Annotated in this window: 48 protein-coding genes (2 of these 48 only partly in view); 27 read left to right on the top strand and 21 right to left on the bottom strand. The window is 70.5% G+C overall.

Features of this window, described 5'->3' with window-relative positions; translation table 11 throughout:
* A protein-coding gene (locus F0U44_RS09450) for an adenylate/guanylate cyclase domain-containing protein (RefSeq protein WP_188113407.1) crosses the window boundary here: on the bottom strand, nt 1–659 show its start. It extends 3,121 nt beyond the left edge of the window; the window shows 659 of its 3,780 coding nt (coding positions 1–659); the start codon lies at nt 657–659; its stop codon lies off the left edge, out of view.
* Nucleotides 660–843: 184 nt separating this feature from the next.
* Here F0U44_RS09450 and F0U44_RS09445 point away from each other — a divergent pair, with 184 nt between their 5' ends.
* Complete coding sequence (locus tag F0U44_RS09445; protein ID WP_149728050.1) at nt 844–2,202, top strand: Ig-like domain repeat protein; 1,359 nt, start codon at nt 844–846, stop codon at nt 2,200–2,202.
* A gap of 42 nt (nt 2,203–2,244) precedes the next feature.
* Here F0U44_RS09445 and F0U44_RS09440 read toward each other — a convergent pair whose 3' ends face one another.
* Complete coding sequence (locus F0U44_RS09440) at nt 2,245–2,730, bottom strand: DUF2505 domain-containing protein (RefSeq protein WP_149728049.1); 486 nt, start codon at nt 2,728–2,730, stop codon at nt 2,245–2,247.
* 1 nt (nt 2,731) lies between these two features.
* The gene (locus tag F0U44_RS09435) at nt 2,732–3,214 is read right to left on the bottom strand and encodes a DUF2505 domain-containing protein (RefSeq protein ID WP_188113406.1); all 483 of its coding nucleotides are present in this window, start codon (nt 3,212–3,214) and stop codon (nt 2,732–2,734) included.
* 122 nt (nt 3,215–3,336) lie between these two features.
* On the opposite strand from F0U44_RS09435, the gene F0U44_RS09430 reads away from it, so the two are divergent.
* The 4 genes from F0U44_RS09430 (at nt 3,337) to F0U44_RS09415 (ending at nt 14,141) form a co-directional block, all read left to right on the top strand.
* Nucleotides 3,337–8,271 (top strand): NAD-glutamate dehydrogenase, encoded by a 4,935-nt coding sequence (locus tag F0U44_RS09430; protein WP_149728047.1) that lies wholly within the window; start codon nt 3,337–3,339, stop codon nt 8,269–8,271.
* Between the two features lie 58 nt (nt 8,272–8,329).
* Nucleotides 8,330–10,147: an ABC transporter ATP-binding protein gene (locus tag F0U44_RS09425; RefSeq protein ID WP_149728046.1), complete on the top strand. Its 1,818-nt coding sequence runs from the start codon at nt 8,330–8,332 to the stop codon at nt 10,145–10,147.
* Entirely contained in the window at nt 10,144–11,979 is a 1,836-nt protein-coding gene (locus F0U44_RS09420) for an ABC transporter ATP-binding protein (protein WP_149728045.1), read from the top strand. The genes F0U44_RS09425 and F0U44_RS09420 overlap by 4 nt, the downstream gene beginning before the upstream one ends.
* An 86-nt stretch (nt 11,980–12,065) precedes the next feature.
* Complete coding sequence (locus F0U44_RS09415) at nt 12,066–14,141, top strand: cation:proton antiporter (RefSeq protein ID WP_149728044.1); 2,076 nt, start codon at nt 12,066–12,068, stop codon at nt 14,139–14,141.
* A gap of 28 nt (nt 14,142–14,169) precedes the next feature.
* Here F0U44_RS09415 and F0U44_RS09410 read toward each other — a convergent pair whose 3' ends face one another.
* The 3 genes from F0U44_RS09410 to F0U44_RS09400 are packed head-to-tail and all read right to left on the bottom strand — an operon-like array spanning nt 14,170 to nt 17,669.
* A complete protein-coding gene (locus F0U44_RS09410; protein ID WP_149728043.1) occupies nt 14,170–15,540 on the bottom strand; it encodes an FHA domain-containing protein in 1,371 nt (456 codons plus the stop codon).
* Between the two features lies 1 nt (nt 15,541).
* Nucleotides 15,542–16,018 (bottom strand): hypothetical protein, encoded by a 477-nt coding sequence (locus F0U44_RS09405; protein WP_149728042.1) that lies wholly within the window; start codon nt 16,016–16,018, stop codon nt 15,542–15,544.
* Between the two features lie 31 nt (nt 16,019–16,049).
* Complete coding sequence (locus F0U44_RS09400; RefSeq protein WP_223163634.1) at nt 16,050–17,669, bottom strand: FAD/NAD(P)-binding protein; 1,620 nt, start codon at nt 17,667–17,669, stop codon at nt 16,050–16,052.
* Nucleotides 17,670–17,851: 182 nt separating this feature from the next.
* Here F0U44_RS09400 and F0U44_RS09395 point away from each other — a divergent pair, with 182 nt between their 5' ends.
* Both F0U44_RS09395 and F0U44_RS09390 read left to right on the top strand, forming a co-directional pair.
* The gene (locus F0U44_RS09395; protein ID WP_149728041.1) at nt 17,852–18,664 is read left to right on the top strand and encodes a protein kinase domain-containing protein; all 813 of its coding nucleotides are present in this window, start codon (nt 17,852–17,854) and stop codon (nt 18,662–18,664) included.
* A 92-nt stretch (nt 18,665–18,756) separates the two neighbouring features.
* Complete coding sequence (locus F0U44_RS09390; protein ID WP_149728040.1) at nt 18,757–20,418, top strand: hypothetical protein; 1,662 nt, start codon at nt 18,757–18,759, stop codon at nt 20,416–20,418.
* 187 nt (nt 20,419–20,605) lie between these two features.
* On the opposite strand, the gene F0U44_RS09385 is transcribed toward F0U44_RS09390, so the two are convergent.
* Complete coding sequence (locus tag F0U44_RS09385; protein ID WP_188113405.1) at nt 20,606–21,517, bottom strand: protein phosphatase 2C domain-containing protein; 912 nt, start codon at nt 21,515–21,517, stop codon at nt 20,606–20,608.
* The gene (locus tag F0U44_RS09380; RefSeq protein WP_149728038.1) at nt 21,514–22,212 is read right to left on the bottom strand and encodes a vWA domain-containing protein; all 699 of its coding nucleotides are present in this window, start codon (nt 22,210–22,212) and stop codon (nt 21,514–21,516) included. The genes F0U44_RS09385 and F0U44_RS09380 overlap by 4 nt, the downstream gene beginning before the upstream one ends.
* A gap of 121 nt (nt 22,213–22,333) precedes the next feature.
* Between F0U44_RS09380 and F0U44_RS09375 the strand changes: the two genes are divergently transcribed.
* From F0U44_RS09375 to F0U44_RS09365, 3 genes are all read left to right on the top strand, one after another.
* Nucleotides 22,334–23,656: a protein kinase domain-containing protein gene (locus F0U44_RS09375; protein ID WP_149728037.1), complete on the top strand. Its 1,323-nt coding sequence runs from the start codon at nt 22,334–22,336 to the stop codon at nt 23,654–23,656.
* Between the two features lie 10 nt (nt 23,657–23,666).
* Entirely contained in the window at nt 23,667–25,493 is a 1,827-nt protein-coding gene (locus F0U44_RS09370; RefSeq protein WP_149728036.1) for an FHA domain-containing protein, read from the top strand.
* Between the two features lie 139 nt (nt 25,494–25,632).
* Complete coding sequence (locus F0U44_RS09365) at nt 25,633–26,421, top strand: GNAT family N-acetyltransferase (RefSeq protein WP_149728035.1); 789 nt, start codon at nt 25,633–25,635, stop codon at nt 26,419–26,421.
* A gap of 85 nt (nt 26,422–26,506) precedes the next feature.
* On the opposite strand, the gene F0U44_RS09360 is transcribed toward F0U44_RS09365, so the two are convergent.
* Nucleotides 26,507–27,796, bottom strand: coding sequence for an HNH endonuclease signature motif containing protein (locus tag F0U44_RS09360; RefSeq protein ID WP_149728034.1), 1,290 nt, complete (start codon nt 27,794–27,796; stop codon nt 26,507–26,509).
* Nucleotides 27,797–28,040: 244 nt separating this feature from the next.
* On the opposite strand from F0U44_RS09360, the gene F0U44_RS09355 reads away from it, so the two are divergent.
* From F0U44_RS09355 to F0U44_RS09345, 3 genes are all read left to right on the top strand, one after another.
* Nucleotides 28,041–28,583: a hypothetical protein gene (locus tag F0U44_RS09355; protein ID WP_149728033.1), complete on the top strand. Its 543-nt coding sequence runs from the start codon at nt 28,041–28,043 to the stop codon at nt 28,581–28,583.
* A gap of 72 nt (nt 28,584–28,655) precedes the next feature.
* Entirely contained in the window at nt 28,656–29,372 is a 717-nt protein-coding gene (locus F0U44_RS09350) for a YcnI family copper-binding membrane protein (RefSeq protein WP_149728032.1), read from the top strand.
* Nucleotides 29,373–29,380: 8 nt separating this feature from the next.
* Entirely contained in the window at nt 29,381–31,021 is a 1,641-nt protein-coding gene (locus tag F0U44_RS09345) for a copper resistance CopC/CopD family protein (protein ID WP_149728031.1), read from the top strand.
* Here the strand turns inward: F0U44_RS09345 and F0U44_RS09340 are convergent.
* Nucleotides 31,008–31,925 (bottom strand): DUF8832 domain-containing protein, encoded by a 918-nt coding sequence (locus tag F0U44_RS09340; protein ID WP_149728030.1) that lies wholly within the window; start codon nt 31,923–31,925, stop codon nt 31,008–31,010. The two genes, F0U44_RS09345 and F0U44_RS09340, sit on opposite strands and share 14 nt — an antisense overlap.
* Nucleotides 31,922–33,031 carry a calcium:cation antiporter gene (locus F0U44_RS09335; RefSeq protein WP_149728029.1) on the bottom strand — a complete coding sequence of 370 codons (1,110 nt, stop codon included), beginning with the start codon at nt 33,029–33,031 and terminating at the stop codon, nt 31,922–31,924. Before F0U44_RS09335 ends, F0U44_RS09340 begins: the two co-directional genes overlap by 4 nt.
* Before the next feature lie 59 nt (nt 33,032–33,090).
* On the opposite strand from F0U44_RS09335, the gene F0U44_RS09330 reads away from it, so the two are divergent.
* Genes F0U44_RS09330 through F0U44_RS09320 form a run of 3 tightly spaced genes read left to right on the top strand, consistent with a single transcriptional unit; the run spans nt 33,091 to nt 36,595 of the window.
* Nucleotides 33,091–34,068: a phosphotransferase gene (locus tag F0U44_RS09330; protein ID WP_149728028.1), complete on the top strand. Its 978-nt coding sequence runs from the start codon at nt 33,091–33,093 to the stop codon at nt 34,066–34,068.
* Nucleotides 34,068–34,646 (top strand): TIGR03086 family metal-binding protein, encoded by a 579-nt coding sequence (locus F0U44_RS09325; RefSeq protein WP_149728027.1) that lies wholly within the window; start codon nt 34,068–34,070, stop codon nt 34,644–34,646. The genes F0U44_RS09330 and F0U44_RS09325 overlap by 1 nt, the downstream gene beginning before the upstream one ends.
* Before the next feature lie 11 nt (nt 34,647–34,657).
* Nucleotides 34,658–36,595 carry a TIGR03960 family B12-binding radical SAM protein gene (locus F0U44_RS09320; protein ID WP_149728026.1) on the top strand — a complete coding sequence of 646 codons (1,938 nt, stop codon included), beginning with the start codon at nt 34,658–34,660 and terminating at the stop codon, nt 36,593–36,595.
* Nucleotides 36,596–36,600: 5 nt separating this feature from the next.
* Here the strand turns inward: F0U44_RS09320 and F0U44_RS09315 are convergent, their stop codons facing one another.
* The 6 genes from F0U44_RS09315 to F0U44_RS09290 all read right to left on the bottom strand — a co-directional run bounded on the left by F0U44_RS09315 (nt 36,601) and on the right by F0U44_RS09290 (nt 40,500).
* Nucleotides 36,601–36,786, bottom strand: a complete 186-nt coding sequence (locus F0U44_RS09315; RefSeq protein ID WP_149728025.1) for a hypothetical protein — start codon at nt 36,784–36,786, stop codon at nt 36,601–36,603.
* Between the two features lie 123 nt (nt 36,787–36,909).
* Entirely contained in the window at nt 36,910–37,602 is a 693-nt protein-coding gene (locus F0U44_RS09310) for a hypothetical protein (RefSeq protein WP_149728024.1), read from the bottom strand.
* A gap of 51 nt (nt 37,603–37,653) precedes the next feature.
* Nucleotides 37,654–38,241: a hypothetical protein gene (locus tag F0U44_RS09305; protein WP_149728023.1), complete on the bottom strand. Its 588-nt coding sequence runs from the start codon at nt 38,239–38,241 to the stop codon at nt 37,654–37,656.
* A 104-nt stretch (nt 38,242–38,345) separates the two neighbouring features.
* The gene (locus F0U44_RS09300) at nt 38,346–39,134 is read right to left on the bottom strand and encodes a hypothetical protein (RefSeq protein ID WP_149728022.1); all 789 of its coding nucleotides are present in this window, start codon (nt 39,132–39,134) and stop codon (nt 38,346–38,348) included.
* Between the two features lie 29 nt (nt 39,135–39,163).
* A complete protein-coding gene (locus F0U44_RS09295) occupies nt 39,164–39,835 on the bottom strand; it encodes a hypothetical protein (protein ID WP_149728021.1) in 672 nt (223 codons plus the stop codon).
* A gap of 11 nt (nt 39,836–39,846) precedes the next feature.
* The gene (locus F0U44_RS09290) at nt 39,847–40,500 is read right to left on the bottom strand and encodes a DUF4190 domain-containing protein (protein ID WP_149728020.1); all 654 of its coding nucleotides are present in this window, start codon (nt 40,498–40,500) and stop codon (nt 39,847–39,849) included.
* 104 nt (nt 40,501–40,604) lie between these two features.
* Between F0U44_RS09290 and F0U44_RS09285 the strand changes: the two genes are divergently transcribed.
* A complete protein-coding gene (locus F0U44_RS09285; RefSeq protein ID WP_149728019.1) occupies nt 40,605–41,786 on the top strand; it encodes a winged helix DNA-binding domain-containing protein in 1,182 nt (393 codons plus the stop codon).
* 16 nt (nt 41,787–41,802) lie between these two features.
* Nucleotides 41,803–42,516 carry a TIGR03936 family radical SAM-associated protein gene (locus F0U44_RS09280; RefSeq protein ID WP_149728018.1) on the top strand — a complete coding sequence of 238 codons (714 nt, stop codon included), beginning with the start codon at nt 41,803–41,805 and terminating at the stop codon, nt 42,514–42,516.
* 7 nt (nt 42,517–42,523) lie between these two features.
* On the opposite strand, the gene F0U44_RS09275 is transcribed toward F0U44_RS09280, so the two are convergent.
* Entirely contained in the window at nt 42,524–44,302 is a 1,779-nt protein-coding gene (locus F0U44_RS09275; protein WP_188113404.1) for a calcium-binding protein, read from the bottom strand.
* A 490-nt stretch (nt 44,303–44,792) separates the two neighbouring features.
* Here F0U44_RS09275 and F0U44_RS09270 point away from each other — a divergent pair, with 490 nt between their 5' ends.
* The 5 genes from F0U44_RS09270 to proB all read left to right on the top strand — a co-directional run bounded on the left by F0U44_RS09270 (nt 44,793) and on the right by proB (nt 51,517).
* Nucleotides 44,793–47,990 carry an Rne/Rng family ribonuclease gene (locus F0U44_RS09270; RefSeq protein ID WP_149728016.1) on the top strand — a complete coding sequence of 1,066 codons (3,198 nt, stop codon included), beginning with the start codon at nt 44,793–44,795 and terminating at the stop codon, nt 47,988–47,990.
* Between the two features lie 193 nt (nt 47,991–48,183).
* A complete protein-coding gene (gene rplU, locus F0U44_RS09265) occupies nt 48,184–48,486 on the top strand; it encodes a 50S ribosomal protein L21 (protein ID WP_149728984.1) in 303 nt (100 codons plus the stop codon).
* A 35-nt stretch (nt 48,487–48,521) separates the two neighbouring features.
* Nucleotides 48,522–48,776, top strand: coding sequence for a 50S ribosomal protein L27 (rpmA, locus tag F0U44_RS09260; RefSeq protein WP_149728015.1), 255 nt, complete (start codon nt 48,522–48,524; stop codon nt 48,774–48,776).
* 82 nt (nt 48,777–48,858) lie between these two features.
* Nucleotides 48,859–50,409 carry a GTPase ObgE gene (obgE, locus tag F0U44_RS09255; RefSeq protein WP_149728014.1) on the top strand — a complete coding sequence of 517 codons (1,551 nt, stop codon included), beginning with the start codon at nt 48,859–48,861 and terminating at the stop codon, nt 50,407–50,409.
* Complete coding sequence (proB, locus tag F0U44_RS09250) at nt 50,402–51,517, top strand: glutamate 5-kinase (RefSeq protein WP_149728013.1); 1,116 nt, start codon at nt 50,402–50,404, stop codon at nt 51,515–51,517. Before obgE ends, proB begins: the two co-directional genes overlap by 8 nt.
* Here the strand turns inward: proB and F0U44_RS09245 are convergent.
* Entirely contained in the window at nt 51,514–52,635 is a 1,122-nt protein-coding gene (locus F0U44_RS09245) for an FAD-dependent monooxygenase (protein ID WP_149728012.1), read from the bottom strand. The two genes, proB and F0U44_RS09245, sit on opposite strands and share 4 nt — an antisense overlap.
* On the bottom strand, nt 52,636–53,385 hold the full coding sequence (locus tag F0U44_RS09240) for a calcium-binding protein (protein WP_149728011.1): 750 nt from the start codon (nt 53,383–53,385) through the stop codon (nt 52,636–52,638).
* Nucleotides 53,386–53,433: 48 nt separating this feature from the next.
* On the opposite strand from F0U44_RS09240, the gene F0U44_RS09235 reads away from it, so the two are divergent.
* From F0U44_RS09235 to F0U44_RS09220, 4 genes are all read left to right on the top strand, one after another.
* Nucleotides 53,434–54,009, top strand: a complete 576-nt coding sequence (locus tag F0U44_RS09235) for a DUF6801 domain-containing protein (protein ID WP_149728010.1) — start codon at nt 53,434–53,436, stop codon at nt 54,007–54,009.
* Between the two features lie 67 nt (nt 54,010–54,076).
* Nucleotides 54,077–55,252 carry a cysteine desulfurase family protein gene (locus tag F0U44_RS09230; protein ID WP_149728009.1) on the top strand — a complete coding sequence of 392 codons (1,176 nt, stop codon included), beginning with the start codon at nt 54,077–54,079 and terminating at the stop codon, nt 55,250–55,252.
* 28 nt (nt 55,253–55,280) lie between these two features.
* On the top strand, nt 55,281–56,390 hold the full coding sequence (mnmA, locus tag F0U44_RS09225; RefSeq protein WP_188113486.1) for a tRNA 2-thiouridine(34) synthase MnmA: 1,110 nt from the start codon (nt 55,281–55,283) through the stop codon (nt 56,388–56,390).
* Nucleotides 56,387–57,385 carry a uroporphyrinogen decarboxylase/cobalamine-independent methonine synthase family protein gene (locus tag F0U44_RS09220; protein WP_149728008.1) on the top strand — a complete coding sequence of 333 codons (999 nt, stop codon included), beginning with the start codon at nt 56,387–56,389 and terminating at the stop codon, nt 57,383–57,385. The genes mnmA and F0U44_RS09220 overlap by 4 nt, the downstream gene beginning before the upstream one ends.
* A 13-nt stretch (nt 57,386–57,398) precedes the next feature.
* Here F0U44_RS09220 and F0U44_RS09215 read toward each other — a convergent pair whose 3' ends face one another.
* Nucleotides 57,399–57,671: the final stretch of an MFS transporter gene (locus F0U44_RS09215; protein WP_149728007.1), read on the bottom strand. It continues 1,407 nt past the right edge of the window; only the last 273 of its 1,680 coding nucleotides appear in the window; the start codon falls outside the window, past its right edge; the stop codon is at nt 57,399–57,401.

Here is a 57,671-nt window from a genome sequence, read left to right as displayed (position 1 = left end):
GCGCGAGGGGTCGGGCCCGGGCCTGCGACGGGGACGACGGGCGCAGGCTCGAGGAGCAGCCGGCCCGGGTCGACCGGGGGTCCGAGGACCGCCCCGGCTGCGGCCAGTTGGGCGGCGGTCGAGGTGCTGACGACGACCTGGCCGGCCTCTGCCGCGGCCTCGAGCCGCGCCACCAGGCTTGCGTCCGGGCCGGTGATGATCAGCTCCCTGAAGACCTCGCCGACCAGCAGGCAGTCCAGCGCCCCGCTGTGGAGGCCGATCGACATCCCGAGCCGCACCGTGCCGCTGGAGGTGTGGACCCGACCGACCCGGGCGATCACCTCTTGCATGCGGTGGGCCGCGGCTGCGGCGCGCAGCGGGTGCTGCTGCCCGCGGAAGAGCAGGAGCACGGCGTCGCCGCCCCACTTCACGAGCTCGGCGCCGTAGGTGTAGGCGCTGTCGAGCAGGCTGCCGAAGACCCGGTTGAGGATGTCGCCCATCTCCTCGGCGCCGACCTTGCCCCTCCGTGCGAGCCGCTCGGTGAGGTTCGTGAAGCCGGAGATGTCGGCGAAGACGGCGGTCGCGTCGAGCGACCGTGCCGTCAGGTCGGGCCGGTCCTCCAGCCAGTCGACGACCAACCGGGGCACGTAGGGCAGGAGGGGGCGCGCGGCTCTGTCCATCGCGTCCTCTCCCACGCCCCCGCAGTCCATGATGCGATCGGGTGGCGGTCGTTGGAAGAGGGATATCCCTGATGACATCGCGAGTTAAGCGGCCTAGTTTCGAAGAGTCCCCTTCTCGGGTCCGGGTCTCCCCGGAGGGCCGCTCCACATCCGATATCTCGGGTGCACGAGACCGAGGTTCGTCATGCTCCAGCACCTCGTCCGGCGACGCCGTCAGGTCGCCACCGGCGCCATGATCGCTCTCACCGCAGCGCTCCCTGTCGCTGCCGTCGGGTTCGTCCCGGCACCGGCCAGCGCGATCATCCCCACGACCACCACGCTCGCGGCCAGTCCGACCTCGACGGTCAAGGACGCTCCGGTCACCTTGACCGCGACCGTCAGCATCTCGGGCCTGGGCGGCATCCTGATCGCCCCGAGCCGACAGGTGACCTTCACCGCCACGGCCGGCGGTCCGCCCGTCCAGCTCGGATCGGCCAACCTGCCGAGCGGGTGCCTGTTCACGATCACGATCTGTACTGCCAGCCTCACGACCACCGCACTGCCGGTCGGCAACGTCACCGTCACGGCCACCTATGCCGGCGACAGCATCGCGTCCGCGAGCAGCGGCACGAAGCAGGTCACCGTGGCGCCGCACGCGCCGTCAGCCGCGGTCGGTCTGACTGCGACGAGCATGGTGGGCATCGTCCGGCTCGTGTGGTCCGCGGGTGCGAACGACGGTGGCAGCCCGATCACCGGCTATCGGCTCTACCGGAGCGCCGCGTCGGCCGGTCCCTACACGCAGATCACCGGCACGCTCCCGACCGGCCACTTCGACGACACCACCGGTGCCGTCGGGACGACTTACTACTACAAGGCCACGGTCGTGAACGCGGTGGGCGAGTCGCCGTACTCCAACGTGGCGAGTGGTTCGCCGACCGCCCTGGCCGGCACCGGGAAGTTCGACATCAAGGACTGCCCGGCCAACCAGCCGTGTGTCGGTAGCGAGCTCAGCGCCACGTCGACGGGGTCCGCGACGGTCCTGCAGGCCAGCACCACGTCGTCGACCGGTCAGCACACGTTGACCAGCGCGATCGGCGGTCCGGAGGTCCAGGCCTGCACGACCGACTACCGCGGCCACAGCGGGACGTTCAACGACTCCTCGGCCGATGCCTACAAGGAGGTCCGGGTCGACCTCACCGGTGACGATGCGCTCTACATGCGCGACCAGAGCCCCTACGCCACTGGTGGCAACATCGCCTGCCTCGGGCTCGGCACGCCGTGGAAGACCAGCCCGACGACGACCGCGCAGTGGTCGCCCGCCGATGGTCTCTACGTCGGCACACCGTCCTACTGCTCGCAGATGACGGCCTTCAAGGTCGGCACCGACAACTGGTCGGAGCCCTGCCTCGAGGTCGAGGTCGCCTACGGCCCGTTCGCGGACCACGACCACCGGCACCGTAAGTTCGAGAACGGGCCGCACCACGACGCGGACGTGCTCCACTTCGAGATGACCTTCGAGCTCCCGCCGGGCGACGGGATCATCAGCGGCACCAAGTGCTGCTGACCGGGGGAGCGGCCCAGGAGCGACCGGTCGCCTGGCTCGGCCCTAGCGGGCCAGCCAGGCGACGCCGGTGCGTCCTTCGGCCCGCATGGCGGAGCCGAAGATCTTGCCGATCAGGCCCTCGATCTTGCCCGCGACGAGCGGGATCTTGACGGTGATGTCGAGCGTCACGGTCTCGGTCGTGACGCCGTCCTTCTCGGTGAGAACGGCGGTGCCGTGCATCTCGCCGGGCTTGCCCGGGATCGTCACATGGATGTCGCCGTGGGTCGGGCTCGTCCAGGTCTCGGCCTGACTGATCTCGACCTCGTTGCCGACGAACTTCTTGGCGAAGCCCGGCACCTTGTCGGTGGGCTGGGCGTAGTCGATCAGCACCTTCATCGGGTCGCCCTGCACGCCGTCGATCTTCACCGAGTGGCGGGTCGCGCGCTGGTTGACGCACACCTCGTTGCGGAAGGCCGGGTCGGCGAGCATCGCGACCACGGCGTCGAGAGGGGCGTCGTACTTCAGCTCGTGCACGATGCGGGTCGCCATCTCAGCGCTCGCCCTTCAGCCACGCCGCGCCGACGGTCTCCTCGACCGTGCGTCCGGCATTGATGTTGTCGACCATCAGCTGCTCGAGCTTGCCGCTGATCAGCGGCACCTTGACGGTGCACTCGAGCTCGGTGACCTGCTGGGTTCGGTCGCCGTCGGCCACCAGCCGGGTCGTGCCGACCATCTTGGTCGGCTTGCCCGGGGCGACGATCTCGACCGTGCCGCTCGTGGGGGAGGACCACACCTCGGTGACCACCGCTCGCGTCGTCTCGCCGGCGATCTTCTTGGCGATGGCCGGCAGGCCGGCCGTGTTCTGCAGCTCGTCGATGACGATCCGGCAGCCGTCGCCCTCGGGCGTCACGGTCACCTTCTGCGACGTCACCCCCTGCGCGGCACCGACCGCTGCCCGCCAGGCGGGGTCGCTGAGCATCGCGAAGACTTCGGCTGGGGCGGCGTCGTAAGTCGCCGTGCGCTGGAACCTCATGGCGGACATCTTGTCGCATCGGGCACGGCGTTCGCGACGACCTGGACACGTCCTGGTCACGACCTGATGAACATGTAAATCCTCCCGCTGCGGCAGGTAGGCGCCGACGATACTGTGGCGTTGTGTCAACGACGACGCATACCGACCGTGACCAGATCTTCGAGCAGGCAGCCGAGGTGGCTCGCCATGGCAAGGGCGCCGCATCGCTCCCGAGCGATGCCATCGTGCCCCTCCTGGTGGCCTACTACCGCCATGTAGGCACCGACGAGCTCGCCGACCGCAGCGACGTGGACGTCTACGGCGCCTACGCCTCGCACCATCACCTCGCCGCCGAGCGCCGACCGGGCGTGACCAAGGTGCGGGTCTACACGCCGACCGTGGCCGAGCACGGCTGGTCGGCCGACGGCCATTCCGTCGTGGAGGTCGTGGCCGACGACATGTCCTTCCTCGTCGACTCGCTGACGATGGAGCTGGCCCGCCAGCACCGCGACGCTCGGCTGGTCCTCCACCCGACCCTCGACGTCGAGCGGGACGAGGCCGGCCAGCTGGTCGCCATCCACCCGGTCTCGGCCGGATCGTCGAAGCCCCCTGAGGGCGCCCACCGCGAGTCGTGGATGCACGTCGAGATCGACCGGCTCGCCGAGGACTCCGGCGAGGCCGAGCGCATCGCCGACGACTGCCGACGCGTGCTGGGCGACGTCCGTGCCTCGGTCGAGGACTGGGCGGCCATGCAGGAGCAGGTCCACGCCACGGTGGCCGACCTGGAGAGCAGCCCACCGCCGCTGCCGGCCGACGAGGTCCAGGAGGGGCGCGAGCTGTTGACCTGGCTCGCTGACGAGCACTTCACCTTCCTGGGCTACCGGGAGTACCAGCTCGAGCAGTCCGCCGACGACGGCGGGGAGACCGACACCCTGCGGCCCGTGCCCGGCAGCGGCCTCGGCATCTTGCGCGACGGCTCCGCACAGGACCACAAGTCGGCCTCCTTCGGCCGGTTGTCCGGTGCCGTCAAGGCCAAGGCACGCGAGAAGAACCTGCTGGTCCTGGCCAAGGCCAACTCGCGCGCGACCGTGCACCGGCCCGCCTACCTCGACTACGTGGGCGTCAAGACCTTCAACGCTGAGGGCGAGGTCATCGGCGAGCGCCGCTTCCTCGGTCTGCTGTCCAGCGCGGCCTACACCGAGTCGGTGCTGCGCGTGCCGCTGCTGCGCCGGAAGGTCCACGAGGTGCTCGAGCGCACCGGCCTCGACCCGCGCAGCCATGACGGCAACGCGCTGCTCGACACCCTCGAGACCTACCCGCGCGACGAGCTGTTCCACACGCCCGTCGAGGAGCTCGCCCCGATCGCCGAGGCCGCCATGCAGGCGCGCGAGCGGCGCGCCGTACGTCTTCTCATCCGGCGCGACACCTATGACCGCTACCTGTCGGTCCTGGTCTACCTGCCGCGCGACCGCTACAACACGGGCGTGCGCCAGAAGTTCGTGCGGATCCTGGCGCAGACGATCGGCGACGGGAAGATCGACCCCGACGCGATCGAGTTCAACGTCAGCATCAGCGAGTCGACGACCGCACGGGTCCACTTCGTCGTCCGCATGCCCGCCGGCGAGACCATCCCCGACATCGACACCGCCGACCTCGAGCGTCGGCTCATCGACGCGTCGCGGTCCTGGCACGAGGACTTCCTGCACGCCGTCTCGGCCGAGTACGGCGAGGAGGTCGGCGCCATCCTCGGCCGTCGTTACGTCGACGCCTTCCCCGAGGCCTACAAGGAGGACTTCGCGGCGCGCACTGCGGCGGTGGACCTCGGCCGGCTGGAGGCGATCCAGGGCGAGGCCGGGATCGACCAGGCGCTCTACTCCGAGCTCGACGCACCCGACGGCGAGGCGCGACTCAAGGTCTTCCGCGTCGGACCGCCGCTGTCGCTGTCCGAGGTGCTCCCGATGCTCTCGTCGATGGGCGTCGAGGTCGTCGACGAGCGGCCCTACGGACTCGACGGGCTCGATCGGGTCTCGCACATCTACGACTTCGGCCTGCGTTACCACCGGGCCCTGCCCGACCAGGCGCGCGAGCTGTTCGCCGACGCCCTGCGCGCCATCTGGGACGGCTTCACCGAGATCGACGGGTTCAACGCGCTGGTGCTGCGGGCTTCGCTGACCTGGCGCCAGGCGATGCTGCTGCGGGCTTACGCGAAATACATGCGACAGGGCAACTCACCCTTCGCGATCGACTCGATCGAGGGAGCGTTGGCCGACAACGTCGACCTCGCCCGGATGCTCGTCGCGCTCTTCGAGACCAACTTCGACCCCGACCTCGACGACGCCGTCCGCCAGGAGCGCGCTGCCGACCTCGAGGGCCGGATCAAGGCCGCCCTCGACGACGTGGTGAGCCTCGACCACGACCGGATCCTGCGCTCCTACCTCACCCACATCCGGGCGACCCTGCGCACCAACTACTTCCAGCACGCTGACGACTCCAAGCGACCGAAGTCCTACCTGTCGCTCAAGATGGAGCCGTCCGCCATCCCCGACCTGCCCGAGCCCCGGCCGAAGTTCGAGATCTTCGTCTACTCGCCGAGGGTCGAGGGCGTGCACCTGCGCTTCGGCGCGGTCGCGCGCGGAGGGCTGCGCTGGTCCGACCGCCGCGACGACTTCCGCACCGAGATCCTCGGCCTGGTCAAGGCGCAGATGGTCAAGAACACCGTGATCGTGCCGGTCGGCGCGAAGGGCGGGTTCTACGCCAAGCACCTGCCCGACCCGGCGGGCGAGGGCGGCCGCGACGCGTGGCTGGCCGAGGGGATCGAGTGCTACAAGACGTTCATCCGCGGCCTGCTCGACGTCACCGACAACCTGGTCGGCGGCGAGACCGTGGAGCCGCCGCGCGTCGTACGTCGCGACGGCAACGACTCCTACCTGGTCGTCGCCGCTGACAAGGGCACCGCGACCTTCTCCGACATCGCCAACGGTGTGTCGAAGGACTACGGCTTCTGGCTGGGTGACGCCTTCGCCAGCGGCGGCTCGGTCGGCTACGACCACAAGGCGATGGGCATCACGGCGCGCGGCGCCTGGGTGTCCGTACGACGCCACTTCCGTGAGCTGGGCACCGACTGCCAGACCGAGGACATCACGGTGGCCGGCGTGGGTGACATGTCGGGCGATGTCTTCGGCAACGGCATGCTCTGCTCCGAGCACATCCGGCTGGTCGCCGCGTTCGACCACCGCGACATCTTCATCGACCCCGAGCCCGACGCGGCGTCCTCGTTCGCCGAGCGCAAGCGGCTCTTCGAGCTGCCGCGCTCGAGCTGGCAGGACTACGACAAGTCGCTGATCTCGAAGGGTGGCGGGATCTTCTCGCGGTCCGCCAAGGCGATCCCGGTGTCGCCGGAGATCCGTGCCGCGCTCGGGATCGTCGGCCACGTCGAGACCCTCACGCCCGCGGAGCTGATGAAGGCGATCCTGCTCGCTCCGGTCGACCTGCTGTGGAACGGCGGGATCGGCACCTACGTGAAGGCGTCGACGGAGACCAACGCCGACGCGGGCGACAAGGCCAACGACTCCATCCGGGTCGACGGCACCCAGCTCCGTGCCCGGGTGGTCGGCGAGGGCGGCAACCTGGGCTGCACGCAGCGGGGTCGGATCGAGTACGCCCGTGACGGTGGTCGGATCAACACCGACTTCATCGACAACTCCGCCGGGGTCGACACCTCCGACCGCGAGGTCAACCTCAAGATCCTGCTCGACCGGATCGTCGCCGACGGCGACCTGACCGAGAAGCAGCGCAACGCCCTGCTGGCCTCCATGACCGACGACGTCGCCGACCTCGTGCTGCGGGACAACTACGAGCAGAACCTCGCGTTGGCCAACGCCGCGAAGAACTCTCCGTCGCTGCTCCACGTCCACGAGCAGTGGATGCACCAGCTCGAGACCGAGGGGCGGCTCGACCGGGACCTGGAGGCGCTGCCGCCGACAGCGGAGGTCAAGCGGCGGCTCGAGGCCGGTGGCGCACTCAGCCAGCCCGAGCTGTCGGTGCTGATGGCCTACACGAAGATCGTGCTCGCCGAGGAGCTGCTCACCTCCGACCTGCCCGAGGATCCCTACTGCGTCATCGACCTGCTCTCCTACTTCCCGCACGCGGTCCGCGACGGGTTCGGTGCGCAGATCGAGGAGCACCCCCTGCGCCGCGAGATCATCGTGACCCAGGTGGTCAACGACCTCGTCAACGGCGCGGGCATGACCTACTGGCTGCGGCTAGCGGGGGAGACCGGGGCGCCGGCCGCCGAGCTGACCCGGGCCAACTTCGTGGCGCGGGAGATCTTCGGGTCGCTGCAGCTGCGTGAGGAGCTCGCGACCTACGACAACCGGATCGACGCCGCGGTGCAGACCCGGATGCGGGTCGACATGCGCACGCTCGTCGAGCGCGCGTCGCGCTGGTTGATCACCAACCGGCGGCCGCCGCTCGACAGCCAGGCGACCGTCGACCTCTTCGCCGGGCCGGTCCAGGCGACCATGCTCGCGCTGCCCGAGCTGCTGACCGGCCGTGAGCTCGCCGCCTACGACGCGCGTCGGGCATCGCTGGTCCAGCAGAAGGTGCCGGAGGAGCTCGCGGCTCGGGTGGCGTCGTACGACGTCGCCTACTCGCTCCTCAACGTCGTCGACATCGCGGAGCGCGACCACCTGCCGCCGCCGGACGTCGCCCGGGTGCACTTCGCCCTCGGCGAGCGGCTCGGGTTGTCGATGCTGCAGCAGCGCATCGTCGAGCTGCCGCGTGCCGACCAGTGGCAGACGATGGCACGCGCCGCGTTGCGCGACGACCTGCACTCGGTGCACGCCCAGCTGACGGCCGAGGTGCTCGCCACGACCGAGGCCGACGAGGGCATCGTCGCCCGGGAGGACCCCGAGGAGCTGCGCGGCGACGCGGCACGTCGGGTGGCCGACTGGGAGACGTCGACCGGCGGGGTCGTCGGTCGGGCGGAGGAGACGCTCGGTGCGATCTGTGCCGACGACGACACCGACCTGGCCCGGGTCTCGGTGGCGCTGCGTGTGGTCCGGGGGCTGCTCGCCTGACCGGTTGCGGGAAATGATTCGCGGTCTGTCGGTGTCACGACCTAACCTCGGGATACCGATGACGACCTCCACGCCTCAGCGTCCTGGTCAGTCAGAGCGCGACCCGCTCGGGGCTGATCCGGACCGACTGCCTCCCGCAGGCGTCCACTCCTTGTGGCGCCTGCGGTCCTACCTCCGCCCGCATCGCGGAGCGCTCGCGGTCATGCTCGGCACGGCCCTCGCCGGCATCGTCGTGGCCATCGCGATCCCGCTCGTGATCAAGGCCCTCATCGACGGCCCCATCACTGACGGTGAGATCGACCCGGTGTTGCCGCTGGGTCTCGCGGTCCTCGCACTCGGCGTTCTCGAGGCGTTCTTGACGTGGTGGCGGCGCTGGGTGCAGTCCAACGCGGTCCTCAACGTCGAGACGGTGATGCGGGGCGACCTCTACGCGCACCTGCAGGCGCTGCCGATGAGCTTCCACAGCCGCTGGCAGTCGGGGCAGCTGCTGTCGCGCGCGACCACCGACCTGTCCTCGATCCGACGGTTCTTCGGCTTCGGGATGCTCTTCTTGCTGATCAACATCCTGCAGGTCACCGCCGTGACCGGGGTGCTGCTGACGATGTACTGGCCGCTCGGCCTGGTCGTCGCCTTCACTGCCGCGCCGATCGTGTGGCTGTCGATGCGGTTCGAGAAGGAATACGTCCTCGTCTCTCGCAAGGTGCAGGACGAGCAGGGCGACCTCGCGACCCGGGCCGAGGAGGCCGCGGTTGCGATCCGCGTCATCAAGTCGTTCGGTCGCAGCGGCTACATCAGCGAGCAGTACGAGACCGCCGCGCGCCAGCTCCACGCGACCTCGATGGAGAAGGTGCGGCTGTCCGCGCGGTTCTGGACCTTCTTGGAGGTCATCCCCAACTGCGCCGTCGTCGTGGTGCTGCTGTTCGGCGCCATCGGCGTCGGCCGGGGCGCCCTCACCCCGGGCGAGCTGGTCGCCTTCATCACCTTGATGCTGTCCCTGGTCTGGCCGGTGTCCTCGCTCGGCGTGATCCTCGCGATGGCCCAGGAGGCGATGACGTCGGCGGCGCGCATCCTGGAGATCTTCGACACCGAGTCCGAGATCGTCAGCGGCAGCCGGGTGATCACGGAGCCCCGCGGTCATCTGCGCTTCGAGCACGTCGACTTCGCCTTCCCCGACGCGCCCGACGAGCCGGTGCTGCGTGACCTCAGCCTCGACATCCGTCCCGGCGAGACGGTCGCCGTGGTCGGGGCGACGGGCTCGGGCAAGACGGCCCTCACGGCTCTGGTGCCGCGCCTCTACGACGTCACCGGTGGCTCGGTCACGATCGACGGCGTCGACCTCCGCGACCTCGAGCTGGTCCACCTGCGCCAGCTGGTGGCCACCGCCTTCGAGGACCCGACCCTCTTCTCGATGAGCGCTCGGGAGAACCTCACGCTGGGTCGCGCCGACGCGACGGACGCCGAGATCGAGGAGGCGCTCGACGTCGCCCAGGCCGGCTTCGCCCGCGACCTGCCGTGGGGCCTCGACACCCGGATCGGCGAGCAGGGCATGGCGCTGTCCGGTGGTCAGCGGCAGCGGCTCGCGCTCGCCCGCGCGGTGCTCGCCCGGCCCGCCGTACTCGTGCTCGACGACACCCTGTCCGCACTCGACGTGCACACCGAGGCGCTCGTCGAGGAAGCGCTGCGCCGGGTGCTCGCCGACACCACGGGTCTGATCGTGGCCCACCGCGCCTCGACGGTGCTGCTCGCCGACCGGGTCGCCCTGCTCCAGGGCGGCACGATCACCCACGTCGGGACCCACCGCGAGCTGCTGGTGACCGTGCCCGCCTACCGCGAGCTCCTCGCCGCCGACCCGTCGCTCGAGGAGGCCCTCTCATGACGGCCACCCCGCGAGGTTCAACGCAGTGGCGCGGCATCGCCAAGGTCGACGACGACGAGGCCAACGAGCGCATCGAGCGACGGTTCGTCGGCGGCTCGGGCGCGCTGCTGCGCGAGCTGCTGCAGCCCTACAAGTGGGCGATCTGGACGCTCGTGGCGATCGTGCTCGTCGAAAACGCTGCGCGGCTCTCGATCCCCTACCTGGTCAAGGAGGGCATCGACAACGGCATCCCGCCCATCCGCGCCGACAACAACCTCGAGCCGTTGCTCGTCATCGTCGGCATCGTGCTGGGCGCGACCATCACCCAGGCCATCGCCCGCAACCTCTTCCTGGTGCGTTCGGGCAAGGTCGGTCAAGACGTGCTGTTCGAGGTACGGCGTCGCGTGTTCCGCCACTTCCAGGCGCTGAGCCCGGCCTTCCATGACGAATACACCTCGGGCCGCGTCATCTCGCGCCAGACCTCCGACGTCGACGCGATCTACGAGATGCTCGAGACCGGGTTCGACGGGCTGGTCACCGCCGCCCTGACCCTGGTCGGCACGGCCGGGTTGCTCCTCTTCCTCGACGTGAAGCTCGGCCTCGTCGCGCTGTGCTGCGGCCCGTTCCTGTGGTGGATCACCAACTGGTTCCGGAAGTCCTCGGCCAAGAGCTATCGGGTCACCCGCGAGAAGGTCGCGCTGGTCATCGTCCACTTCGTCGAGTCGATGGGCGGCATCCGCGCGGTCCAGGCGTTCCGCCGCGAGCCCCGCAACCAGGCGATCTTCGACGACGTCAACGACCAGTACCGCGGGGCCAACCTCGTCGCGTTCCGGCTCGTCGCCTGGTTCATGCCCGGCATCCGGCTGATCGGCAACGTCACGATCGCCGTCGTCTTGCTCTACGGCGGCTACCTCGCCTTCCACGGGGAGGTGACGGTCGGTGTGCTGGCCGCGTTCTTGCTCTACCTGCGTCAGTTCTTCGAGCCGATGATGGAGATCTCGCAGTTCTACAACACCTTCCAGTCGGCCTCGGCTGCGCTCGACAAGCTGGCGGGGGTGCTGCGGGAGCAGCCGAGCGTCCCCGAACCGACCGAGCCCGCCTCCTTGGCGGCGGCGCGCGGCGAGGTGCACTTCAGCGACGTCGACTTCGCCTACGTCGAGGACCGGCTGGTGCTGCGCGACCTCGACCTCCGGGTGCCGGCCGGTCAGACCCTCGCGGTCGTCGGCACCACCGGCGCCGGCAAGACGACGGTGGCCAAGCTCGCGACCCGGTTCTACGACCCGACCGAGGGCGAGGTGCGGCTCGACGGGATCGACCTGCGCGACCTCACGTCGGAGGCGTTGCGTCGTGCGGTGGTCATGGTGACCCAGGAGAACTACCTGTTCTCCGGGTCCATCGCCGACAACATCCGGTTCGGCCGTCCGGACGCCACGATGGCCGACGTCGAATCCGCCACCCGCGCCCTCGGCGCCCACGACTTCATCACCGCCCTGCCCGACGGCTACGACACCCAGGTCGCCAACCAGGGTGGACGACTGAGCGCAGGTCAACGCCAGCTCGTGGCGTTCGCTCGGGCCTTCCTCGCCGATCCTGCGGTGCTGATCCTCGACGAGGCCACCTCCTCGCTCGACGTGCCGTCCGAGCGGCTCGTGCAGCAGGCGCTACGCACGGTGCTGGCCGGCCGCACGGCGGTGATCATCGCCCACCGGCTCTCGACCGTGCAGATCGCTGATCGGGTGATCGTCATGGAGCACGGGCGCATCGTCGAGGACGGCGCCCCGCAGGAGCTGATCGCCGGCGGGCAGGGTCGGTTCTCCGACCTCCACCAGGCGTGGGTGGACTCGCTCGCGTAGCCCCTGCGCCGGATTCTTCGTGTTTGGGTGCCCGGCAGGGAGCGGCCCAATAGGCTGACGCCGGCTCGAACTCCTGAGGAGGATCCATGTCTCACGTCATCGCTTGGACGGGCACGGCCGCGGAGCCGATCGTGACGGCCAAGCTGGTCGATATCGCGGTTATCCTCGGACTGCTGGCGCTGATCATCGTCGTCGCTCGCCTCGCGGGCACCCTCGTCGCCAAGGTCGGCATCCCGCCGGTGGTCGGCGAGATCGCCGCAGGTGTCCTGCTCGGCCCGAGCCTGCTCGGCATGCAGCTGAGCACGGACCTGTTCCCCATCGAGCAACGGGGCTTCCTGGAGGTGCTGGCCCGGGTCGGGCTGGTGCTCTTCATGTTCGTCGTCGGCCTCGAGCTCGACGTGGCGCTGGTCAAGGGGCGGGAAAAGGTCGCCGGATCGGTGTCAGTCTGCTCGATCGTGCTGCCGTTCAGCCTCGGCATCGGGCTGGCGAAGATCTTCGTGGAGAACGACTCGACCGCTGGGCTGAAACCCGACGGTGTCGCTTTCTGGCCGTTCGCGCTGTTCATGGGCGCTGCGATGTCGATAACCGCGTTCCCGGTGCTCGCCAGGATCCTCACCGACCGCCGGATGCACCGCACCGAGACCGGTGCCCTCGCCCTGGCCTGTGCCGCGACCGATGACATCATCGCCTGGACGCTGCTGGCCGTGGTGCTCGCCACCTCGGGCATCGAGGGGAGCCACGGGCACCTGCCGAGCTGGGCGATCTATCTGGCGATCCCGTTCGTCCTGTTCGCGATCTTCGTGGTCCGGCCGGCGCTGGGCTGGCTGCCGAAGGCCTACCAGAAGGCCGGTGAGCTGACGCCGACGATCCTCAGCGTCGTCTTGGTCGGCATCCTGCTGTTCGCGGCGGCCACCGAGCTCGTCGGGATCCACTTCATCTTCGGCGCATTCCTCTTCGGCGCGATCATCCCGCACGAGAACGCCGCCGCCCTGCGCCACGAGATCCTGGTGCGTCTCGAGCAGATCTCGGTGTTGCTGCTGCTGCCGGTCTTCTTCCTGCTGTCCGGTCTCAAGGTCGACATCCGGGGCCTGGGCACCGAGCACATCCTCCCGTTGCTCGCCATCCTCACGGTCGCGATCGTCGGCAAATACGTCGGTGCCTACGTCGGCGCCAAGCTGCAGGGTGTGCCGCACTGGCAGGCGAGCTCGCTCGGTCTGCTGATGAACACCCGCGGTCTGACCGAGCTCATCATCCTCAACGTCGGACTGGAGAAGGGCCTACTGAGCACGGAGCTCTTCACGATGATGGTGATCATGGCCCTGGTCACCACGGTCATGACCGGCCCGCTGCTCGGTTTCACCTATCCGCAGCGCCGGGTGGCCCGCGACATCGCCGAGGCCGATCGCGCAGCGCTCGGCGACGAGGCCGTCGACCGGATCCTCGTCCTGAGTCGCCCGGATGCAGCCAACGACGTCGCGGTGGAGGTCGCGGTGGCGATGCTCGCCGGCGCCCGTCCGGCCGAGATCGTGATCGCCGACCTGCAGCCGCAGGGCCGTCTGCTCGAGATGGGCAGCGGCCTGACCGGCGAGCTCGCCGAGATGGCTGCAGCGATGGAGCGTCAACAGGTCCTCGTCCGCGCGGGCGAGACGGCCGGCGTGCCGGTGCGCGTGATCGCGCACCCCAGCGCTGACGTCCAGGGCGACCTGGTCGAGCTGGCTCAGGTGCTGCTCCCGCAGGGCGTCGTGATGTGGTCCGACGATCCGTCCGGCGCCGGCGTGCTCGCCGTGATCGACTGCCCCGCGGCCGTCGTCGCCGCCGGCACGGAGCAGCTGCCGACCGGTGCCCCGGTCGCGGTCACGTTCAGTGCCGACTCCGACGGTGAGTCAGCCGTCGTGCTCGGGGCCCGCCTCGCGATCGCCCGGGACGTGCCGCTCCAAGTCGCCGGAGACAGCCGTCGCGTCGAAGCGGTGCGCGAGGCTCTCGAAGCGCGCGGAGTGCAGGTGACCGACCCGATCGCGCCCGACGCCGCCTCGGGGCTGGTTCCGGTGGTCGTCGACGTCGCGGCCGCCGGTGGCGGTGCGTCCATCGGCGCGAAAGCCGAGCCAGCCGCCGTACCGGTCGACTTCGCGACCGTCGAACTGGGCGCGACCGCCGACGCCTGATCGCGGCGGCGGCCGCCTGAGCCTCGGCTCAGGCCCCGCCGGCGTGGGTGTTGTAGGCGAGGGTGCGGTGCCCGATGCGGATCCGCGTGCCCTGCACCAAGACGTGCTCGGCGCCCGAGGGGAGCCGCTGCCAGTCCGGGGTCTTGGGCACGTGGATGAAGGTGCCGTTGGTCGAGCTGTTGTCGATCAACACGACGTCCCACCCGCGCAGCTCGAGCCGCGCGTGGACGCGGGAGACCTGGTTGGACTGGTCGATGATCGGCAGCCCGCGGAAGTCTCCGGCCTGCACCCGCTCGTCGGCGTTGGGGTCGCGCCCCAGCAGATAGGGCGTGTCGAGCTGGAAGACCGAGCCGTCGTCGAGCACCACGACGCCGAGCGGCGGTCGTACGCCGTTCACCAGCACCGGCGTCTGCTGCACCATGTTGATGCCGCAGATCGCGCAGAAGAGCTGGCGCGGGTCGTTGAAGTGGCGGTTCTTGCAATAGACGCCGCGCACCTCCTCGCGGGGCGTTCCCGGTGTCGCCTCGATGACGCTCGGGTCGTCGACGATCGGCAGCGGCGCGAAGTCGTCGTCGTCGAGGTCGTTGATGAGCACCGACTGGAACTCGACGCGCTCGTCGGCCTGCGGAGGCGGCAGCGGGCGGCCCGCGGGCGCAGCCGGAGCGGCCGGCTGGTGCGGGTGGTCGTGCCCGGCGTGGTCGTGCCCGGCGTGGTCGTCGGCCATGACCGGCTCCGGGGCCGGTGGGGCCGGGGGAGCGGGGGTCTCGGGCCAGACCGGGTCCACGGGAGTTGCCGGCGCGGCTGCCGGAGGCGCGGCGGGCACCGGCTCCATGTCGTCGGCCGTGTCGTCCTTGAGGAGCTCCTCGGCCGGCACGCCCATCGTGTCGATCTGGGGAGCGGCCATCATCATCGCGCCGCTGCCGGTGTCGCCGGCGGGCACGACGAACGACCCGGCCTGGATCACACCGCCGTCGAGACGGAAGGACGAGCCGGGATCAGCCGGGCTCGCGCCCGGGAGGGTCACGGTGACCTCGTCGACCGGCCAGGGGACCAGCTTCTCGACCCAGGCCAGCGAGTCGGCACCGGAGATCCTCTGGTCACCGACCATCACGACCGCGTCACCGTCGACGAAGACCGCGAGTCCGGTGTCGTGCGGGGCCAGCGCCGCCAAACCAGGGGACTGCTCGCCCGTCGACAGCATCAGCGCGTAGCCACGCACGAGCTGGCGGCCCTGGCCGCCGTTGGCCGCGACCATGAGCGCGTGGTCGACGTAGGGGCGCACGACCTCGGCGTCGGTCGAGCCGACGAGCAGGACCACCGGTCCCACCCGCGCGAGCGTGCCCTCGCCCGCGCCGGGGACGACAGTCGCCCTTGCCCAGTCCTCTGCTGACTGCTTCACGTCACACGATCCTTCCGCCGAAGAAGCGCCACTTGATGAGCGGGACCCGCATCGGCCCGTTGGTCCAGATCCAGACGATGAACCAGATCACCGAGAAGTCGATGAAGAAGGCCCAGAAGAAGGTCGAGGTGAGCTCGCCGTCGTAGAAGCCGTCGGGCATGCCCGGCACCAGGCCGAGCTCAAGCAGCAGCCACACCAGGGCGCCCTCGTTGATCGCGGTGATGAGGCCGAACATGGTCGGCCAGTCCTTCTCCCACCGGAACTGCTGGATCAGGTGGTAGAGCAGCTCCCACAAGATGCCGAGCACCAGCACGGTGGCCAAGATGACGTAGGTGACCTGGTAGAGGTCGCCGCTGAACCCGGGCACGCCGGGGAGACCGTCGGGCAGCACGGGCGTGATGAAGAACGTGATGATGCCGCCGAAGACGACGAGCATGAAGATCCGGGTCTGCAGGCGCCCGTTGAGGGTGGGCAGCATCAGATGACTCCTCGAGAGGTCGACGGGACGGTCACGGCTTGCTCCCGAAGAGCCACTTCCACCACTGCAGCGTCGAGCGCACCGGCCCGATGCGCTTGCAGAACTTCCGCTTGTTGAGGTCGAGGTAGATCTCCTGCGCGGCGACCTGTAGCCCCAGGAAGGTGTCGACGCCGGGGAAGTAGCCGCCGAGCGTCGTCGCCCCGGAGGCATACATCGCGCCGCTGCCCGACCGGGTGCCGATCAGCTCGAAGTTGCGGTCGACGTTGAGCCGACCGCTGGGGTTGCGACTCGCGCCACCGTGGTCGAGGAGGTCCTTGAGCAGACGGTGCTCGGCGATGTCGGCCTCCAGGCCGGTGCAGTCGATGACGAAGTCGACCTCGACCGGCACCACGCCCTGGTTGGTCTTGACGTGGTTGACGATCCGCTCGCCGTTGGGCTGCATGTCGTCGACGGTGCCGACCAGGCAGGTGTACCAGCCCTCACGTCTGCCCTGGTTCATCTGCTTCTGCCACAGCTTGCGCCACGGGGTGTTGGTGCCGCCCATGCGCTTGTAGAGCTCGGCGCGCTGCTCGCCCTCCAGTCCGCGCACCTGCTTCTTCAGCTGGCCGCCCCACACCGACTTCGGGTAGTTGAAGCCCTGGTAGGCCCAGCCGTTCTCGCCGCGCCGACGCATGAACAACCGGGTCTTCCCGCCGCCGGGGCGCGGGTCCTCCTCGTTGCCGTAGCCGTCGTTGGTGCCGTGGTAGTAGGTGCGGAACAGGTGGACGATGTTGGTCTGCGCGCCCTTGATGAGGCGGTCGTCCATCAGCCGCTGGAGCACGCGCGCAGCGACGATGCCACCGCCGCGCACCATCACGGTGCTCGGCTGCTGCAGGAGCCGCTCGTAGACGTGCTCGTGGGACTCGTAGGCGTTGACGATGTGGCGGTAGTCGTTGTGATCGGTGCGGTAGCGCTGGAGCTCGGGCAGGAACTTCAGCCCGGGGTAACCGACTGCGAGGTGCACGTATTGCGAGCGGAACGCCACCCGCTTCGTGGCCGACGCACCCTCGGGGGGCGTCAGGATCGTGAAGTAGCCGCCGCCGTACCGCCGACGCACGATGCGCACCAGGCCCTTGACGAGCATCTCGTCGTAGCCGATGCGGTTCTTCTCGCGCTCCATGCCCTCGAAGGCCTGGCCGGCCTTCGGCGTGTAGTAGTCGGCGAAGATCGGCTCGGTGAAGAGCCCCAACAGCACCTTGAGGTTGAAGGTCTTCATGCCCTCGGCGAAGCCGTAGGACGGGAAGCCCCAGATGTTGTCCGGCCGCGAGGCGGAGTCGGAGCGGAGCCGCTCGCCGCGGGGGATCTGGGACACCCGGGTGAGGTACTCGTAGGTCTGCCACGGGTGGTCGAGCGTGCCGAGCACGCGCATCTGCGAGGTGGGCACGCCAGCGATCCGCAGGTAGTCGACGGTCACGAAGCTGCCGATGCCCGAGCCGACAGTGACGAAAGGTACGTCGACGATCGGGATGCCCGCCCCGGCGACCAGCTCGTCGGTCCAGATGTCGGTGGCGAGCATCTGGTCGGTGAGGTCGCCAGCCGGCATCGGCTGTGCGGGCAGGTAGGTGTTGGGATCTGTGGTCGGTACCACCGACGCTGCAGTGGGCTCGATCAACGTGTCTCCTTCATCGTCGGAAGGTGCCGCCCCAGGTGCGTCCGGAACGCTACACCGGCTACCCGCTGACGCGCCGTTGAATCCTGAACCGTCCTGGCGGGTTTTGATGAGCCGCGCCGGTGGCACATGCAATGCTGAGGATTCCCAGGGCGGGAGCGCCCGAGAGAGCATCGGAGGAACGCGTGCAGGGCATCGCGGACTATGAGTTCATCAGGCCGTTGGGGGAGTCGAACTACGGCACCAACTACCTGGCGAACGCACCTGCTCGCCTCGGCATCCCGGCCAGCGAGGTCGTCGTCAAGGTCATCGCCGGTCCGACGTCCGACGACGCGTTCCGCCGGGCGACCCGCGAGCTGAAGCACTTCAGCGTCGCCGACTCCGACCGCCTCGTCGCGGTCTACGACGCGGGCCGGCACGGCGGCGCCTTCTACTACGCGATGGAGTATCTCCCGCTCGGGTCGCTCGAGCAGCCCAACACCAGCCTCGACAAGGGCCGGGCCGTGGCGGCGGTGCGCGACGCCGCCCTCGCGGCGCACGCCTTGCACGAACGGGGCATCGCCCACCGCGACATCAAGCCCGCCAACATCTTGATCGCCGACGACGGCGGCCGGCTCTCGGACCTCGGGCTCTCGCAGCTGTTGTCGCCCGGCATGGTGATGACCGGGCTGGGGCAGATCGGCCTGGAGTTCACCGACCCGGCGATCATGCTGGGCGCTGCGGCATCGCGCGCCAGTGACATCTGGTCCCTCGGCGCCTGCCTCCACTACGCCCTCACGGGACGGGGCGTCTACGGCGACCTGCGCAACACCGAGCCGCTGCTGCTCGTCCGTTCGATCCTTGCCTCGCATCCGACGCTCGCCCCCGACCTGCCACCCGCCGCGGCGGAGCTGATCGGGGCGTGCCTGGCCACCGACGTGACCGCCCGCCCGCGGACAGCGGCCGAGGTCGCCGAGCGTGCGTCGGGCATCGCAACCGGCCTCGGCGCCGGCGTCTGAGCCCACCACCGGTGCGGTGACGCACCACGGTCCGCTGCGAAAGTAGGATTCGCAGGCCGGTCCGGCGAAGAATTCCACCGACGGGGAGATTCATGGAACTGCACGAGAGCCTGTACGCCCTGGGGCAGAGCCAGGGCCGGGAGCTGTTCAACGACGCTGACAGCTTCCGCGGTGCGCTCGACGACTACCTCGACGAGGACAGCGCGACCACCGGAGACATCAACCTCCTGGTCGACGCCGTCCGACTCGGTGCCTTCCAGGCGATGACCACGATGCTCGACAGTGGCGCCGACTCCGACCGGGCCGTCAGCGAGGCTGGAGCCCGGCTCGCACGCGACCGCGGCAGTGCCGACGTCGGCGGTGCGATGTGGGCGCTGGCCGTGCTCGGTTACGCGATCGGCAAGGTCAACGACCAGCAAGTACGTCGCTACCGCACCCAGCACGCGTCCTCCCCGGCCCCGCCGCCGGCCGGTCCGGCCACGATGCTGCCCCCGACGGGTCTGCCGTCGCCCGGCCAGCCGCCGATGACCTCACCCGGCGCGCCCCCGCCGATGAGCCCGCCCGGACCCTCGGCTCCGGCTCCCGCGCCGACCGCGCCGGTCTGGCCGAGCTCCGGCTCCAGCGCCCCCAGCTATTCGCCCCCGCCGTCCGCCGGAGCGCCGAGCCCGGTCGGTGCCGGCTCCTACGGCGCCCCGCCGCCCGCGGCGACCCAGACGTTCAGCCCCTACGGGCAGCCGCCGCCGGCCAAGAAGCGCAAGCTCTGGCCGATCGTGGTCGGTGTCGTGGCCGGCGTCGTGCTGGTCGGTGGCGGCGTCGTCACCGTGGTCGCGCTCTCGGGCGACGACAAGAAGGACCCCGACGACCCGAAGAAGTCGGACAGCTCGGCCACGAGCGACCCGACGTCGGAGGGCCCGGACGTCAGCTTCGACGCGCTCAACACGCGCTACGCGAGCCTGGCGACGATGGTCACCTCCGGCCTCGACTCGTGCGCGGCCGGCACCCCGCAGTCGGGGCAGACCGAGAAGATCGAGTGCACCTTCCCGCAGGGCACGATGGTGCTGACGACGTACGCCTCCGACGCTGAGCTGACCGCCGCTCGCCGGCGCCACCTCAACACCGCCGAGGGCACGATCGTCTCCGACGTCGACTCGGGTGCCTACTACCGCTTCGACCCGACGACGGCCGACCCGGAGAGCACCGCTGCAGCCCTCGTCTACTGGGACAGCGCGGCCGGCAAGCAGTCGGCCGAGGTCACCGGTAGCACCGGGGTGTCTGCCGACCAGCTCGACCAGACCTTCGAAGCGGTGTCGGCCACGGTCACGCCGCCCGACGGTCCCACCGACCTCGCCGTCAAGGACTTCAACACCCTGTTCGGCATCGTCAACTGCCGGCGGATCCCGACCGAGACGGGCGGCGAGACCGAGGAGAGCGAGTGCCGTCGCTCGGGTCGCCGCACCTGGGTCGGTCGCTTCGACAAGGGCGCCGACCTGCGCCGCTACCGCACCAATGCCAAGACGTTGACCAACCAGGACGGCCGACTCGTCGTCGACTACTGGTACAACGACGACAACAGCAACGGTCAGCAGGACGACGACGAGCCGGAGCAGGGCAAGATCTACGGCTACGTCGAGGAGCAGGACAGCGGCTCCAGCTTCGGCGTCCTCTACATCGACGACTTCGACTGCGGCTGCTACCTGCAGATGTACGACAAGGGCCAGGGCGACCCCGAGAAGTTGTACAAACTTATTTTCTAGTGCGCGAGCGTGTCGCGGACGGCGCGGCGCCACCCGGACCGTCGCTTCGCTCGGCCTAGGGACGCCCCGCCGTGCGGCTTCGCCGCGACGCGCCACGCTGCCGCGCACTCATGCCTCGGCAACTCAGAGGCGAGAGGCCGCTGGTTGAGGTGCGAGGAGCGCTAGCGACGAGCCTCGAAACCAAGGCTCAGGGGCGCTCAAGAGTATTGGCGAGCTCGGCGGTGAGCGTGCGGTGCGGGTCGACCGGACGCTCACCCGAGCCAGCCCCGGCACCCAGGTCGCCCCGGACGATGATCACCATCGAGGTGTCGTCGCCGCCGATCTGAGCGGGCTCCTCGAGCCAGCCGGGCAGCTGGTCGCGCATCCAGTCGAGACCGCGGGTGCGGCCGAAGTCGACGAGCTGCTCGCCTGTCTGGCGCCACCAGCCCTCAGCATCGACGCGGGACGTCCCGAAGCCGTCGGTGCACAGGAAGGCCAGGGCGACGTCCTCGACCCGGGTGTCGATGACCGCGGTGCGCAGGGCGCTCAGCGGGTCGGGCTCGCAAAGCGAGCTGGTGTGGAGGCCGTCGAGCTGCGGGTCGTCAGGCACCGCCCGCATCGCCTCGCCCTGGTCGGTGACGATGACGGAGTCGCCGTCGCCGATCTGGAGCACGACGAGCAGGTCTCCCGTCACGGCGGCGGCCAGGATCGTCGTGCCGTAGGGGCGCAACGGGTCGTGGAGCGCTGCGGCCTGCCGGTCGTCCGAGCCGTCGTAGGGGTTGGCCTCGATGTGGTGCTCGACCTTCGCGACCCAGGTGTCGACGATCGCGGCGGCGGCCGTCGCGACCACGTCAGCGGCAGTCTCGGGGTCGGTCAGGTCGCCGAGGACCCGGCGCAGCTCCTCCACCGCGCTCACGGTGGCGAGGGCCGAGCCGGTGTCGCTGCGGAAGTGGGCCCGGTGACCGTGGCCGTCAGCGACTGCCACGACGGCCTGGACGCCGTTGGTCCAGGTGTGGATCGAGTCCTGCAGCGGCAGGTGGTCGCGCACGTGGACCGACCCGATCGTGGATCCGGAGAGGACGACCCAGCTCGGCGCGCCCGACGGTGGTTCGAGGGTCACCCGAGGGTGCTCCAGATCGGATCGCCGATCGGGCTGGGCGGGACGGAGGTGAGTCCGCCGCCGCCGACCACCGGCCGCGACGCGACCTTGCTGGCGGCCTTGGACGCCCAGACGATGTATTCGACCAGCTGCTCAGGATTGTCGGCCCGCAGGAGCGGGACGTCCTCGTCACCGATGAACCGGCGCAGGGAGTGCATGTCGGCGTCGCGACCGACACCGAGCGCCAGCCGTACGGCGGTCGCGCCCCACCGGTTGTTGAGCAGTGCCTGCAGGCCCTCGGCGAACGTCGTACCGCTGCTCTGCGTCGGGCGACCGTCGGAGACCAGGATGATCGCCGGGGGATAGGCGCTGGAGGTCTCATCGAGGTGCGACAGCGCGTCGGTGAGCGTCAGGAGGGCGCTGCCGAGCTCGGTGAAGCCGCGCGGCACGGCCTCGAGCCGCTCCCAGTGGATCTCCTCGACCGACGTCGGCTGCTCGATGACCCAGCGGGGCTCGTTGGCGAAGGCCAGGACGCGGATCAGGAGCTCGGCGTGGGGGTTGGCGCGGGCCTCGTCCCTCAGGTGCGGCAGCACTTCGGAGATGGCGTTGTTGAGCGCCTGGATCCGGCCGCCGCGCATCATCGAGCCCGATACGTCGAGCACGAAAATGAAGTGAAGGGGCTTGCGCGCAAGGGCGCCCCCCAGGCGGTCGCTCATGCCATCTCCTGTTACCGGGTTTGGACGCCGCGGTCACTGACCAGGCTATAGATTGTCACACACCGAACCCTCATATGCGGGGGTTCGGCGGCGGAACGAGAGGCGGAGGTCGGCGACACCCATGGTGCTGGCAGAGGGCGTCGAGGTCGACCTCGGCCCACTGGGCCGGGCCCGGGTCACCTCCCTTCTGGGGCAGGGCGGCCAGGGCTACGTGTTCGAGGTGCGCCGTGACACCGGCGAGCCGCTCGCGCTGAAGTGGTACAAGCCCGAGAGCGCGACGACCGAGCAGTACCAGGAGATGCAGCAGCTCGTGGAGATCGGTTCTCCGCACCGCCGCTTCCTGTGGCCGCTGAGCATGGCTCGTGTGCAGAGCCAGCCGAGCTTCGGCTACGTCATGCACCTGCGTGATGCGCGGTTCCTCGAGCTGAGCTACCTGCTCCTCAACGCCGACCGCGACGGCAAGCCGCTCGACGTCTCCTTCTCCTCGATCATCGAGCTGTGCCGCCAGCTGAGCTACAGCTTCCTGCGGCTCCACGCGCGGGGGCTGTGCTATCGCGACATCTCCTTCGGCAACGTGTTCTTCGACCCGGCCAACGGCGACGTCCTCATCTGCGACAACGACAACGTCGGCATCGACAACGGCACCGGGCGAGTGCTCGGGACGCCGTACTTCATGGCGCCGGAGGTCGTGAGCGACACGACCTACCGGACTCTGCCCAACACCGACACCGACCGGCACTCGCTGGCGGTGCTGCTGTTCTACGCGCTCTTCCTCGGCCACCCGTTGGAGGGCAAGCGCACCGACGCCGGCATGCGCGACGCGCACTGGCTGATGACGCACTTCGGCACCGCACCGCTCTTCTGCATGCACCCGGGCGACGACACCAACCGGCCGGCCGAGATCGTCCAGCAGTACTGGAACATCTACCCGCAGTTCCTGCGTGACCTCTTCGTCCAGGCGTTCGTCGACGGCATGGGGCGCCCCGGTGCTCGGGTGACCGAGGGCCAGTGGATCAAGGCGATGGACCGGCTGCGCGACGGCCTGCTCGCCTGCCCGACCTGCGGCACCACCAACTTCTGGAGCGACAGCGAGCCCGACCCGGTGTGCTGGCAGGACGGCGCGCAGGTGCGGCCGCCGTACCTCCTCCAGGTGGGACGGCGCACGGTCGCGGTGGGCCCGCAGGCCGCGATCCGTTCCGACCACCTGGCCTCGGGAGTCGACCACCCGATCGTGCTCGGCGACCTGCGCCAGCACCCCCAAGAGCCCGCCCGGTGGGGACTCCACAACGCGTCGGACTTCGCGTGGCCGGTGTCCTATCCCGGGGGCCAGAGCTTCACCCTCGATCCGGATCGCACCATCGAGCTGGTTACCGGGGCCCGGATCCAGATCCGTAACGCGACGGTGCAGGTGCGCCAGCCGATCCCGCCCGGCGCACCCGCCTAGGTCGGCTGCGATGTCACCGCTGGTGGTCGAGGTGGACGGCCGCGTCCTCCGCCTCGAGGGGAAGTCGGTGGTGCGGATCGGTCGCGCGATCGACGCGGAGGTCGTCCTGACCGCGGGATCGGTCTCGCGGCAGCACGCCGAGCTGCGGCCGGTCGACGGCCGGTGGGTGCTGGTCGACACCGGCAGCCAGTTCGGGACCTACGTCGACGGACGACGCGTCAGCGAGTACCCCATCACGGGGCGGACCCACGTGCGGTGCGGCCCGGCGGCTCCGGGTGCGGAGTTCGTCATCACGCCGGCTGACGCGGTTGTCGAGGCGGTTGTCGAGGCGGGGGACGGCGCGCCGCCCGCGCCCCTGCCGCCGCCGGCGCCCGCGATGTCGTTCGAGGAGCCCACGACGGGACCGATGCCCGGCGAGCGGCCGGTGGCTCAGTCCCGGTTTGCACCGCCGCCCCCGCCCGGACCGTCCGGCACCCACGTCGCTCGCCCGAAGGCGCCGATCCCGCCACCGCCCGTGGCTGCGCCCGGTCTCGACCAGACCCAGGTGCTCGCCGCCCAGCCCGCCGGACCCGTGCGCCAGGGCGGACCCAGTGGTCCGCCGCCGGTGCGCAGCGGGCCGGACCTGCTGATCGTCGCGGAGGGCAAGGAGCACCGGTTCCGGCACCCAGCGCAGATCACGATCGGGCGGCTGCCCGAATGCACCGTCGTGCTCTCCGACCCGGCCGCGTCGCGCTCGCACGGCATCGTCACGGCAGTGCCGAACGGTTGGACCTACACCAACCAGTCCAACGAGGGCACCTACATCAACGGCCGACGGGTCGGTTCGAAGCAGTTCGACGAGCGGCTCGAGCTGCGGCTCGGGCACCCGATCGCGGGTCCCGAGGTCACGCTCGTGCCGATCCTGTCGGCGGCCGAGGAGGAGAAGCGGATCGTCCGGCGCCGCCTGGTCCGCGGGCTTCTCGTGGCCGGCACCGCGGCCGGCGTGCTCGCCCTCGTCGTCGTGATCGCCGCCGTCGCGGTCGTGCTGAGCCGCAACGACGGCAGCGGCGGTATGGGTGGGGCGCCCTCGATCGCGCCGACGGGCACCACGGACACCGACGGCGGCACGTCCGGCGAGCTGACGGAGACCGAGCTCGACGCGGCCAAGGCGGCGACGGTGAAGATCGTCGCGCAGAGCCACGACGTCGGCGACGACCAGGAGTTCACCTACGCAGGCTCCGGGTCGATCATCCGCGCGGACGGCCTGATCCTCACCAACGCTCACGTGGCAGCACCCGAGGCACCTGGAGTCGTGGAGCAGTACGGCCCCGACGCCGCGATCGCCAACCCCGAGTTCCTCCTCATCTCGATCACCGACGGCATGACCGACACGACCGCGCCGCCGGAGTACCGGGCGCGTCTCGTCTCCGCCGACGGCTACCTCGACGTCGCCGTCATCCAGATCTACGCCCAGGCCGACGGCTCCGAGCTCGCCGCTCCGGTGTCGCTGCCGACCGTGCCGATCGGGTCGTCCGAGGACGTCCGCGCCGGTGACGACGTCACGGTCCTCGGCTTCCCCGCGGTGGCTGGCTCGGGTGACTCGATCACTGTCACGACCGGCGCGATCTCGACCGTCCTCAACGACCCCGACCTCGGGCCGCGCTCCGAGTTCGACACCGAGGCGCGCATCGCCCCCGGCAACTCCGGCGGCATGGCGATCGACAACGACGGCCGCCTCATCGGCCTCCCGACCGCGCTGGAGTTCGACCCGAGCGGCACCCCGGTCACTAGTGGCCGGATCCGGGCCATCGACCCGGTCAAGCCGATCATCGCGCAGGCCGAGCAGCAGGTCGGCTGAGATTCCCCGGCTGACCACGCGGCCCGTCGCCAGCGACCCAACGGCCAACCGAATGCCCCAGCGCCGCGCCCGTCACGCGAGCCAGCACCTTTTACGGTCCTGACGCTGATCTGCAACATGGGCGAAGCACGATGACCGGATGTTCTTCAGGATCCGCACCCGCTTGCCCGACTCCCCCGGAGCACTGGCCACGCTGGCTCGGTGTTTGGGTGATGCGGAGGTCAATATTCTCGCGCTGCAGATCTACCCCGACCTGGGATCCGTCACCGATGACCTGGTGGTCGAGGTACCCGACGCCGTTTCGCCGAGCCGACTGATCGAGTTGACCGAATCGGCGGGCTGCACCGAGGTCACCGTTTCGGTCTGCTCTGAGCACGAGCTCCAGGACCAACCGACCCAATGGCTGTCGGCAGTGCGGCGACTCATCGACGACCCGACCCGCGTCCAAGCCGAGCTCACTGGCCTGCTCGGGCCCAGAAAGAACCTGTCACCCACCGAGCAGGTGAGGGCCGCTGCGCTGACCGACATTGCCGCCGCAATGGGCGAGCCTGCTACTCCGGTGCCCAACCCTGGCGCCGTGGTTACCTACGACCAGACCTCAACTGGGGTGAGGGCCAGGGTCGGCAACGGAGTGATCGGCTCCGCAGAGTTCAGCCAGTTGTTCCCAGTCCGCCCCGCCGAAGGCACGCTCGAGGTGGCGCCGGCCTGGCGGCGCATGGGTATCGGTAGCAATCTGCTGCGTCGGCTGTGTGTACTCGCTTCGGAGGCGGGGGCCGAGGAGCTTGTCCTGGTCGCATCAGCGGACGAGCGCGGTGCCGCGGCGCTGCTCGCCGCCACCGGGATGCGTGGCCGGATCCGGCTCACATCGAACGGTTTGTCTGTCCACCTGACCCTGCCCGCTACCCGAGGGGTCAGCAGGTCCGGGTGATCGCGGGGCGCTCGGCACTCGGCATCAGCGCGCGTTCGGGCATGCCTGTAACCCCGCTGGTGGGCGGGGTTTCGGGCTGTGACGTCTACTCGGGTTCGAGTTGGTCGGTGCCGGGTCGACTGGTCAACGGGTAGGTGCCGGTGGGGTCGACGAGGTAGGTGCCGGAGGGGGTGGTCCAGTAGTAGACGCCGGGTCTGAGGATCCGGACGGTTGCTTGGCCGCTGGTTTTGAACCTGTGGTGGCCTCTGCATTCGGGGCACAGGTTGCAGGCACAGGTCGGACCGCCCTCGCCGTAGGGGATCGCGTGGTCGAGGTCGCAGGCTTCGGCTGGTCGGGTGCAGTAGGGGTAGCCGCAGTGGTGCCTGGCCAGTTCGACTTGGTGGCGGAGTCGGTCGGGGATCTCGTAGGAGTCGACCGGCTGGCAGTCGGCGAGGTCTTGGACGGGTCGCACGATCACTGTGCCGGGCGCGGTGCTCATCCAGTGCTTGATGGTTTCGACGGTGAGGGGTGTGCGGGTGTTGCCGCACCTGGCGACGACGCCGTCCTCGCTGAGGTGGAAGGTCAGCACGGTCTTGCGGGCGGGGATGGTGCGGGTGATCTCGCCGGTGTCGGGGTCGACGACGTCGAGGTCGAGGGCCAGGTCTTCGCGGGCGATCTCGCCGAGGGCTTTGGCGCGGCGGACGTCGAGGGTGTCGTCGTCGCCGAGTTGGCCGAGGAGCTTGGCGCGGCGTTGGACGGCGTTTTCGAGGTCGAGGGCGTCGGGGAGGTTGAGGGCGGTGGTGCCGTGGGCGATGCCGGTGGGGCCGACGTGGTTGATGCCGAGGTCGACGTGGCGGGTCTCGGCGTCGTCGCGGGCCTTCTGGGCGGCGGCGTCGGGGTCGTACCGGATGAGGGCTTCGTCGACGAGGCGTTCGATCTGGGCCCAGGAGCAGGAGTGGGCGAACGGTGCGAGGTGGGCATCGACGTACGCCGCGGCCTCCCAGGGAAGGAGGCGGGTGTGGTCGGCGATCCGCAGTGCTTTGTAGACCGGGACGGCGCCGGCCAGGACGCGCTCCCAGGTCTGGGGGAGACGCCAGCACAGTTCGACGACCTGGCCGACGTAGTTGCGGCCGGAATCCAGGGACCGGCCCAGCACGGTGGCGAGGTCCATGACCGCGAAGTCGCTGACCAGGGGTGCGCCGGGTCCGGCGACGGGGAGGCCGGTGTCGAGACCTCGCTCGGTCAACGTCGAAGCCATGGTCTCGTCGGTGACGGTGTGGAGCTCGGCGTAGTGGGCGATGCAGGCGAGCTCGCGGATCGCGGCGTTGGTCGCGAGCACGCGGATGTCGCGGAGGTCGTCCAGCAGGGTGTTGCTGGTCGTGGTCCCGAGGTTCATGTTCTGTATTAAACACGGGACCACCGACAGAACCCCTGGACCGGCGTCAGGGCTGTGGAGAAGGCCGTGGGCCGGTGCGGGCGTCTCGATACGCGGCTCGCTGCGCTCGCCAGCTACTCGACGAACCAAGCACGGCGACTCGACGAACCAAGGTCGCCTGCTACTCGACGAGCCAGGACCGCTTCTCGACGAACTGGCGTCACCTCGTCGGCGGTTCCTTCGGCCGGTCAGGCAGGATGAGCGGGTGCTGATCCTGCGCGAGGTGCCCCGTCGCGGGGTGCGTCTGTCCGCGGGACTGGCTGCGATCGAGACCACTACGGCGCTCGCGATCGCCCACACCGCAGCCGGGGGAGAACTGCCGGCCGTGCCGGCGTTGGGCGCTGTCGCGCTGACGTCGTACGGCGCCGGGGTGCTCGTCCTCCGACACCGCACCCCGATCCGCGTGGTGGTGCCGGCTCTGGTCGGACTGCAGGCGGTGCTGCACGCGTGGCTGGTCGTCCTGGTCGGCAGTGGGCACCACACGCACGGCGGGTCGCCCGACGCGTTCCTCGGGCTCAGCTGGCCCATGGTCGGGGCGCACCTGGCGGCAGGTCTCGCCGCGGCGCTCGCGTTCGCGCTGCGGCGCCGGGCGATCCAGGTCATCCTCGGCTGGGTGGACGCGGCGACGCCGCAGATCCCGCACCGCGCGCACGTCGCGACACCTGCGATCGCCCCGAGACTCCTCGGCCGTTCGTCATCGGCGCACCCCACCCGCGGACCTCCGCCGGTGCTCTGCGTGGCCGCCTGACCGTTCCCTGTCCGGGCCGGTGAGTCGGCTGCGCCTGCGCGCACCCATCGAATCTCCAGACAAGGAACACCCATGCACATCCGACGTATCGCCCTGCCCGCGACTGCCGCTCTCGGCGCTCTCGCACTGACGGTCGCTCCCGCTGCCGCCCACGTGACCATCTCGCCCAACACCACCGCGGCCGGCGCCTATGCCGTGCTGACCGTCAGCGTCCCGCACGGGTGCGACGGGTCGGCGACGACCGAGATCGCCATCAAGCTGCCCGAGGAGATCTACGCGGTCACGCCGACGCGCAACCCGTTCTGGACCGTCGAGAAGGTCATGCAGACGCTCGACGAGCCCATCACGGACGCGCACGGCAACGAGATCACCGAACGGGTCGACCAAGTCGTCTACACGGCCAACACGCCCCTGCCCGACGGTCAGCGCGATGCCTTCGAGCTGTCCCTCCAGCTACCCGACGCCGCGGGCGAGACCCTCGCCTTCCCGATCGTGCAGACCTGCGAGAAGGGCGAGACGGGCTGGACCGAGGAGGCCGCTGACGGCCAGGACCCCGAGGAGCTCGAGCACCCGGCGCCGCTCGTCACCATCACCGAGGCCGACGGTGAGGGCCACCACGGCGGCGACATGGACGGCGAGGAGCACCGTGACAAGGACGCCGACCACGGCGACAAGGACGCCGACAAGGACGACGAGGACGGCAACGGCCTCGCCCTCGCCGGCCTCGCCACCGGCATCCTCGGCATCGTGATCGGCGGCGTCGCCCTGGCCCGCTCCCGGAAGGCCTGACGAGCCGGATGAACCAGATGAGGCGTGCGCTGGCGGCGGTGCTCCTGGCCGGAGCCCTGATGGGCCTGGCCGCTGCCCCGGCGTCGGCGCACGCCTCGCTCGTGTCCTCCGACCCCGCTGAGGGCGAGGTGCTGGCCGAGGCGCCGGAGCAGGTGACGTTGACCTTCGACGAGCCGGTCACGGTGGTCGACGACGGGGTGAAGGCCTACGACGCCGCGGGGGACCCGCTCGACATCGATGCCGCCGCGCGCGACGAGGTCGTGACGGCGGAGCTGCCGGGCGGCCTCGACGACGGCACCTACGTCGTGGTGTGGCGGGTCGTCTCCTCCGACGGGCACCCGATCACCGGCTCGGTGACGTTCCACATCGGGGCGCCCAGCCCCTCCGTCTCGCCGCCGCACGACCTCCCGCAGACCGACGACACGACGATGCGGGCGGTCGCGAGCGCCGTGCAGGCGCTGTCCTACATCACGTTGCTGCTCGCCGGCGGTCTCACGATCTTCTTGTCCTGGACCTCGCGCGGCGTCCGCCTCCGTGAGGAGGTACGCCGACGTCTGGTCCGCCTGCTGCGTGCTGCGTCGGTCGTGGCGGTCGCGGTGGCCGCGGTCGCCGTACCGCTGTCGGGTGCCTACCAGCGCGGCGCCGGACTGGGCGGCCTGTTCGAGGGTGCGTCGTTCGACCCGACGCTGGTCGGTGACGACATCACCGTCCTGCTGCTGCAGGCGGTCGGGCTCGGTCTCGCGGCGCTCCTCGCCGGCCGTCCGACACCATCGCTGACCGGTGACATCGGCGCCGGCCTCGCGGTCTGGTCGCCCGCACTGGTCGGGCACACCCGCGCCTACGAACCGGCCTCGCTCCTGGTCCTGACCGACGCGCTCCACCTATCGGCCGGAGCCGTCTGGCTGGGCGGACTGGTCGGGCTCGCGGTCGCCCTGCCGTCGCTGGCCGGCCGGGAGGGTGACGGTGCGCTCCTGCTGAGCCGGTTCTCGACGGTCGCGGCAGGTCTGCTGGCCGTGCTCGCCGCGGCTGGGACCCTGCTCGGCTGGCGGATCCTCGGATCGTGGAGCGCACTCGTCGACACGACGTACGGCCGGCTCCTCCTGGTGAAGGTCGGCCTCGCTCTCGTCGTGCTCGGGATCGCGGCGTGGAACCGCTACGGACTGCTCCCGCGCGTGAGCGACGGCGCGCACGAGGCCCGCCGCCGCACGACGCACCTGGTCGGGAAGGTGGTGCTTGTCGAGGCCGCGCTGCTCGTCGCGATCCTCGGCGTCACCGGCTTCCTCGTCGAGCAGCCTCCTCGGGCCGAGGCGACGACCGTGCCGGCGACGACCGGCGCGAAGGTCGCCCGCGTGACGGTGGACGACCTCCAGGTGCTCGCCGTCCTCGACGACATTGACGGGCGCCGGCGCGGACTGACCATCCAGGTCCAGGACCTCGCGGGAGAGCCCGTGGACCTGCACGCGCGTCCTGTGGTGTCGGTGCGCAACACCGACGTCGACCTCGGCTCGGTCCCGGTCGCGCCGACGGGTACGGGCACCTTCCGAGCCGTCGTCACCTTCCCCGCACCGGGGGAGTGGGAGGTCCAGGTCAGCCTGAAGATCGACGAGTTCGACAACCCGGTGACGGCGCTGTCGGTCAGCGTCGAGTGATCGTCGCCGTGACCGGCACCGTGTGCACGATGCCGTCGACCCGCACCTGCACGAAGAAGCGATAGTCGCCCGGTCGCTTGAAGACGGTGTGGAAGGTCAGCACGGTGCCGTCGTCGGTCACCTCGGGCTCGCCGTAGGGGTGCACGTGCACGAACACCTGCTGCGCGGCGCGCAGCCCGCCGCGGAAGCCCGACACGTGGGCCGCGGCGCCGAGGTAGCTGCCCAGCTGCACCGACCGACCGTCGAGGGTCGTCACGACGAACCGCAGCCGGCCGTCAGGACCGATCGTCCCGCCGCCATCGACCCGGACCCGCACCACGCCGTCGTCGCCCTCGGGCTCGACCGGCACCGGCTGGGGTCGCCACTTGCCGGGCACGGTGACGTCGGCCGCGAGCACCACCGGGAGCTTCACGCCTGTGGGCTGGAAGTCCGCGACGACGCGGTAGACACCCGGCGCGCCGAGGTCGACCGGCACCGACCAGGTGCCATCGTCGAACGTCGGGTGGACGTGGCGGTAGATCGCGAGGTCGTCGCGGACGACGTAGAGGTGCAGCTCCTTGGTCTGTACGGCGTCGTAGCGGGTGACCGCTGCTCCGTCGCGGCCGACGATGCGGAAGGACAGGTTCGCCGGACCGTCGGTGCCGGCGGCGAGGCGCAGGCCGGTGAGCGTGTAGCCACCCGCGGTGGAGCGGGTGCCGTTGCCGGTCGTCACGGCCTCGACCTGACCGGGGCCGTGGGTGTGGCCGTCGCCGGAGGTGCTGCCCGTGCTGGTCGACGGCGGGTCGAGGACGAGGCGGCTGGGGCGGGACTCGGGCTCGGGTTCGTCCTCGCCGCATGCCGTCAGGACCGGCGCCAGGGACAGGGCGAGCGTGAGCGCCGCGACCCGGCGGTGGGCGCGTCTCACGGGGCCGCCGAGAGGAACAGGAACGCGGCGAACAGGACGAGGTGGACCCCGCCGGCGAGCGGCTTGGCGCGACCGGGCACGACGGTCAGGACCGAGACGATCAGCGACAGCACCAGGAGGACCAGCTGGAGCGGGTCGATGCCGAGGGCGAGTGGTCCGTCGAGCCAGATCGACGCCACGGCGATGGCGGGGATCGTGAGTCCGATCGACGCCATCGCTGAGCCGTAGGCGAGGTTGAAGCTGGTCTGCACCTTGTCGCGCACCGCGGCGCGGACGGCGGCGATCGACTCGGGGAGCAGCACGAGCAGTGCGATCACGACGCCGACGACGGCCTCGGGCAGGCCGAGGGAGTCGACGGCCGACTCGATCGCGTGTGACTCGACCTTGGCCAGGCCGACGACGGCGACCAGCGCGACACCGAGCAGCCCGAGGCTGATCAACGCCTCGCGCGCCGGCGGTGGGTCGGCGTGCCCGTCGCCGTCGAGGTCGACGGGTCCGCGCGCGCCCTCGCGATCGACGGGGAGGAAGAAGTCGCGGTGGCGCACGGTCTGGGTGACCACGAACATCGCGTAGAGCGCCAGTGACGCGACGGCCGCGAAGGCGAGCTGCGAGCCGGTGAAGACCGGGCCGTCGGCGCTGGTCGTGAAGGCCGGCACCACGAGGGTGAGTCCGGCCAGGGCGGCGACGGTCGCCAGGGCCGACCCGGTGCCCTCGGGGTTGAACACGGCGAGGTGGTGGCGCAGCGCACCGACGACGATCGCAATGCCGACGATGCCGTTGATCGTGATCATCACGGCCGCGAAGACGGTGTCGCGCGCCAACGTGGAGGTGTCGCCCTTCCCGGACACCATCAACGTCACGATCAGTCCGACCTCGATGATCGTGACCGCCACGGCGAGCAGGAGCGAGCCGAACGGCTCACCGACCCGGTGGGCGACGACCTCGGCGTGATAGACGGCGGCGAGCACGGCCGCGACCAGCGCGAGACCGACGACGACGTTGCCGAAGGTGCCGGGGTGCGTGCCCCAGGAGACGGCCAGCACCACGGCGGCGAGCGGCGGGCTCACGACCGCCCAGGAGAAGCGGCCCGCTGTCGTCGTACTCATGTCCTGGCCGAGTCTAGGCAGGTCTAGGCAGTGACCCTCAGGAGCGGCACGATGAGGACATGGCCGCGGGCATCGACCGGGCCGTGCTCGACTCGGCGATCGCACGGGCTCCGGTGAGTGACGACGGGCGCTCGGGAGCCGCGCTCGAGCGCGTGCTGCTCGCGACCGGCGAGCACGTCATCGTGAAGCGGTACGACGCCTCGGTCGACCTCGTCATGCAGATGTGCGGCGACACCCGGGGGCGCGAGGTCGCGCTCTACCTCGACGGCGTGCTCGACGACCTGCCGCCGACGGTGCGACACCCGATCCTCGATGCCTGGTACGACGACGGGCACGGGGTGGTCGTCATGCGCGACCTCGGCGACAGCGTGCTCACGTGGGAGGACCGCCTGTCGGCGGCGCAGGTGCGCCACCTCCTCAGTGCGCTGGCCGACCTGCACGCCGCGCACGCGGGACGGACCGAGCTCACCGAGACCTCCCTGGACCTTGTCGTCGGCCTCTTCCAGCCCGACCGGATCCGGGCGTACGCCGGCGCGGGACTGATCGATGCCGCCCTCCGCGGCTGGGAGCACTTCGCCGAGGTCGCACCGGGCGACGTCGGCCGGCAGGTCCTGGCCCTCGCCCACGACGTGACGCCGCTGGTGCGGGCGCTGGAGGACTGCACGCCGACGCTGCTCCACAGCGATGTCGCCACGGTCAACGTGGCGATGGAGGCCGACGGCATCACCCTCATCGACTGGGGGTTGGCTTCGGTCGGGCCCGCCGAGATGGACGTCGCGCGCCTGCTGGTCGGGTGCGGGCACCTCTTCGACGTGTCCTTCGACGAGTTCCTCGACATCCAGCGCGAGGTGGCCGGGACCGAGCACGACGAGACGGCCCTCGACCTGGCGCTGCTCGCCGGGCTGACCTGGCTGGGCTGGAACAAGTCGCTCGACATCGTCGAGCACGACGACCCCGCGACCCGTGCTCGGGAGCGGGCGGGACTGGACTGGTGGCTCGCGCAGGCCGCGCGCGCCTTCGAGAGAGGACTGGTGTGATGGACACGCAGGAGATGCACCGCCGTACGGTCGAGTGGTGGACCACGTGCCTCGCCGGCGTCGGCGACGGCCAGTGGGGCGAGCCGACACCGTGCGCGGACTGGGACGTGCGGGCGCTCGTCAACCACGTGGCGGGCGAGGACCTCTGGACCGTGCCGCTGCTCGAGGGCAGCACGATCGAGGAGGTCGGTGACCGCTACGACGGCGACCTGCTCGGTGACGCACCCCTCGCCGCCGGTCAGGCGGCCGCTGATGCGGCCGTGACGGCGGTCGCGGACCTGCTGGCCGGACGGGAGACCGTGCAGCTGTCCTACGGAGAGGAGCGGGCCGACGAGTACGTCTGGCAGCTCTGTGCCGACCACCTCGTCCACGGCTGGGACCTCGCGGCGGCCGTCGGCGGTGACACCGCGCTGCCGGCGGACCTGGTGGCGGCGCTGGGGGAGTGGTTCGCTCCGCGCGAGGAGATGTATCGCGGTGCGGGTGTGATCGGCGACCAGCAGGCGCTCACGGGCGATGCTCAGCACGACCTCCTGGCCCGCTTCGGCCGGGAATCGGGCTGGACGGCCCCCGGCTCGTAGACTCGGTGGCTATGGCTGAGTCGCTCTTCCCCCTCCTCGAGCCGCACCTGCTGTCGGTGTCCAAGCCGATCCAGTACGTCGGCGGCGAGCTCAATTCCGTGAGCAAGGAGTGGGACGGCGTGGAGGTCCGCTGGGCCCTCATGTATCCCGACGCCTACGAGGTCGGTCTGCCCAACCAGGGCGTGCAGATCCTCTACGAGGTGCTCAACGAGCGGCCGTGGATCCTCGCCGAGCGCACCTACGCGGTGTGGCCCGACATGGAGAAGGTCATGCGGGAGCACGCCATCCCGCAGTTCACCGTCGACAGCCACCGCCCGCTCGGCGCGTTCGACCTGTTCGGCGTGAGCTTCTCGACCGAGCTGGGCTACACCAACATGCTCAACGCGCTCGACCTCGCGGGCGTCCCGATCCACGCCGTCGACCGCACCGACGAGCACCCGATCGTGATCGCCGGCGGTCACGCCGCCTTCAACCCCGAGCCGATCGCCGACTTCATCGACGCGGCCGTGCTGGGTGACGGCGAGGAGGTCGTGCTCAAGATCTCCGAGCTCGTCCGCGAGTGGCGGGCCGAGGGCTCACCCGGTGGGCGCGAGGAGGTGCTGCGGCGCCTGGCCGTCAGCGGCACGGTCTACGTGCCGCAGTTCTACGACGTCCGCTACGACGCCGACGGCCAGATCGCGGCCGTGGTCCCCAACCGGCCCTGGGCGCCCGACCGCATCCGCAAGCACACGCTGATGGACCTCGACGCATGGCCCTACCCGGCCAACCCGCTGGTGCCGCTGGCCGAGACGGTGCACGAGCGCTTCAGCGTCGAGATCTTCCGGGGCTGCACCCGCGGCTGCCGGTTCTGCCAGGCCGGGATGATCACCCGACCGGTGCGCGAGCGCTCGATCGAGACCATCGGTGCGATGGTCGACAACGGCGTGCGGAAGACCGGCTTCGAGGAGGTCGGCCTGCTCTCCCTGAGCTCGGCCGACCACACCGAGATCGGTGAGGTCGCCAAGGGACTGGCCGACCGCTACGAGGGCTCCAACGTGTCGCTCTCGCTGCCCTCGACCCGAGTCGACGCCTTCAACATCACGCTGGCCAACGAGTTCTCCCGCAACGGCCGCCGTTCGGGCCTGACGTTCGCGCCCGAGGGTGGGTCGGAGCGGATGCGCAAGGTGATCAACAAGATGGTCACCGAGGAGGACCTGATCCGCACCGTCGCGACGGCCTACTCCCATGGCTGGCGCCAGGTGAAGCTCTACTTCATGTGCGGCCTCCCGACGGAGACCGACGAGGACGTCCTGCAGATCGCCGAGCTGGCCAAGAAGGTCATCGCCAAGGGGCGTGAGGTCTCCGGGCGCAACGACATCCGGTGCACGGTCTCGATCGGCGGCTTCGTGCCCAAGCCGCACACGCCGTTCCAGTGGGCCGCGCAGCTCGACGTGGAGACCACCGACCGGCGTCTGCACGAGCTGCGCGAGATCGTCCGCACCGACAAGAAGTACGGTCGCGCGATCGGTTTCCGCTACCACGACGGCAAGCCCGGCATCATCGAGGGACTGCTGTCCCGCGGTGACCGGCGGGTCGGCCGGATCATCGAGACCGTGTGGCGCGACGGCGGCCGCTTCGACGGCTGGAGCGAGCACTTCTCCTACGACCGCTGGATGGCGGCCTGCGACACCGGGCTCGAGGGCACGGGCGTCGACCTGGCCTGGTTCACCACCCGCGACCGCGACTACGACGAGATCCTCCCGTGGGACCACCTCGACTCCGGCCTCGACAAGGACTGGCTCTGGGCGGACTGGGAGGACGCGCTCGCCGTCGGCGACGGCACGTCCGACGTCGAGGTCGAGGACTGCCGCTGGACGCCGTGCTACGACTGCGGCGTGTGCCCGGAGATGGGCACCGAGATTCAGATCGGGCCGACCGGGCGGCAGCTGCTGCCGCTCTCGGTCGTCTGACGCTGTCAGGCCGAGGGTGCGCCCTTGCCTGCAGGGGCCTTCGAGGCCGTGATCCACTGGCCCGGGGCGTAGACCGCCAGGTCCTTCCCGGCCGCGTCGGTCACGAAGAGGTGGCCGTCGGCTACTGAGAGAGACTCGGCGTCCTTGTGCGTCGAGGTCTTTCCGTCGGTCTGGACAACCCTGATCGCCACGAGATCTCCTTCGGGTGCAGGCATGCGGTCAGTAGCGCACCGTACGCGAATCACTACGCCGTTACCCAGGTTCTCGCAGTTAATCCTCGATGGCTTTTCCGCACACCCACCTGCAGCCCGGGCTCAGATCGTCGGCGACGGCATGATCGACTCGGGCACGAGGTCGATCACCGGTCCCTCGAGCGGGGTGCCGTCGTAGTTGATGAGCAGACACGCCACCTGATCGCCCGCCGACGGTGTCGCGGTCTCGGTGAGCGCGAGGAGGTAGAGGTCCTCGCGCTCGAGGAGCTTCTTCGCGCGGGCGCTGAAGTAGGGCTCGCAGCTGTCGAGGGGAGCGGTGTCGGAGTCGAAGTCGTAGCTGGCGGCCTCTTCCTCGTCCAGCGGGTTGACCGCGACGACCTCGGCGTCGTGGGGGACGTCGCACGCGACCTCCTTGAGAGCGCCGACCGCCTCGTCGCCCCGCTCGAGGCCGGTGCCGACGAGGCACTGACCCGGCCGGAGGTTGTTGGCATGGAGGCCGTCGCTGCCGGAGTCGCTGTCGGAGCCGGTGTTGAAGATGCTCACGATGCCGCCGAAGCAGCTCGCGATGACGGCCACGATCACCGCAGCGGCGATGATCCAGGGCCAGACGCGGTTCGCCTTCGGCGGCGGGGTGCCGGTGGCGGGCCACGCCGGGGCCGGTGCGGCATTGCCGTAGGGCACGAAGGGCGTCTCCGCCGCCTGGCCGGCGGTCTCCTCCGACGGTTCGCCGCCCGGTGCGTCACCCGGTTGGTACGGCGTGAAGTCGCCCCCGCCGCCGTATGGATCCTGTCCCACGCACCGCAGCGTAGGGGGTCCTGTGGCCGGGCCGCGACGGATTGCCGCTGATCAGCGCTCGCTCTGCCAGACCGAGTCGGTGAGCTTGCCGGCGGGGTCGACCGCGACGCAGGTGATCGCGTGGGTAGCCGGGTCGGTCCAGGAAGCTCGTAGCGGGTAGTAGTAGGTGAACGTGAGACTGGACTTCGACAATGGGAGGCCGACGTAGTCGCCGAAGGCGGCCCGGCAGTCGGCTGCCTGCCTGTCGATCGCGGCCTGCCCCGGGTAGTCGAGGCTTGCGATCGGGACGATCTCGATGACCTCGGCGTCGTGCGCGTCGTCGCAGTCGGAGACATGGAGCACGCCGACCTGGGTGCCCCCGGCGAAGCCGGCGTCGTTGAAGCAGTCGCGGCGCTTCAGCTCGACGAGTTGGCGGATGGTCGGGTCGGCGTTGGTCGGCGGCGTGACGTACTGCTCAGCGTCGAAGGCATCGGCATCGGTGCCGAAGTAGAAGAGCACCGAGGCGATGACGAGGCCGATGTGGGCGAATCCGACGCTCACTGCGGCGACACCCCACGCGCGGCCATGGTCGACGCCCTCGAACTCGCTCCGGTTGATGACCTTGAACCCCATGACGATGCCGATGACCGTCGGGATCATGCAGCAACAACCGCCCAGCAAGGCAAGGACGAAGGACCAGACCGCGTTGGATTGAGACGGCCTGACCGGTGCGGCGGGAGGCTGGCCCCCGAGACCGGTGCCGCTCATGAGCCCGCTCCCGTCGGGATCGGCTCGTCCAGTGAAAGGCCATCCCGTCGGGAGTAGTAGCACGCGAACGAGTCGTCGGGACCTGGGTGGCCGCGCTCCTCGGCGCTGAAGACGAGGCTCACGGAGTAGTCGCCCGTCCGTGCGGCCCGCCGGTAGCCCTCGTCCGCCATCGCGAAGCAGAATTGAGCGGCGGGTGCGTTGATGATGGCGATGGCCGCGCGGCCGCGGAACTTGCCGGTGGCGACGACCTCACCGTGATGGGGACTGGTGCAACTGCGCGGGAAGAACAGGACGCCGTCGGAGTCGTCGACGTCGACACACGTGCCGGCCTCGACGCGCGCGGTCGTCCGCACGTTGTCGCGGAACCAAACCATGCCTGCCACCGCCACGACGATGCCGAGGGTCGCAACGAGGCCGATCACGACCGCCAGGATCGCCGCCCAACGCCCGTCCTTGGTGCCGTCGGCAGTGCGGCGCAGTCCGAGCACGCCCAGGACGACACCGACGATCGACGCGATCCCGGTCAGCGACAGGGCGAAGCCGACCAGCGAGGCCCGATCGAACTCGCGAACGGGAGGCGGGGAGCCCAGCGGCGGCATCGGCGCGTACGGCGACGCGTGCGGAAGGTCCGCCTGGGGGAAACCCCGCGGCTCGGCCGGTCGGCTCCGCTGTGCGGCGATCCAGTCGTCCATCGACAGTCCGCCGGTCGGTCGTTCCGGTTCGGGCGTGGCCGAAGGCGGCGGTCCGGGCGGCGTCAGGTCGCCGCCGTCAGGAGTGTCGTCCATGTAATTGTCCCCCAAGAAGACGTGCTGGTTCAGCCGATCGACTGCTCGAGATCAGTGCCGTCCTTGCGCTCGAGGAAGCAGACGAAGTCGTCACCGGTGTCGGGCTCGGAGGCCTCGAAGACGATGCCGAGGTAGTAGTCGCCCGTGGCGTAGGCCGTCGCGTAGTCGGTGCGGATCCGGTCAGCGCAGAGCGCGGCCGGGTCGTTGTCGTCGTAGGCGTCGACCTCGTCGGACGTGAAGGTGCCGGTGGCGGCGATCTCCGCATCGTGCGACTCGTCGCAGTCCTTCTCCCACAGTGTGGCGTCCTGGTTGCCGAGCTCGTCGACGTTGACGCACTGGCCGACGTCGGCGCTGTCGATGAAGACGGTGCTGGTGCCGAACCACACGAAGAACACGAGGCTCGCGATGGTGGCCAGGCTGCCGACGATGCCGATCACGATGGCCGCGATGGCTGCCCACCGGCCCTGCCGCACGCCGTTCTTGGTACGGCTCAGGCCGATGATGCCGAGGATGACGCCCACGAACCCGGTGCAGCACAACAGGCTGAAGACGAAGCCAGTGATCGAGACGGCGTCGAGCCCCTGGCTGGCGCCCGGGGCTCCGTAGGGCGACGCGGGCGCGCCGCCGTACGGATTGGTCCCGTAGGGCGAGTAGGGCTGCTGCTGCTCCCCGGGCTCAGGGGGGCCGTAGGGGTTGCTCATCCCTCGTCAGGTCAGAGGATCGACTTGTCGAGCTTGTCGTCAGGCTCGATGTAGCAGACGAGGTGGTCGCCGACCTTGGCGCCGTTGGGGTGCTCGATGACGGCCTTGAGGTTGCCGAAGTCAGCCCCGAGGTAGGGGGTGAGCTTCACGGCGTCCTCGTCGGAGATGAGGCCGACGCAGTAGCCGGTCATGGCCTCGTTGATCGCGTCCTGGTTGTCGGAGTCGACCTTGGCGACGGCAACGATCTCGGCGTCGTGCTTCTCGGAGCACTCCTTCTCATACATCAGCACGTCGCCGTCGTCCTCGGTGACGTCGATGCACTGGCCGACCTTCGCCTCGTCGGGCAGGACGAGCGAGTCGAACCACGCCACGCCGGCGATCGCGGCGATGCCGATGCCGACCCAGACGAGGGTGCCGATGAGGCCGACCACCAGACCGGTGATCGCGAGACCGCGACCCTTCCGCTGGCCGTTCTTCGTCCGGCTGATGCCGACGAAGCCCAAGATGACGCCCACGGGCGCGCAGCAGATGAGGCTCGTGACGAGCGCTGCGATGGACACGCCATCGGTCTTGGGCTGCTCGAAGCTGCCGCCGGGGGCGCCGCCTGCACCGTAGGGGTTGGCGGGCTGCTGGCCGTAGGGGTCGTTGCCGTAAGGGTTGCTCACGGGAGGAGAGTACGGCGTGCCGTGCCCGTCGGGGCGGTTTCCCGCGCCCGTGGCGGCCCTCGTGTCGGTGGGATCGTGTCGGTGGCCTCAGCGAGGATGGCGGCATGCGGCACATCGACGACGCGGAGCGACGCGCCCGACTGGCCCGTCGCCACGGGCTCGCCGACGGCTTCCCGGACGTCGTCGCGGCCACGCGGGCGATGACCGTGCTGCACGCGACCGAGGCAGCCACCGTCCACCTGTCGCTCTGGGCGCGGGTCCCGGGCGTCGCCGTGGCCGACGTGGAGGCCGCCCTCTACGACGAGCGCGCGATCGTCAAGCAGCTCGCCATGCGCCGCACCCTGTTCGTCTTCCCGCGCGACCTGCTGCCGGCGGCCTGGGGGAGTGCGGCGGCCCGGGTAGCGGGGCAGCAGCGCCAGCAACTGGCGAAGTGGGTGGTGCAGGCGAGCATCTCTGCGGCGCCCGACGAGTGGATCGACACCGTGACTGCTGACGTCCTCGCCGCGATGGCTGACGGGACGGCGCGCACCACGCGGGAGCTGCGTGCGCTGGTGCCGGAGCTCGACGGCCGCTTCACGCACGGTGCCCCGGACAAGAAATGGTCGGGCGAGTTCCCGATCGGCGCCTGGGTGATGACGACGCTGGGCGCTGAGGGACGGGTCGTCCGAGGCGCCAATGCCGGTCACTGGCGGCTCAACAAGCCCACCTGGGTGCGCACCGACCGCTGGGTCGGGGACGCCGGGGAGCCGTGGCCGGGCGACGAGGGCTATGCCGAGCTCGTCCGCCGTTGGCTCACGACCTTCGGGCCCGGCACGGAGACCGACATCGTGTGGTGGCTCGGGGCGACGAAGGGGATCGTGCGCCGTGCGCTGGTCGATGTGGGCGCGGTCGAGGTCTCCCTCGACGGGGGAGGCGTCGGTTGGGTGCTTCCTGACGATGTCGAGCCGGCGCCCGCGGTGGAGCCGTGGGCGGCGCTGCTGCCGACCCTCGATCCGACCGTCATGGGCTGGAAGGAGCGCGGGTTCTACCTCGACGGCGCCGACGTGCCCTTCCTGTTCGACCGCAACGGCAACGCCGGCAACACGGCCTGGTGGGACGGGCGGGTCGTCGGTTGCTGGGTGCAGGACGACGCCGGTGTGGTCCGCGTGCTCCTCCGCCACGACCTCCCCGCCGAGGCGACCGCAGCCCTCGACCTGGAGGCCGAGCGGCTCACGACCTGGCTCGACGGGGTCCGGATCGTCAACGTCTACGCATCTCCACAGATGAAGGGCGCGGCGCTGTCCTGACCTAAGATTTCGGCCTGTGAGTCGTCAGCAGCCCGAGCAGCAGGCCCCGCCCGTCCAGCGGCTGCGGATCCGCTACGCCAAGCGAGGCCGACTGCGGTTCACGAGCCACCGCGACGTGAGCCGCGCCGTGGAGCGCGCCGTCTTCCGGGCAGAGATCCCGATGGCCTACTCGTCGGGCTTCCACCCCCACCCGCGGATCTCCTACGCCGGCGCGTCCCCGACGGGAGCGGCGAGCGAGGCGGAGTACTTCGAGCTGGGCCTGGCCGAGCGCCGCGACCCTGAGGAGATCGGCCGCGCGCTCGACGCCGCGCTGCCCGACGGCCTCGACGTGGCGACCATCGTGGAGTCGCCCGGTGGATCGCTCTCCGACCTCCTCACTGCCAGCACCTGGCTGGTCGAGTTGCGGGGGTCGGACCCGGCCGCCGTGGCCGCAGCCGCCGCGAGCTTCCTGGCGACCGATTCGGTGCTGGTCGAGCGGATGACCAAGAAGGGGCTGCGCAGCTTCGACTGCCGGGCCGCGGTGGTCTCGCTCGAGGTCACCGACGCCGCGGGCGAGCCGGCCCTCGCGCTGGTGCTGCGCCACACGGTGCCCGCCGTGCGACCCGACGACGTCCTCTCGGGACTGGCCGCCGTCGCGGGCTTCGCCGCGACCGCGACCGCCCTGCTGACCCGCCTCTCGCAGGGACCGCTCGACGAGGCCACAGGGGCCGTGGGCGACCCGCTCGCCTGAGTCGAGGTCAGGGGCAGCCGACCTGGGTCTCCCCGAAACAGGAGTCGGTGCCGTTGCCGCCGTTGACGGTGTCGGTCCCGGTACCGCCGGTCAGCGTGTCGTTGCCCTCCTCGCCGTAGAGGGTGTCGCTGCCCGCGCCGCCATCGATGGAGTCGTTGCCGTGATGGCCATAGATGACGTTGGCCGACGCACTTCCGGTGACGACATCGGCGCCTGATCCGAGCCTGAGAATCTCGATATCGGCCTGGACGTTGTCGTTCTCGCTCCCGCCGGTGGTGCCGTCGTCGGCAATGCCGTCGAGGTCGATCGTCAGGCCCGTGGTGCGCGTGCCGTAGTCGGCGACGTCGATCCCGGCCCCTCCGACAAGAACGTCAGCGTTGCCGCCGCCGTCGCGCAGGGTGTCGTTGCTGCCCAGTCCGTTGAGGGTGTCGGCTCCGGCGCCGCCGTCGAGCACGTTGGCGTAGTTGGAACCGGTCAGCGTGTCAGGGCCGGCTCCGCCGAGGAGGTTCTCGACGTCCGCCTTCACGTTGTCGCCCTCGTTGACCGCCACGTTGCCGTCGTCGGCGACCCCGTCGAGGTCGATGCTGATCCCGCCGATCCGCGAGGTGTAGTCGGCGGTGTCCGTGCCGGAGCCGCCGTTGAAGACGTCGTTGGCGGTGCCGCCGTCGAGGGTGTCGTTGCCGGCCAGGCCGGAGACGGTGTCGGAGCCTGCTTCTCCGCGGAGGATGTCGGCATAGGGCGAACCCGTGACCTTGTCGTTCCCCGCTCCTGCCGAGACCTGGACCGGCGGGTCGGAAGGACCTCGTGCTGCAGCCGCCTCGAAGGAGATGTCGTCCGCTCCCGATCCCGTCAACACCCTTTCGAGGTCGGGGTCGAGTGTGTCGCCCTCGCCTACTTCGCCACTCACCGCGCCGGTGAGCCGTACTTTCACGGCGGCGGACCGGGCGGAGTAGTCGACGGTGTCGGTGCCAGCGCCCGCCACGATGACGTCAGCCCCGTCCTTCGTGCTGCTACGTATGGTGTCGTCGCCGTGACCGCCGTCGAGGTGGTCGTCACCCCCTCGCCCGTCCACCACGTCGTTACCCTCACGTGCGAGTAGGTCGTTGGGTCGACCGTTGCCGATAAGGACGTCGTCGTCCCCGGTGCCGATCACCTGTTCCGTGCGGGGATCGATGAAGTCGTGCTCTCCTGCTGGCCCGTCGTTGGGCCGTCCGTCCAGGGTGACCGACACCCCGCCGGTGCCTGTGCAGAAGCTTGGCGCCGTGGTGCAGTAGTACGACACGACGTCGGCGCCGTCCTCGCCGAAGACCCAGTCCGCTCCTCCGGCCTGCAGCGACACGAGGTCGTTGCCAGCGCCGCCGTTGATGATGTCGTCGCTCTTGTCGTCCTGGACGAAGTCGTCGCCCGGTCCCAGATCCACCCACGTCGACAGGCCCTCGAGGCTCGAGAAGTACAGGTAGTCGTTTTGGTCGCCGAGATCCACCTCGACCGCTTGGACGCCACTCCCCGGACAGTCGATCCAGCCCCCCGCACCTGGCGTGCATCCGCCACCGGCCAGGTAGGGGGAGGAGAGATCCTTGACCTTGAAGGTCGTGCCGTCCCGGCCGACGCTGATGGTATTGATCAGGCCCGGCGGGGAGGTGACGGTGAGCGTGTCGCCCTCGATGGCGACGATGGTGGCGCCCACAGCGGAGGCCGTCGGTGCGCCCGTGACCACTCCGACGAAGCTGGCGAGAGTGACGGCGGCGACCATGAGCAGGCGCAACGGCGTACGGCGAAGGTTCATTGAGATCATCCCCATGACATCGGTTTCGGCCCCGGGAGCGCCTTCGAGTAGATCACCGGAACGCGCCCGGCACACGAAAATGCGGAGACACGCCGAGCCGCACCGAGGGGGTCGAAGTGGGTTGCAATACCGACGCCGGTTGCCCCTTGTGCGATACTCGCCACAGATCGGCCCCGAGCGCGGCCCTCCCGAAGAGGAACGCGACGGACCGTTCCGACGACGTTCTCGCCGGTCCCGTAGCAGTCAGACGGGTCGGCACAGTGGAGGTCCGAGACCTCGCTAGACCGCGACGCAGTAATGGATCGGTGACAGCGATCCGACCGGCCGGAAACCGGAACATGCGACCGCGGCAGGCAGGCCCCGGCCATCAGTGACGCTCTGCGGAGGGTGTCGTGCTACCGAAGGCTTGCGCCGTCGGCCCGGCTCGCCGGGACGCGCGGCGATGACATGACCGGCCCGTCCACGAGGCAGGCCGGTCGAGGAGCAGCGCATGGCTGACACCCCGGTCGACAACGTCGACACCACCAGCACCACCAACACCCCCAGCACCGAAGCACCGGCAGCAGGGCCGGCTGACGGCACTCCTGAGGAGAAGCCGAAGAAGAAGCCGGCCGCCAAGAAGGCTGCCGCACCGGCCGCCAAGAAGGCACCTGCGAAGAAGGCCGCCGCGAAGAAGACGCCGGCCAAGAAGGCCGCCGCACCTGCTGCGGACGCGGCCGCGGAGGCGCCCGCCGAGAGCTCTGAGGCGTCCGACACGCCGACGGCCGACGCGCCGAAGGCGGCCAAGAAGGCTCCGGCCAAGAAGGCCGCCGCGAAGAAGGCTCCGGCGAAGAAGGCCGCGGCGAAGAAGACGGCCGCCCCCCAGGGCGACGCCGAGACTGATGCGGCCGCCGACGAGGAGGAGACCGGACCCGGCGGGACCGCCGTACTCTTCCAGGCGCCGAAGGCGACGACGGCTCCTCGCAAGAAGGCTCCGGCCAAGAAGGCCGCCGCTCCGAAGGACGCCGACCCCGGTGCCGACGGCAAGGCTGACAAGGCCGACCAGGTTGACGACGACGCCGAGGACGACGAGACCGACGAGACCGAGGACGGCGAGACCGGCGAGGGCGGCGCGAGCACGGCCGCCCGCCGTCGCCGCCGCCGCGGTGGCCGTCGTCGGCGCAAGCCGGCCGGTGCCGGTGGCGCTGCGGGCGAGGGCGACGACAACGACGACGAGACCGACGACGAGGGCGACGCTCCCGCGGCCGACGGCGAGCAGGCGGACAAGCCCGCCAACAAGCCGGCCAACAAGCCGGCCAACCAGGGCGGGAACAGGCCCGCCGCCAAGAAGACCGCGAACAAGCCCGCCAACGCCGAGGACACCGAGGGCGCCGAGGACGGCGCCGAGGGTGACGAGCAGGGCGAGGGCGGCGGCACGTCCTCCTCGTCCCGTCGGCGCCGGCAGCGCCGCCGTGAGGGCGACGCGGTCGGTGACGGCAGCGACGACCCCAACACCGTCACCCGGGTCCGCAAGCCCCGCTCGCCCGAGGACGAGATCACCTCGATCTCCGGGTCGACGCGGCTCGAGGCCAAGAAGCAGCGCCGCCGCGATGGCCGCGAGGCCGGACGCCGTCGCGCGCCGATCGTGAGCGAGGCCGAGTTCCTGGCCCGCCGCGAGTCGGTCGAGCGGGTCATGGCGATCCGTCAGCGCAAGGACGTCACCCAGATCGCCGTACTCGAGGACAAGGTCCTCGTCGAGCACTACGTCGCGCGTGAGTCGCAGACCTCGCTCATCGGCAACGTCTACCTGGGCCGGGTCCAGAACGTGCTGCCCTCCATGGAGGCCGCGTTCGTCGACATCGGCAAGGGTCGCAACGCGGTCCTTTACGCCGGTGAGGTCAACTGGTCCGCGCTCGGCCACAAGGAAGGCACGCCGCGCAAGATCGAGTCGGTGCTGCAGTCCGGCCAGAGCGTGCTGGTGCAGGTCACCAAGGACCCGATCGGTCACAAGGGCGCCCGGCTCACCAGCCAGGTCAGCCTCGCGGGCCGCTTCCTGGTCTACGTGCCGGACGGTACGACGTCCGGCATCTCCCGCAAGCTCCCCGACACCGAGCGGGGTCGCCTGAAGGCGCTCCTCAAGGAGATCGTCCCCGAGACGGCCGGCGTCATCGTGCGCACGGCGGCCGAGGGCGCGTCCGAGGACGAGCTGACCCGCGACGTCGAGCGGCTCAAGGCCCGCTGGGAGGACGTCGAGGCCAAGGTCAGCAAGGGCAACGCCCCGCAACTGCTCTACGGCGAGCCCGACCTCACGCTCAAGGTCGTCCGCGACCTCTTCACCGAGGACTTCGCGAAGCTCGTCGTCCAGGGCGACGACGCGTGGGCGACGGTGCGCGACTACGTCGACAGCGTGGCTCCCGACCTCGCCGAGCGGCTCGAGCACTACGAGACCAAGGTCGACGGCGGTCAGGACCGCCCCGACATCTTCGCGGCCTACCGCATCGACGAGCAGATCTCGAAGGGTCTGGACCGCAAGGTCTGGCTCCCCTCGGGCGGCTCGCTCGTCATCGACCGCACCGAGGCGATGACCGTCGTCGACGTCAACACCGGCAAGTTCACCGGCTCGGGCGGCAACCTCGAGGAGACGGTCACCAAGAACAACCTCGAGGCCGCCGAGGAGATCGTCCGGCAGCTCCGGCTCCGCGACATCGGCGGCATCATCGTCGTCGACTTCATCGACATGGTCCTCGAGTCCAACCGCGACCTCGTGCTCCGACGCCTCGTCGAGTGCCTCGGGCGCGACCGCACCCGCCACCAGGTGGCGGAGGTGACCTCGCTCGGCCTCGTGCAGATGACGCGCAAGCGGATCGGCACGGGTCTGCTCGAGGCGTTCAGCGAGAACTGCGACCACTGCCAGGGCCGCGGCATCATCGTGCGCGACCTCCCGATCGCGCCACGCGGTGGCGGCGGTGGTGGCGCCGATGACGAAGCTCCGCGCGGCAACCGTCGGCGCCGTGGCAAGGGCGCCGGCAACGGTCAGGATGACGCCGCCAAGCCCGCTGCCGCTGCTCCTGCGGTGCCGTCCCCCAAGGACGTCGCTGCGATCGCCAAGCCGCACCCGGAGGACGAGGCTGCGGCCGACGCTGACGTGACCGAGGCCCCCGTGGCCGAAGCCGCGTCGACCGAGGCCGAGGCTGCTGAGGTGGTCGAGGAGACCGTTGTCGCTGAGCCGGTCGTCGAGGAGGCTGCTCCCGCCGTGGAGGACGCTCCCGTCGCGGAGGAAGCTCCTGCGGCTGAGGTGCCCGAGCCGGTCGAGGAGCCCGAGCTGGTCGCGGACGAGCCCGAGCCCACCCCGGAGCCCGAGCCCGAGCCCGAGCCCGAGCCCGAACCCGAGCCCGAGCCCGAGCCGGTGCCCACTCCGGAGCCGGCAGCGCCCCGAGTGGTGACGCGCACCCGCCGCAGCTCGGCGAGCCGCCCGGCCGGACCGCCGACCACGGTGTCGGCGCCCGTCGAGCCCGTCGTCGAGCCCGTCGTCGAGCCCGTCGCCGAAACGCCCGCTGAGCAGCCCGCTGAGCAGCAGGCAGAACAGACCACCGAGGAGTCCGCAGGGGAGCCCGTCGAGGTGCCGGCAGCCGCCGACACCGAGGCGCCCGCTGAGGGTCCTCACGTGGAGCACGTCCCGATCAAGCGGAAGGGCACCCGCAAGCGGTGAGCTGACGCCCGGTAGGGCGGGTCGCAACGGTGCCCGGCGTTTTGCCGTGGCCAGCGCTGATCCGTACTATTGAACGTCGGCCCGCCTCGGCGTGCCTTTCTGCCTGGCATCCCAACTTCAACCGCACCAAACGGCGCGGGCGAGGTCGTGGTGTGCCGCAGACCCAGACGAGAAGAAGATGAAGGAGACCGCGGTGTACGCGATCGTGCGCGCAGGCGCGAAGCAGCAGAAGGTCGTTGTCGGCGACGTCATCGAGATCGACAAGGTCTCCACGGCCGTCGGTGACACCCTGACCCTGCCCGTGGTCATGGCGGTGGACGGCGAGACCGTCACCACCACCGGTCTCGACAAGGCTGCGGTGACCGTCGAGGTCCTCGGCGCCACCAAGGGCCCGAAGATCATCATCCAGAAGTACAAGAACAAGACCGGTTACAAGAAGCGGCAGGGTCACCGCCAGAAGTACACCCAGGTCAAGGTCACCGACATCAAGCTCTGAGTCTCTCCGGACTCGTCACCTGAAGGACTGAACAGATGGCACACAAAAAGGGCGCGGCGTCCACCAAGAACGGCCGCGACTCCAACGCTCAGCGACTCGGCGTGAAGCGCTTCGGCGGCCAGGTCGTCAACGCGGGCGAGATCATCGTCCGCCAGCGTGGCACCCACTTCCACCCCGGCTCCAACGTCGGCCGTGGTGGCGACGACACCCTGTTCGCGCTTGCCGCGGGCGCGGTCGAGTTCGGCACCCGCCGCGGCCGCAAGGTCGTCAACATCGTCCCGTCGGAGTGACTCGGCGCGACTCCTGAAGTTTTCTCGAGAGGGCGTCCCGGACGGGACGCCCTCTCGTCATTTCAACTGAAAGACTGATCCCATGGCCGTCCCCACGTTCGTCGACCGGGTGACCTTGCACGTCGCCGGAGGGCGTGGTGGCAATGGCGTCGCGTCTGTCCACCGCGAGAAATTCAAGCCACTCGGTGGCCCCGACGGCGGCAACGGCGGCCCGGGCGGATCGATCATCCTGCGGGTCGACCAGGACGTCACGACGCTCCTGGATTTCCACCACAGCCCGAAGCGCAAGGCCGAGAACGGTGGCCACGGCGCGGGCGACCACAAGAACGGCACCCACGGCTCCGACCTGGTGCTCCGGGTCCCGGCCGGCACGGTTGTGGCCCTGCCTAACGGCGAGGTCATCGCCGACCTGGTCGGCCTCGGCACCGAGCTGGTCATCGCGGAGGGCGGCAAGGGCGGGCTCGGCAACGCCTCGCTCGCGTCCAAGGCGCGCAAGGCCCCCGGCTTCGCGCTGCTGGGCGAGCCCGGCGATGAGCTCGAGATCGTCCTGGAGCTCAAGGTCGTCGCCGACATCGGTCTGGTGGGCTTCCCGAGCGCCGGCAAGTCCAGCCTGATCGCCGCGATCTCGCGGGCGCGGCCGAAGATCGCCGACTACCCGTTCACGACCCTGGTGCCCAACCTCGGCGTCGTGAGTGCCGGCGACACGACCTTCACGGTCGCCGACGTGCCCGGCCTGATCGAGGGCGCCGCCGAAGGCCGCGGCCTCGGCCACGACTTCCTGCGCCACATCGAGCGCTGCGCCGCGCTCGTCCACGTGCTCGACACCGCGACCCTCGAGCCCGGTCGCAACCCGGTCGACGACCTCGACATCATCGAGGACGAGCTGCGGCGCTACGGCGGTCTCGAGGACCGCCCGCGCCTGGTGGCCCTCAACAAGGTCGACGTGCCCGACGGACGCGACATCTCCTCGATGGTGGTCGACGAGCTGAAGGAACGGGGCCTTCGGGTCTTCGAGATCTCCGCGATGTCCGGCGAGGGCACCCGCGACCTGATCTACGCGATGTCCGAGATCGTGCTGGCCGCCCGCGCGGAGAAGGCCAGCGAGATCGTCGAGCGGATCGTCCTGCGCCCCAAGGGCATCGACCAGGACGAGTTCACGGTGCGCAAGACCGGCGCCGGATGGCGGGTGCGTGGCATCAAGCCGGAGCGCTGGGTCCGTCAGACCGACTTCAGCAACGACGAGGCCGTCGGCTTCCTCTCCGACCGCCTCAACCGGCTCGGCGTGGAGAGCAAGCTGCTCGAGCTCGGGGCCGAGGAGGGTGACGCCGTCCTCATCGGGCACCCCGACAACTCCGTGGTCTTCGACTTCAAGCCGGGCATCGACGCCGGTGCCGAGAACCTCTCGCGCCGTGGCGAGGACGCCCGGTTCGCTGATGACCGTCCGGCCGCGCAGCGACGCCGCGACATCCAGGAGAAGATGGAGGAGCGCGCGGAGAACGAGACCCGCGCCGACGTTGCCCGTCGCCTCGACCAGCCTGAGATCTACGGACCGATGTCGTATGAGATCGGGTCCGACGAGGACCCCGACGTGAGCGACCAGGAAGCCTGGCTGGAAGAGGACCCGGGTGAGTGACCGCGCGGTCGTCACTGATGCGCGCCGGGTGGTCGTCAAGATCGGCTCGTCGTCGCTGACGACTGCCGAGGGCGGCATCGACCCGAAGCGGGTGAGCGCGCTGGTCGACGTACTCGCGGCCGTGCGCGCCGGTGGTGCTGAGGTCGTGCTGGTCTCCTCCGGTGCGATCGCCGCCGGCCTGGCTCCGCTCGGTCTGAAGAAGCGCCCGCGGGGCCTGCCGGCCCAGCAGGCCGCGGCCTCGGTCGGACAGGGTCTGCTCGTCCACCGCTACACCGAGGAGCTCGCGCGGCACGGCCTGATCGCCGGGCAGGTGCTGCTGACGGTGGATGACGTGACCCGCCGCGCCCACCACCGCAACGCTCACCAGACGATCACGAAGCTGCTCGAGCTCGGCGTCTTGCCGATCGTCAATGAGAACGACACCGTGGCCACCTCCGAGATCCGGTTCGGCGACAACGACCGACTCGCGGCCCTGGTCGCCCACCTGGTGCACGCCGACCTGCTCGTGCTGCTCTCCGACGTCGACGGCCTCTACGACGGGCCCCCGCACCGCGCCGGAGCCCGCCTGATCGAGCATGTGCGGTCCGCAGCCGACCTCGACGGCGTCGTCGTCGGCTCGGTGGGGGCGGCGGGCGTTGGCACCGGCGGCATGACCACCAAGATCGAGGCCGCCCGGATCGCGACCGGATCAGGGATCCCGGTGGTCCTGACCTCCGCCGACCAGGCAGGCGACGCGCTCGCGGGCGCGGCGGTCGGCACGCTCTTCGACGCGACCGGGAAGCGTCGCCCGATCCGGCTGACCTGGCTGGCCTACGCCAGTGACACCGCGGGTTCGCTCGCGCTCGATCCCGGTGCCGTGCGTGCGGTCACCGAACGGCGCGCCTCCCTGCTGGCCGCGGGGATCGTCGGTGTCTCCGGATCGTTCACTGCCGGAGACCCGGTCGACCTCACCGCACCGGACGGCACTGTCGTCGCCCGCGGTCTGGTCAATTTCGACGCTGCCGAGCTGCCGGCACTCCTCGGCCGCTCGACCAAGGAGCTCAAGCGGGAGCTCGGGGCGGCGTACGAACGCGAGGTCGTCCACCGCGACGACCTCGTCCTGCTTTAGCCGCGGAAGGTGGCCGCGCCGGCGACCTTGGCGAGGGTGCGGAGCATGACGGCGTCGGGCACCAGGCGGGTGAACCGGTGGAGGGCGCTGGGGCCCTCGACGGCGCGGCCGGCGGTGCGGCTGAGGGCGACGATCCGGCTCGCGGGGCTGCGGCGCTGACGCTCGAAGGCGGCGAAGGCTGCGGCGAGCGAGGGCGTGGCGTGGACCAGGTGAGCGAGGACGACGGCGTCGATGAGCGCCTGGCAACCGCCCTGACCCAGGTGCGGGCGCATGGCGTGGGCGGCGTCGCCGATGACGACGACCCGGCCGTCGGTCCAGCGGCGCGGGATCTCCCGGTCCATGACGTCGTTGCGGGTGACGTCGGCGGGGTCGGTCGCGGCGAGGACCTCCTGCACGGGGGCCGGCCATCCGGCGAACGACGACCGCAGGTGGGCGAGCTCGTCGGCGTTGCTGCCGCCGGCCCGCTCGCGCACGGTCGCGAACCAGTAGCTGGCATCGCCGCCGAGGGGCACGATGCCGAACTCCTGGTGGGATCCCCAGTACTGCACGGGCTCGCCGCCACGCCGCGCGATGCCGCGCCAGGCGGGGTAGCCGGCGTAGGTCTCGGCCAGACCGGGGTGCAGGGCGCGGGCGACCTCGGAGCGGTAGCCGTCGGCGCCGACCAATGCGGTGGCCCGGATCGTCTCGCCGTCGGTGATGACCTGCACGCCGTCACCGCCGTGGTCGTAGCCGCGCACGGCGGACGCCAGCCGCACGCTGTCGTCGCGGATCCGCTCGTGCAGGATCTCGACGAGGTCACCGCGGCGGAGGGCGACCAGCGGACCACCCAGCGCCGCGGCTGACCGCTCGAGGTCGAGCGAGCGCAGCAACCGGTCGTCCATGGTGCGGATGCTGCCCGCGCCGAGCGGGTGCCCCGCACGCCGTACGGCGTCGCCCACGTCGATCGCGTCGAGCGCTGCCAGCGCGTTGGGCCACAGCGTGATGGCTCCTCCGGTGCTGCCGAGGGCGGGGCGCTCGTCGAGCAGGAGGTACGGCGGCGGGTCGCCCGCGTGCTCGAGGGCTGCCGCCAGGGCCAGCCCAGCGATGCCGGCGCCAGCGATGACGAGAGGCGGCTCCACCTACGGGAGCGTGTTCTCGCAGTGGCGGACGAGGTCGGTCACCCCGTCGTCGTCGGTCGTGTCGAAGCCATCGCCGCACAGGAGCGAGTCCTCGCCGGCGCCGCCCAGGAGCAGGTCGTTGCCGTCGCCTCCCTCGAGCACGTCGTCCCCGAGGCTGCCGGCGAGCTGGTCGTTGCCGCCCGAGCCGATCACACGGTCAATGCCCGGGCCTCCATCGGCGACGTCGTTGCCGTCGCCCACGCGGATCAGGTCGCTGCCGAAGCCGCCCTGGACCTGGTCGACACCGGCGGCACCGTTGACGAAGTCAGCGCCCGCCCCGGCGAGCAGCTCGTCGTCACCCTGGGCGCCGAGGAGCATCAGCTTCATCTCCGGGCCGAGGGCGGACGCGTCGACCCGGTCATTGCCGCGCTGCGGCTCGATGTCGAGCAGCAGGGGAGTGGCGGCGCTCGTGTCGGCGGGGATCCGGCAGCTCACGGCTCGACCCGTCTCGACCGTGACCCGGCGGCAGCCCTGGGGAAGCTCGCGCACGACCCGCGCAGTCTGGTCGGCGAAGAGCACGCGTCCCTCGACCCGGGTGATCGTGAGGTCGTTGTCGTGGAGCGAGGCGAGGTATTGGAAGCCCCCGTCGACGCGGGAGATCTGCATCCAGCGCTTCATCACGGTGCGGTCGGTCGCCGTGGCGTGCGGTGCGGGCGCGACGAGCCCGACGGCGAGGAGGGTGGAGGCAGCAACGAGGGTCCGAGGGAGCATGACCGCGACGTTACGCCGCCGTTGGGTCGAGGTCGTACCCTTCCCACCATGTCTCGCCGCGCGGCCGCTCTCGCCACTGCCACCGTCCTGCTTTCGTCCGTCGCCTCGGTGATCGTCGGTGCCGCGCCTGCGCACGCGACCGAGGTGGACAAGACGATCGGCTACCACTGCTCCTCGTCCTTCGGTGACGGCGACAGTGACGTGCGGATCCTGGCCACGATCCCCGACCGGGTCGCGCAGGGCGTCTCGGTGCCCGCGCGCACCGTCACGTTCAAGATCAAGGTGCCGGGCCGCATGGTGCGGATGATGCGGCTGTACGGCGTCGACTCGGTTTCGGGGTCGGGCAAGGCGTCCTACTTCGTCGGCTCGCTCAAGCGTCCGATCCGCGACGTGCACATCCCCAACACCGACGTCCCCAACTCGGGGGGCATGACGATCAAGGGCACCGGTCGCGCGGCCTCCTTCATGATCAACCAGGCGGGCACCTACGACGTCAAGGTCAGCAAGAAGTTGTTGGCTACCGTGGCGGCCCACGTCGACGGGAGCAGCTACTCCGCTGACCTGACGTGCAACGTGCGCCGCGGCGAGTCCCGCAAGCTGGCCTCGCTCGAGGTCATCCGCTGACCCTGGCCGACCGCTGAGGCCTCGGGTTCTGCGCCCACCACCGGTGCGCCGTACCCTTGGAGACGCCATGAACGACGCCCGCACGGTCTACCTCGACCACGCCGCGACCACGCCGATGGTCCCCGCGGCGGTCGAGGCGATGACGGCCCACCTTGCCGACATCGGCAACGCGAGCTCGCTGCACGCCTCGGGGCGCCGGGCGAGGCGCGTGGTGGAGGAGTCGCGGGAGACGATCGCGCAGGCGCTCGGCTGCCGACCCGGCGAGGTCGTCTTCACCTCGGGAGGCACCGAGGGCGACAACTTGGCGGTCAAGGGGCTCTTCTGGTCGCGCCACGCCGCGGACCCCGGCCGTCGTCGGGTGCTCGCGACCTCGATCGAGCACCACGCCGTCCTCGACCCGCTCCACTGGCTCGCCGAGCACGAGGACGCCGAGCTCGAGCTGCTGGCCGTCGACGAGCTCGGCCGGGTCGACCTGGTCGCGCTGCAGGCGACGATCGAGCGCGACCCCGCCTCGGTCGCCTTGATCAGCGTGATGTGGGCCAACAACGAGGTCGGCACGCTGCAGCCGATCGCCGAGGTGGTCGCCCTCGCCTCCGCGCACGGCATCCCGGTCCATGCCGACGCGGTGCAGGCGATCGGTGCGGTACCCGTTGACTTCGCCGCCTCCGGCGTCGACGCGATGACGGTCTCCGGCCACAAGGTCGGCGGTCCGCTCGGCGTGGGTGCGCTCGTCGTACGGCGCGACATCGAGCTCACCGCCCTCGTCCACGGCGGCGGCCAGGAGCGCGACGTGCGCAGTGGGACCCTCGACGTGCCGGCTGTCGCGGGCTTCGCGGCCGCGGTCGAGATCGCGGTCAAGGAGCAGGCCGACCACGCCGCCCGGCTGACGGCGCTGCGTGAGCGGCTGGTCGACGGCATCCGACGCGAGGTCCCCGACGCCGTGCTCAACGGTGACCCTGTGGTGCGCCTGCCGGGCAACGTCCACTTCAGCTTCCCCGGGTGCGAGGGCGACTCGCTCCTCATGCTGCTCGATGCGCGCGGCATCGAGTGCTCGACCGGGTCCGCCTGCTCCGCCGGCGTGCCGCAGCCCTCGCACGTGCTGCTCGCGATGGGCCGCGACGACGAGTCGGCCCGCAGTTCGCTGCGCTTCTCGCTCGGCCACACCAGCACCGAGGCCGACGTCGACGCCGTGCTCGCCGCGCTGCCGGCGTGCGTCGAGCGGGCCCGCGCGGCCCGCGCGTGAGACCCCGTCGATCAAGCCCATGAAGCCCATGAAGATCGTCGCCGCCATGTCGGGCGGGGTGGACTCGGCCGTCGCCGCGGCCCGCGCCGTCGAGGCCGGTCACGAGGTCACCGGGATCCACCTCGCCCTGTCGCGCAACCCGCAGTCCTACCGCTCCGGCGCTCGCGGCTGCTGCACGATCGAGGACAGCAACGACGCCCGTCGCGCGGCGGACGTGATCGGCATCCCGTTCTACGTCTGGGACCTGTCCGACCGCTTCCACCAGGACGTGGTCGTCGACTTCATGGACACCTACGCAGCGGGCCAGACGCCCAATCCCTGCCTGCGGTGCAACGAGAAGATCAAGTTCGCCGCTGTCCTCGACCGGGCCCTGGCTCTCGGGTTCGACGCGGTCGCGACGGGCCACTACGCACGCCTCGAACCGACGGCCGACGGGGGAGTGGAGCTGCACCGCGCGGCCGACCACGGCAAGGACCAGTCCTACGTGCTCGGCGTCCTCGACGACCGACAGCTGCGCCACTCGCTCTTCCCGTTGGGGGACACGCCCAAGGAGCAGGTGCGCCGCGAGGCGGCCGCGCGTGGTCTGCTCGTCGCCGACAAGCCCGACAGCCACGACATCTGCTTCGTCGCCGACGGTGACAGCACCGGGTGGCTGCGCGAGAAGCTCGGGGACCGCGCGCCCAACCAGGGCGGAGCCATTGTCGACGAGGCCGGCGAGGTGCTCGGTGAGCACCAGGGCACCTACGGGTTCACGATCGGCCAGCGCAAGGGCCTGCGGCTCGGCAAGCCGGCCGCCGACGGCAAGCCACGCTTCGTCCTCGACATCGAGCCTGTCTCCGGCACCGTGACCGTCGGCCCGCGCGAGCGGCTCGCCGTCGAGCGGATCCGCGCCGACCGCCCGCGCTGGTGCGGTGCGCCGCTTGCTCCCGCGTCGACCTCTGAGGTGACCGTCCAGCTGCGCGCGCACGGCGACGAGCACCGGGGCGTGGTCCACGTCGACGCCGCGGGTGAGACCGTTGAGATCGAGCTCATCGACCCGGCCTTCGGGATCGCCCCCGGCCAGGCCGCTGTGCTCTACCAGGGCAGCCGCGTCGTCGGCTCGGCCACCATCACTGCCACCGAGCGGATCACTGCATGACCTTGGCCACCGGCGTCGGCTCCTTCGCTGGGGACGACCAGCGCGACTTCGACGAGGCGTTGCGGCTGGTGCTGGGCGAGCTGAGCCTCCCGTTCCTGCCCGAGGTGCCGGGAAGAGGGATCACCGCCGGGATGGTCGGCCGCACGCTCGGCCTCCTCGGTGAGCTCGACGCCGACCTCCAGCCGGCGGGCTGGCGGCTGACAGGCACGTCCGGCGCCCCGGCGATCGACCAGCGGCGGGCCCGCAGCCTGCTCGGCCAGGACCTCGACACCCTCGAGGACCAGGCCGCCGGCCACGCCGGTCCGTTCAAGGTGCAGGTCGCCGGCCCGTGGACGCTGGCGGCCACGGTCGAGCGGCCACGAGGCGACAAGGTGCTGGCCGACCACGGTGCCCGCCGTGATCTGGCCCAGGCATTGGCGATCGCCGTGTCCGACCACGTCGCCGACCTGCGGCGCCGCCTGCCCAACGCCGAACGCATCATCGTGCAGGTCGACGAGCCGGTGCTCCCGGCCGTGCTCGCGGGATCGATCCCGACGGCGTCCGGCTTCGGCCGGCACCGTGTCGTGCACCCGCCGGAGGCGAGCGACGCTCTGGCGTGGGTGCTGGGCGCGGTGCGCGATGCCGGGGCCGAGCCGTGGGTCCACTGCTGTGCGCCCGACGCGCCGTTCGGCCTGCTCCGCGGCGCCGGGGCAGTGGGTCTCGCCGTCGACCTGTCGATGATCGACGCGGCCGGGCACGAGGGATTGGCCGAGACGCTCGAGGCGGGGGAGACGGTGGCGCTGGGCGTCGTACCGACCCTGGCTCCGGCCTCGCCGCCGACTGAGAAGCAGCTCATCGAGCGGGTGCTGCGCTGGCTGGACCTGATCGGTCTCGATCCCGAGCAGTACGCCGGCCGGCTCGTCATCTCGCCGGCCTGCGGCCTTGCCGGTGCAGATGCGCGATGGACGCGGACAGCCGTTGAGCTGTCCGCGTCCATCGCGCGTTCTCTGGGGTAATGCGGAGGGCCGATCAGCCCACGTGCACGCCCTCGGGTCCGTCCGTCGCCAGCTCGGTGTGCTTGACGTTGAGGAAGGACCAGATGACCGCGGATGCGGTCAGCATCAGGCACGACGCGACGAGGAAGGCGTGCACGGCTCCGTCAGGGAAGCTGCCCTGGAAGAGTGCTGCCTGAAGGAACGTGACGTCACTGCCCGGGACCGTCGCGGAGGGGTCGACTCCCGCGTTGGTCAGGCCCTCGGCCACCGGCTTCGCCAGCGTGTCGGCCGTGTTGTTGAAGAAGTG

It is taken from the genome of Nocardioides humilatus (assembly GCF_008373755.1).
GTDB classification, from domain to species: Bacteria; Actinomycetota; Actinomycetes; order Propionibacteriales; family Nocardioidaceae; genus Nocardioides; species Nocardioides humilatus.
Note: the sequence above shows the minus strand (reverse complement) of the source record. Positions and strands in the feature narration are given on the sequence as shown.

What these genes read in the sequence shown, in the direction of transcription:
- F0U44_RS09445 (WP_149728050.1), top strand. Translation starts at nt 844, where the DNA reads ATGCTCCAGCACCTCGTCCGGCGACGCCGTCAGGTCGCCACCGGCGCC.
- F0U44_RS09440 (WP_149728049.1), bottom strand. Translation starts at nt 2,730, where the DNA reads ATGGCGACCCGCATCGTGCACGAGCTGAAGTACGACGCCCCTCTCGAC.
- F0U44_RS09435 (WP_188113406.1), bottom strand. Translation starts at nt 3,214, where the DNA reads ATGAGGTTCCAGCGCACGGCGACTTACGACGCCGCCCCAGCCGAAGTC.
- F0U44_RS09425 (WP_149728046.1), top strand. Translation starts at nt 8,330, where the DNA reads ATGACGACCTCCACGCCTCAGCGTCCTGGTCAGTCAGAGCGCGACCCG.
- F0U44_RS09420 (WP_149728045.1), top strand. Translation starts at nt 10,144, where the DNA reads ATGACGGCCACCCCGCGAGGTTCAACGCAGTGGCGCGGCATCGCCAAG.
- F0U44_RS09415 (WP_149728044.1), top strand. Translation starts at nt 12,066, where the DNA reads ATGTCTCACGTCATCGCTTGGACGGGCACGGCCGCGGAGCCGATCGTG.
- F0U44_RS09405 (WP_149728042.1), bottom strand. Translation starts at nt 16,018, where the DNA reads ATGCTGCCCACCCTCAACGGGCGCCTGCAGACCCGGATCTTCATGCTC.
- F0U44_RS09390 (WP_149728040.1), top strand. Translation starts at nt 18,757, where the DNA reads ATGGAACTGCACGAGAGCCTGTACGCCCTGGGGCAGAGCCAGGGCCGG.
- F0U44_RS09380 (WP_149728038.1), bottom strand. Translation starts at nt 22,212, where the DNA reads ATGAGCGACCGCCTGGGGGGCGCCCTTGCGCGCAAGCCCCTTCACTTC.
- F0U44_RS09375 (WP_149728037.1), top strand. Translation starts at nt 22,334, where the DNA reads ATGGTGCTGGCAGAGGGCGTCGAGGTCGACCTCGGCCCACTGGGCCGG.
- F0U44_RS09370 (WP_149728036.1), top strand. Translation starts at nt 23,667, where the DNA reads ATGTCACCGCTGGTGGTCGAGGTGGACGGCCGCGTCCTCCGCCTCGAG.
- F0U44_RS09365 (WP_149728035.1), top strand. Translation starts at nt 25,633, where the DNA reads ATGTTCTTCAGGATCCGCACCCGCTTGCCCGACTCCCCCGGAGCACTG.
- F0U44_RS09360 (WP_149728034.1), bottom strand. Translation starts at nt 27,796, where the DNA reads ATGAACCTCGGGACCACGACCAGCAACACCCTGCTGGACGACCTCCGC.
- F0U44_RS09350 (WP_149728032.1), top strand. Translation starts at nt 28,656, where the DNA reads ATGCACATCCGACGTATCGCCCTGCCCGCGACTGCCGCTCTCGGCGCT.
- F0U44_RS09345 (WP_149728031.1), top strand. Translation starts at nt 29,381, where the DNA reads ATGAACCAGATGAGGCGTGCGCTGGCGGCGGTGCTCCTGGCCGGAGCC.
- F0U44_RS09335 (WP_149728029.1), bottom strand. Translation starts at nt 33,031, where the DNA reads ATGAGTACGACGACAGCGGGCCGCTTCTCCTGGGCGGTCGTGAGCCCG.
- F0U44_RS09330 (WP_149728028.1), top strand. Translation starts at nt 33,091, where the DNA reads ATGGCCGCGGGCATCGACCGGGCCGTGCTCGACTCGGCGATCGCACGG.
- F0U44_RS09325 (WP_149728027.1), top strand. Translation starts at nt 34,068, where the DNA reads ATGGACACGCAGGAGATGCACCGCCGTACGGTCGAGTGGTGGACCACG.
- F0U44_RS09320 (WP_149728026.1), top strand. Translation starts at nt 34,658, where the DNA reads ATGGCTGAGTCGCTCTTCCCCCTCCTCGAGCCGCACCTGCTGTCGGTG.
- F0U44_RS09305 (WP_149728023.1), bottom strand. Translation starts at nt 38,241, where the DNA reads ATGATCCCGACGGTCATCGGCATCGTCATGGGGTTCAAGGTCATCAAC.
- F0U44_RS09300 (WP_149728022.1), bottom strand. Translation starts at nt 39,134, where the DNA reads ATGGACGACACTCCTGACGGCGGCGACCTGACGCCGCCCGGACCGCCG.
- F0U44_RS09295 (WP_149728021.1), bottom strand. Translation starts at nt 39,835, where the DNA reads ATGAGCAACCCCTACGGCCCCCCTGAGCCCGGGGAGCAGCAGCAGCCC.
- F0U44_RS09285 (WP_149728019.1), top strand. Translation starts at nt 40,605, where the DNA reads ATGCGGCACATCGACGACGCGGAGCGACGCGCCCGACTGGCCCGTCGC.
- F0U44_RS09275 (WP_188113404.1), bottom strand. Translation starts at nt 44,302, where the DNA reads ATGAACCTTCGCCGTACGCCGTTGCGCCTGCTCATGGTCGCCGCCGTC.
- F0U44_RS09270 (WP_149728016.1), top strand. Translation starts at nt 44,793, where the DNA reads ATGGCTGACACCCCGGTCGACAACGTCGACACCACCAGCACCACCAAC.
- rpmA (WP_149728015.1), top strand. Translation starts at nt 48,522, where the DNA reads ATGGCACACAAAAAGGGCGCGGCGTCCACCAAGAACGGCCGCGACTCC.
- obgE (WP_149728014.1), top strand. Translation starts at nt 48,859, where the DNA reads ATGGCCGTCCCCACGTTCGTCGACCGGGTGACCTTGCACGTCGCCGGA.
- F0U44_RS09240 (WP_149728011.1), bottom strand. Translation starts at nt 53,385, where the DNA reads ATGCTCCCTCGGACCCTCGTTGCTGCCTCCACCCTCCTCGCCGTCGGG.
- F0U44_RS09235 (WP_149728010.1), top strand. Translation starts at nt 53,434, where the DNA reads ATGTCTCGCCGCGCGGCCGCTCTCGCCACTGCCACCGTCCTGCTTTCG.
- F0U44_RS09230 (WP_149728009.1), top strand. Translation starts at nt 54,077, where the DNA reads ATGAACGACGCCCGCACGGTCTACCTCGACCACGCCGCGACCACGCCG.
- mnmA (WP_188113486.1), top strand. Translation starts at nt 55,281, where the DNA reads ATGAAGATCGTCGCCGCCATGTCGGGCGGGGTGGACTCGGCCGTCGCC.
- F0U44_RS09220 (WP_149728008.1), top strand. Translation starts at nt 56,387, where the DNA reads ATGACCTTGGCCACCGGCGTCGGCTCCTTCGCTGGGGACGACCAGCGC.